Source organism: Streptomyces sp. NPDC093109 (assembly GCF_040701725.1).
Taxonomy (GTDB): domain Bacteria; phylum Actinomycetota; class Actinomycetes; order Streptomycetales; family Streptomycetaceae; genus Streptomyces.
In genome coordinates this window covers 57,672-115,342 of sequence record NZ_JBFBEZ010000021.1, presented here as the reverse complement: position 1 = coordinate 115,342, position 57,671 = coordinate 57,672, and the positions used below count along the sequence as shown (strand labels likewise).

The following is a 57,671-nucleotide window of genomic DNA, read 5'->3' as shown; positions in this document are numbered from 1 at the left end:
TCCCGCGCGGCGATCTCGGTCGCGGTCGCGTACTTGTCGGCCGCGTGGACGTTCAGCACATGGTGTTCCATCGTGGTGACCGAACCCGCCACCCGGTCGACGGACGCGAGAACCGGGTCGTGCAGATAGCCCCGCACCAGCTCGTCGACACCGCCGTCGAGCGTGGCCGAGAACAGCAGCCGCTGACCGTCGGCGTGGACCTGGTCGAGGAGTTCCGAGACCTGCGGCAGGAAGCCGAGGTCGCACATCTGGTCCGCCTCGTCCAGCACCGTGATCCGCACCTGATGCAGATGGCAGTCACGGCGCGACACCAGATCGGCCAGCCGGCCCGGTGTCGCGACGACCACCTCGACACCGGTCCTCAGCAGCGCCGACTGCCGGTTGACCGACAGCCCGCCGACCACCGTCGCCAGCCGTACGTTCAGCGTCCGCGCGTACGGCTCCAGCGCGTCGCTCACCTGCTGAGCCAGTTCCCGGGTCGGCACCAGCACCAGGGCGAGGGGCCGCTTCGACTCCGCTCGCAGGCCTGCCGTACGGACGAGCAGCGCGAGCCCGAAAGCCAGCGTCTTTCCGGAGCCGGTCCGCGCGCGGCCGAGGACATCGCGGCCTGCCAGCGCGTCGGGAAGAGTCGCCGCCTGGATCGGGAAGGGCTCCGTCACACCGAGACCGGTCATCGTCTTCACCAGCTCCGGCGGCAGCCCGAGCTCGTCGAAGGAGGCGGCCGGCGGCAGCTCCGGGGAAACCTGCGACGCTGTCGCCCGCCGGGGCTTCCCGGCAGAGGAGAGCCCGGGGGGCGACGACTTCGCGTTCATGGGGAACCTTCCTGATCCGGCGCCCGGAACGCCCCGGGGCCCGTACCTCCTGGGTACGGGCCCCGGCGGTGTCGAAGCGTGCCCCCATTTTACCAGCGGGCGCGCGGAGCCGCTCGCCGGCTCCGTCGAGCGGGCCGTGGTCCCGGGCCGCGGAAACACCGCGGCGATCCGCCGCTCCGCCATCGAATACCCGAACTCGCCGCGCTCCAAGCCCTGTTGGCTTGCTCCTGGTGAGGCGGTCGGGGCGGGAGAGGCGGTATGGACCGGCACTCCGGCGGCCTCTAGCATGCCAGACGCACTTAATGGTCTATGCCACTTGCGTGCCGGCGGTACCCACCGCCCCGACCGAGCCAGGAGTGCCTGTGCCTGTGTCCTCACCGTACGACCCGCGCCCGCACAACCCGTGCCCGTCCGTCTCCCACCCCCGCACTCATCCCCGCACTCGCCGCCGTTCCCTTCCCCGGCTCCGCACCCTCTCCGTACTCGCCCTGGCGGTGGCGCTCCTCGGCGCGCTCGCCGCCCCCGCGGGCGCGGCCGGCGGCGGGCGGCCAGGACCGTCCGCCGCCCACCCGGCCGGCCCGGCCGGGCTCCCCGTGGTGACCCCCACCCCGCAGTCCATGACCGCGATCGGCGCGGGCGTCCCGGTCCCGCGTACGGTCCGGCTGCTGGTCGGAGCGGAGACCGACGGACCCGCCCGGGATCTGGTCGTCTCGGTGCTCGGCGCGGCCGGCGCACGGGTGGAGATCGTCGACACACCGGTGACCGGCCGGCCGGCGAAGGCGCCCCTGACCGTGGTGCTGGGAACGCTCGCCGAGCCCCGGGTGGCCAGGGCGTTGCGCGCCGCCGGGGCCACCGCCCCGGCCGAACTGCCCGCCGAGGGCTACCGGCTGGCCGTCCCCGACAAGGGTCCGGTGGTACTGGCCGGGCAGGACGCCGCGGGCACGTACTACGCCGCCCAGACACTGCGGCAGCTCGTCGCGGGCGGCCGGATCGCGGGCGTCCTGGTCACCGACCACCCCAGCATGGCGCTGCGCGGCACCATCGAAGGGTTCTACGGCAGCCCGTGGAGCCACAGGCAGCGCATGGACCAACTGGCCTTCTACGGCGATGTCAAGATGAACACCTATATCTACGCGCCCAAGGACGACCCGTACCACCGCGAGCAGTGGCGCGACCCCTACCCCGCCGACCGGCTCGCACTCCTCGGCGAACTGGTCCGGCAGGCCACCGCCCACCATGTCCGCTTCACCTTCGCGGTCTCCCCCGGGGTCTCCATCTGTTACAGCGATCCGGCGGACGTCCGGACGCTGGACGCGAAACTCCAGGCGCTGTACGCGCTGGGGGTGCGCAGCTTCTCCGTACCGCTGGACGACATCAGCTACACCAGCTGGAACTGCGCCGCCGACCGCGCGGCGTACGGCGCGCCCTCGGCCGGTGCCGCCGCGCGGGCCCAGGTGGACCTGCTCAACCACGTACAGCGGGAGTTCCTGGACGCCAGGGAGGGCACCCGGCCGCTCCAGATGGTGCCCACCGAGTACAGCGACCTGGCGGACTCCGCGTACAAGACGACGATCCGGGAACAGCTCGATCCCCGGGTGGAGATCATGTGGACGGGCACCGATGTGGTGCCACCGTCGATCACCGTGTCCGACGCGCGGCGGGCCGCCTCGGTGTGGGGACGCAAGGTCTTCGTCTGGGACAACTACCCGGTCAACGACTACGGCCAGGCGACCGGGCGGCTGCTGATGGCACCGTACGAACAGCGGGAGGCCGGGCTGCACGAGACGCTCTCCGGGATCGTGCTCAACCCGATGAACCAGGCGGACGCCAGCAAGGTCGCCGAGTTCGGCGGGGCCTCCTTCACCTGGAACGACCTGGATTACGACCCGGTACGCACCTGGCGGGCCGCCGCCGGGTATCTCGCCGGGGGCGATCCGGCGACCGTCACGGCGCTGCTGGCCTTCTTCGACACGCAGTATCTGGCTCCCACGTTCGGGGACCTGCCCTGGCAGCCGCAGGCTCCGGCGCTCGCCGCGCGGCTTGCGGGGTTCCGGACCGCGTGGGCGGCCGGGGACCGGGCGGGTGCGCTGCGGACGCTGCGCCCGTACGCCGGGCTGCTGGCCTCCGCGTCCGCCACCATCAGGTCGGGCACGGATCCGGGGCTGGTCACCGACACCGGCCCCTGGTTGGACGCGCTGGCGCTGTGGGGCGCGGCGTTCAACGCCACCCTCGACGGGCTGGCGGCCGGTGAGGCCGGGGACGGGGCGGCGGCCCGGGGCCACTTCGCGCGGTCCTCTGCGCTCGCCGCCCAGGCCGCGGCGATCCGTACCCTGCCGGGCACGACCCGGCCGCAGGGCACGGTGAAGGTCGCCGACACGGTGCTGGACGTCTTCCTGCGGGACGCTCCGGGGCTGCTGTCCTGACCGGCCGTGCGGGCGCGCCTGCCGAGGCGCGCCCGCACGGGCCGCGGACCGGTCCCAGAACAATCAGCGGGCGGTGAACTGCCATACGGTGGGCGGACGTTGGTCCGGCGGGTACTGCGTGACCCGGCCGTCCGTAGTCACGTACGCCGCCATCCGGGTGATGGCGTTGACCAAGTGGTAGCCGCCGGCGGCCGGTTCGAGCTGCCAGCGCTGGAGGCGGTTGGCGGCCGAACAGGTCTGCTGGGTGAGCGGGGTGCCCGCCTCCAGGGGGGTGTTGACGCTGAGCCGGCCGGTACGGGTCTCCGCGCAGAGCCCGGTGGTCCCGGAGACCAGGGTGAGATAGCCGTCCTCGGTGGCCCCCAGCCGCCAGGCTCCGTCGGCGCCGGCGCTCGCGGTCAGTGTGGCCCCGACGGCGGTGGAGCCGCTGCCCAGGGCGGTGCCCCGCGCGGTGCCCACGGTGTATTCACCGGGGGGAAGCGGCGGGGCGGCGACCTCCACCCCGGGGGCCCGGCCGATCGCTTCGGCGCGGGCGGCGAAGGCGGGGTAGCCGGTGTCCGGGGCGGGGGTGCCCCAGGTGGTCTGCGCGAGGTAGCGCAGCGGGAGGTAGCCGGCGGTGGCGGCCTCGTTCTCGGTCTGGGCCCGGCCGTTGTCCGGCCAGAAGCTGATCTTCGCACCGGTCACCCCGGCCGGTCCTGACACGGTGGAGCCCTCGAAGACGGTGGGGTTCCAGCCCTGTTCGTACAGCGACCGGGTGTCCATGGAGAATCCGCCCCGGATCAGATAGAGCGCGTAGGAGGCGTTCATCACCTGATGCCCCTCGGCGATGAGCTGCGCGGGGGTGGTGCGGACGGAGATCCAGTGCTCCACGACGGCGTCGGTCCGTACCGGCACGGTGTTCTCGCCGGTCAGGCCGTCGTTCCAGATACGGAGACGCTTGCCCAGCGCGGCGGCGTGGTCGCCGACCCTGTTGACGAAGTCCACATAGGCGTCCTGCGCGGTGGCGTTGTCCCCGAAGCGGCGGCGGGCGTGGGCCAGCACCTGCGGGTAGGCGGCGTAGTCGGAGCCGAGCATGTACTCGTCGGCTCCCATGTGCCACCAGGGCGAGGTGAAGACCTCCGCGTACTCGTCCATCAGGCTGGTGTAGTAGTCGAACGCCGCCTCGCTGGTGATGTCCAGCCGGGAGGGCTGGGCCGTGCCGTTGACGTCGGTGAGCTGGAGGTCGGGGCGGTTCTCGATCCAGGGGTCGAGATGGCCCGGGGAGTTGATCTCCGGGACGACAGTGACGTGGTACTTCTTCCCCAGCGCGACGATCCGCCGGACCTCGTCCTTGGTGTAGTAGCCCCAAGTGTTGGCCTCGGGGTGGGTGTCGCTGCGTACCTTGAGCTCCAGGAGGAGCTGGTTGAGCTTGAGGTACGACATGTCCCGGATGAGATTCTCCAGCCAGGGCAGCGAGACATGGATGTAGCAGGCGCAGACGCCGACCCCGCGCTCCGGATAGGCCGGGACGTCGACGGTGTGTCCCGCCGCGATCTCGGTCGTGTGTCCCGCCTCGATCCGTGTGCCCATCGCCAGCATCTGGAGCAGGGTGCGGGTGCTGTGGAAGGCGCCGGTCCCGGTGGCGCCGGTGATGACGGTCCGGTCGGTGATGTCCAGGGCGTAGCCCTCCGCGCCGAGTTCGGCTGCGCGCGCGGGGTCGACCGTGATCAACAGGTCGCCGGGGGCCGGCCGGGCGGTGGTGGCCTTGACGGGCGGCCTGTGGTGGCCGGCCGCCGCCAGATCCCCGGCCAGCGTCCCGGCCGTCTCCCGCGCGGCGCGGTCCCCCGGCCTGACCAGCAGCCGGCTGCCTTCGGTGAGGCGGTACGTCCCGGCCCCGGCGCTCCACGAGGCCAGCGCGGGCACCACCCGCGGGGCACCGGCCGCCGCGACCGGCCCGGCCGGGGCGCTGCCCAGCGCCGGTGGTGCGGGCAGGACCAGCAGCAGGGCGACCGCCGCGAGTATCCGTAAGAGGACGGGTCGTACCGGTTGTCGCCGCATCGCAGCTCCTGGGGTAGGTGACGTGGTCACCTGATGTTCCCCTTGATCCGGAAGCCCTGAACCTGGTCGGCCCACCGGCCGGGACGGACCGCGCGGCCGGGGCGCGGTCCGTCCCGGAACTGCCTGCGGACGGGTTCCTACGGGTTCCTACGGGTACCTACGGATGCTGCGGTGCCGCCTGCTGGACGACCTCGAAGGACCACAGGGTGGATCCGCTCGCCGCCGGCTTGGGGCGTTCGCCGCCCTCCGCGTTGCCGCCCTGGTGGGCCGCCTTCATAGGACCCTCCATCCACGCCTGGAAGGACTCCTCGTCCCGCCAGCGGGTGTAGACGAGGTAGCTGTCGGTGCCTTCGACGGGGCGGAGGAGTTCGAACCACTCGAACCCGTCGGAGTTCTCCACGGCATGGGCACGGGAGGCGAAGCGCTTCTCCAGCGTCTCGCGCTGCTCGGAGGGGACGGCCAGTACGTTGATCTTGACTACGCTCATGCGCCCATCCTGCCGCACGGCGGCCGGGCCGCGGCGAGCGGCTCCCGTGCGGGATGTCTCAGTCGGCCAGTACGGTGCCGACGAGGTCCAGTGCCAGGTCGTGGGTGTCGTGGAAGGGCAGCCGGGGGTCTTCGAACCAGTCGGCGGTGGCCTCCGGGTGGGGTCCGACGACGGCGACACGGCCCGCGCCGTAGGGGGTGACGAGTGCGGCGGCCAGGCCGTTCGTGTACGTGGCGAGGACTGTCGCCTCCTGGCCGGGGCCGGGGGTGAAGTAGGCGCCGTCCTGGAAGAAGAGGGTGCGGGGTTGTCCGCGCCATGCGACGTCGACCAGGGTGTCGTCCTCGGTGGTGACCGTGGCGCCGTCCGTGACGATGTACTGGTCGACGGTGCCGGACAGCAGGCCGAACCCCTCCTCGCGTCCGGCGAGATAGCCGCCGAGGCAGAATCCCAGGTAACGGCCGCCCTGCCCGACGAAGTCGCGGATCGCCTTTCTGTGGGGCTTGAGTTGCCGGTAGGCGGGCGTCAGGTCGCCGCCGCCGGGCTGCGCGTACAGCCGGGCCGTCGCCAGGGTGGCGGAGGACAGCGGGAGTTCGCCCTTCGGTCCGGTGGTGCGGACCTCCAGCCCCCAGGGTCCGTCGGCGAGGAGGCCGACGACCGTGTCGGCGCAGTCCCTGTCCTCCTGGGTGGGCCCGCGGTAGACCAGCGCCACCGGGCGTTCCCCGGACTGCGAGTGGCCCGGCGGTACGGACGCACGGCGGACGCCGAGGGCACGGCGCAGGGAATCGAGGATTCCGGTGGATGTCATGGTTCCTCACCGAGGTGTCGTGCGCGGGATACCCGTCCTGTACGGCCGGCGGACCGGGACTCCCCCCTTTATGGCAGCCGGGCGTGTGCGGCGCGACAACCCACCGAGCGGGAACGTTCATTCGTCACCCGTATGCCGCCGCCCGCCGCGCATGTCGACGCCCCGTGAAATACGCCGAGGTGAGACGCGCCCTGAGCGCGCCCCGGGAGTGCGCCGGTTCGGCGTCCGTGATGCCGCACGCCGGTGAAGAGAATGTTGCACTAAGGATCCGATCAACTACATACTGTGATCAGCTCTTCGGCTTTCCGTCTGCCGGGAGCGCTCTCGCAAGATCCCGCCATCGCCTCGGAGAGGAGTGCCATGCCCCGGTCAACGGTGCGCGACGCACTGGCTGCGGCCGCTCAGTTCATCCTGCTGCTCGCCGCCGTCGCCGCGTTCGCTCTCACCGAGTGGCGCGGCTGGGACCCGGGCATGGCCACCTTCCTCTTCCAGTTCTCGGTGCTCGGCCTTCTCGTGGTGCTGGAGTTCGTGATCCCGTACAACCCCTCCTGGCGGCCGGACCGGCGGGAGTGGGGGTACTACGCCGTTTATTACGTCCTCACCGCGGTCGGGGGCGCCCTCGGGCAGAATCTGGTGCTGCTGGCCGTCGGCGCCGTCGCGAATCCGTATCCCGTGCTTCCGCTCTGGGGTGAGATCCCGCTGGCGCTCCTGCTCGGCTCCCTCGCGAGCTATGCGGTGCACCGGGCCGGCCACACCTACGCGTGGCTGTGGCGGCTGCACGGGGTGCACCACGTACCGAGCAAAGTGAATGTCGCCAACAACGGTGTCAACCACGTCGCCGACGTCCTCATTTCGCAGGCATTCGTCCAACTCGCCCTCGCGCTCATCGGCTTCTCCGAGCGCGCGGTCTTCGGCGTGGGGCTCTTCGTCGTGGCGCAGGGGTACTTCGTCCACGCCAACATCCGTGTGCGCATGGGGCCCTTGAACCATGTTCTCGCCGGTCCCGAGCAGCACCGGCTGCACCACAGCACCGATCTGTCGGAGGCCGGTCACTACGGTTCCGACCTGGCCCTGTGGGACAGGCTCTTCGGCACCTTCACCTGGCGTCCCGGTCGTGAGCCGACGGCGGTCGGGCTGGCCGATCCCAGCACCTTCCCGGACACCGGCCGCATTCTCACCACGCTCATCCATCCCTGGCGCCGCTCCGCCGGTTGACGGTTTCTCCGCTCTGCCGAACGGTCTCTCCCCGTCCCTCCGCTGCCTGCCCGCTCACGTTCGTACGGCGCGCGCCGCTCCCTCGCGCGCCTGTTTCCCGGCTCAAGGAACAATCATGTCTGTACACGCCCGTACGTCCCCGTCGGCCACTCCCACCACACCTCCCGAGAAGATCGCCGTCATCGGCATGGGCTGCCGCTTCCCGGGCGGAGCGAATGACCACCGGTCCTTCTGGCGCAACCTGGTCGAGGGGAAGGACTGCATCACGCCGACGCCGGCCGACCGGTACGACGCGGCGGGCCTGCGCAGCAGCGACAAGACGAAACCCGGGCGGCTCGTGGGCGGACGCGGTGGCTACATCGACGGCTTCGACGAGTTCGACCCGGCGTTCTTCGGCATCAGCCCCCGCGAGGCGCACGCCATGGACCCGCAGCAGCGCAAGCTCCTGGAGGTGACCTGGGAGGCCCTGGAGGACGGCGGGCAGAAGCCCGGCGAGCTGGCCGGCCGCGATGTGGGCGTGTTCGTCGGGGCGTTCACCCTGGACTACAAGATCCTTCAGTTCTCCGATCTCCGGTTCGACACCCTCGAAGCCCACACGGCGACCGGCACGATGATGACGATGGTCTCGAACCGGATCTCGCACTGCTTCGACTTCCGGGGCCCGAGCCTCTCCATCGACTCCGCCTGCAGCTCCTCGCTCGTGGCCGTGCACCTCGCCTGCGAGAGTCTGCGGCGCGGCGAGAGCTCGCTGGCCCTGGCCGGCGGCACGCTGCTGCATCTGACACCGCAGTACACCATCGCCGAGACCAAGGGCGGTTTCCTCTCGCCGGAGGGCCGCTCCCGGACCTTCGACGCCGGTGCCAACGGTTACGTCAGGGCCGAGGGTGTGGGGATCGTGGTCCTCAAGCTCCTTGCGGACGCGGTCCGTGACGGCGACCCGATCCACGCCGTGATCACGGAGACCGGCGTCAACCAGGACGGACGTACCAACGGCATCACCGTCCCCAGTGCCGACGCCCAGTCCGCCCTCATCGAGCAGGTCTGTGCCCGGGCCGGGATCACCCCGGGCAGCCTCCAGTACGTGGAGGCCCACGGCACCTCCACCCCCGTGGGCGACCCGATCGAGGCGAACGCGCTGGCGAGCGCCCTCGCCGTCGGCCGCGAGCCGGGCGCCGCGTGCTACATCGGTTCCGTCAAGACGAACATCGGTCATACCGAGTCCGCCGCCGGGATCGCCGGTCTCATCAAGACCGCGCTCAGTCTCGAACACCGGCTGATCCCCCCGCACATCAACCTGGAACGCGTCAATCCCGCGATCGACCTGGCCGCCGCGCCCTACGGGATCCCGGACCGGGTCACCCCCTGGCCCGCTCACGAGGGACCGGCTCGCGCGGGCGTCAACTCCTTCGGTTTCGGCGGCACCAACGCGCACGTACTGCTCGAAGAGGCACCCGTACCCGAACTCGCCGGCGAGGACACCCCGGCGCCCCTGCCCGAGCCGGCTTCCGCCGATGTCCTCCCGTTCCGTGTGCTGCCGCTCAGCGCCCACGACGCCGCCGTACTGCCGGAGCTGGCCGAGTCCGTCCGGGCGGAACTCGCGGACCGGGCTTCGCGCACACCGGACCCCGCGGGTGATCCCGCCGCCTCCCTCACGGACCTCGCGCACTCGTTCGCCCGCCGCAGACAGCACCACGACGCCCGGCTGGCCGTGGTGTACGAGACGCGTGACGATCTGGACGAGGCACTGGCGGCCCATGTCCGGGGCAAGGAGCATCCCCGGGTGCTGCGCGGCAGCTACCGCGAGGGACAACAGGCCTCTCCCGCTTGGGTGTTCACCGGCATGGGGCCGCAGTGGTGGGCCATGGGCCGCGAGCTGTTCGCGGCCTCGCCCGTCTACCGGGCGGCCGTCGAGGCCGTCGACCGGGAGATCACCGCACAGGCCGGCTGGTCGCTGACCGCCGAACTGAACGCCGACGAGGGCGCGTCCCGGATGGCGCAGACCTGGCTGGCGCAGCCCGCCAACTTCGCCGTCCAGGTCGGTCTCGCCGCCCTCTGGCGCGCCCACGGGGTCCAGCCCTCCGCGATCGTCGGCCACAGCACCGGCGAAGTCGCCGCGTTCTACGAGGCCGGGGTCTACAGCCTGCCGGACGCCGTACGGATCGTGCTGCACCGCAGCCGCCTGCAGCACCGGCTGGCGGGTACGGGCACCATGCTCGCCGTCGGGCTGCCCGAGGACGAGGCGTTACGGCGTGCGGCGCCCTTCGGGGACCTCGTGTCCGTCGCCGCCGTGAACAGCCCCGGCGCACTGACCCTCGCCGGGGACCGGGCGGCGCTGACCGCGTACGCGGACGCGCTCCACGCCGACGGTGTGTTCGCCAAGTTCCTTGACGTACCGGTCCCGTACCACAGCGCCGCGATGGACGGGATCAGGACCGAGCTGCTGTCGGAGCTCGCCGGAATCGAGCCGCGTCCCCCTCGGGTGCCCGTTCATCTCACCGGCCGGGAGGGGCGCGCCGAGGGGCCAGAACTCGACGCGGGCTACTGGTGGGACAACGTCCGGGACACCGTCCGGTTCCGCTCGGCCGTGGACGCCATGATCGACGACGGGCACCGCGTCTTCCTGGAGATCGGGCCCCATCCGGTGCTCGGTCACTCCGTCAAGGAGTGCGTCGCCGCCCGTGCGGGCGACACCGTGACCACGCTCCCCTCGATCCGCCGTGCCGAGGACGAGGCCCTGCGCTTCACCACCTCGCTGGCCTCGCTGTACGCCCTCGGCTGCGCCGTCGACTGGGCGGCCCTGCACCCGCGCGGGCGGCGGGTGCCGCTGCCCCGCTATCCGTGGAGGCGGGACCGGTACTGGACCGAACCCGCGCCCGTGGCGCAGGTCAGACTGGGCCGGGTCGACCATCCGCTGCTGGGCCGGCGCCTCGCCACCGCGGAGCCCGCCTGGGAGGTGGCGCTCGACGTGGAGAGAACGCCCTATCTCGCCGATCACCGTATCCAGGGAAGGACGCTGTTCCCGGCGGCCGGATACATCGAGATGGCGTACCAGGCGCTCCGGGCCCTGACCGGTGGCACGGACGCCGAACTGGCGGACATCGAGCTGCGCAAGGCGCTCTTCCTGCCCGCCGACGCGCCCCGCGCCGTCCAGTTGTCGCTCTCCGCGCGGACCTCCGTCTTCACGGTGGCGACCGAGGGCGAAACCCCCGTCGTGCACGCCTGCGGTGTGGTGCGCGGCGGGGCCCCGGCCGGCCGTACCGCCCCGCTGGACGGCGAGGCGGTACGGGCGCGGGCGGAGCGGCGCCTCGGCTCCGCCGCGTGCTACGACACGCTGAGCGCCCGGGGGTACGAGTACGGACCCGCGTTCCGGGGCATCGCGGAGGTCTGGCGGGCGCGCGGCGAGGCGCTCGCCCTGATCAGGCCGCCCGCGTGCGCCGGCGGTGCCGCCGGACACCACGTCCACCCGGTGCTGCTCGACGCGTGCTTCCAGACCCTCCTCGTGGCCGGGCTCCCTGACGCGGACACGGAGCCCGGGAGCGGAATGCTCCTGCCGCTCACCATCGACGCGGTCCGCACGGCCCCCGTCGGTGACCGGCCGCTGTGGGCGCACGCCACCGTCACCCGGCGGGCGGACGACGAACTCGTCGGTGACATCGCCCTCTATGCCGAGGACGGCGAGCCCCTCGGGCACATCCGCGGCTTCCGTGCCGCCGATGTGGAGCAGGCGCCGGCCGCGGTGGGCGTTCCCACCATCGACGGCTGGCTCGCCGAACTCACCTGGACGGAAGCGTCGTTGGAGTCCGGTGGTCCGGGCGGGGACACGGACGCGGCGGCGGCCCCCGGCCCGGTGGCGCGTGGTACGTGGCTGCTGTTCGCGGACAGGCCGGGCGGGGTGGGTGACCGTCTCGCCGCGCTCGCGGTCACCGGCGGCGCGCGCTGCCACCTCGTACGGCCTGGTGACGGCTACGCGTTCGGCCGAGACGGGCGGGACTCCCGGGTGGTCCCCGGGAGCGCCGACGACCTCCGCGGGCTCCTCGCGGACCTCGCCGCCGACGGGCAGGCCCCCGACACCGTCGTCCACCTGTGGAACCTGGACCTGCCCGCCCTGGCGGACACCGCGCGTGGACACCTCGGCGCGCACAGCACGCTGGGCGCCTACTCGGTGATCGCCCTGGCCCAGGCCCTCCAGGACGACCCCGGGCAGCAGGCCGCGCCGGCCGCCCTGCACCTGGTCACCCGGGGAGCCCAGGCGGCCGTCCCCGGAGAGCCGGTCGAGCCTCTCGGCGCGCCCGTCTGGGGTATCGGCCGGGTGCTGCGCCATCACGAGCTGACCGCACACCGCGGCAAGCTGATCGACCTGCCGCTCTCCCCGGCCGGAGCCGCCACACGGGACTTCGGACCGCGGGCCGACGCCGAGGCGCTGCTCCGTGAGATCCTCGCCCCGCCCGCCCCGGACCAGCCGCAGGACGAGGTCGCCGTGCGCGACGGCCGCCGTCTCATCAGTGGCCTCACCCGCCCAGAGGGTCTCACCCGCCCCTTCCCGCCCCGGCTCCGGCCGGACGGCGCGTACCTCGTCACCGGTGCGTTCGGCGCGCTGGGCAGGCTGCTCTGCCGCTATCTCGTCCAGCGGGGCGCCCGGCACCTGATCCTCGTCGGCCGGACGGAGCTCCCCGACCGTGCCACCTGGCGCGATCTCGGCCCGGACTCCCCGGCGAGCTCCGCGGTCCGCTTCGTCAAGGACCTGGAGGCGCTCGGGGCCCATCCCGTGCACGCCGCGCTCGACATCTCCGACGAGCATGCCCTGACGCGGTGGCTGGCCGGCTACCGGGACCGGGACGCTCCCCCGGTGCGGGGCGTCTTCCATCTCGCCGGGCATGTGCGCGACACTCCGGTGCGGGCCGTGGACCGCGCCACGTTCGACTCCGTCTTCGACCCGAAGGCCGCGGGGGCCTGGCTCCTCCACCACCAGCTGCGCGACGAGCCGCTCGACCACTTCGTCCTGTTCGCCTCCGTCGCGTCCCTGCTCACCACCACGGGCCAGACGAACTACGCCGCGGGCAACGCCTTCCTCGACGCCCTGGCCCATCACCGCAGGTCCCTGGGGATGCCCGCGCTCAGCCTGGACTGGGGGCCCTGGGCGACCGGCATGATCGAGGAGCTGAGCCTGGTCGAGCACTACCGGGCCGTCCGCGGCATGAGCTCGCTCTCCCCGTCCGCGGGCACGGCCGTCCTGGAACGGGTGCTCGGCCAGGACCGCGCCCAGCTCCTGATCGCCACCGTCGTCGACTGGAAGACCTTCCTGGCCTGGTATCCGTCGCCTCCCCCGCTGGTCCGGAGGCTCGCCGCCGAGGCGGCGGAGGCCGCGGCCTCCGGCGGGTCCGTCCCGGGGAGCGGCGCGCCCGACGAACAGGGCGACTACCTGGACCGGTTCCGTGCCGCCGACGGCGAGGAGGAGCGCGCCGGGCTCGTCACGGACCGCTTCCTCGCCTGCGCGTCGGCCGTCCTGCGGATGAACGCCGACCGGCTCGGTCCTGACACCGGCCTCGGCGCGCACGGCATCGACTCGCTCCTCGCCATGGAGCTGCGGGCCAGGATCCAGGCGGCGACCGGGGTGGCGCTGCCGGTCGTGGCGCTGCTCAGCGGGGCGCCGCTGCGCGAACTGACCGCTCAGCTGCACCGGGCCACCCAGGAGCTTGCCCTGAGGGCGGCGGGCCCGGACGCCTCGGCGGTGGTGGAGGTCCACGAGGACCCGGCCCGTCACCCCCTGACCCAGAACCAGAAGGCCCTGTGGTTCCTGAAGCAGCTCCATCCGGACGGCTTCGCTTACAACATCGGCGGAGCCGTCGAGGTCCGTACCGAGATCGATCCCGAGCTGATGACCATCGCTGTGCGCGCCCTGGTGGCCCGGCACCCGGTGCTGCGGGCCAACTTCGTCATGGAGGAAGGCCGGCCGCTCCAGATCCTCTCGGACGCCGTCGAGCCGGACATGGCGGTCTTCGACGTCGAGGGCATGGGCTGGGACGGGATCCGCGAGCTGATCGTCGAGGAGTACCGCAGACCGTACGATCTCGCGCACGACCGTCTGATGCGCTTCCGGCTGTTCCGGCGCGGTCCGGACCGCTGGGTGCTGATGAAGGCCGTCCACCACATCGTCTCCGACGCCATCTCCACCTTCACCTTCATCGAGGAACTGCTCGCTCTGTACGAGGGCATGCGCACGGGCCGCGCCGTCGAGCTGCCGCCCGTCCGGGGCCGGTACCTCGACTTCCTCAACCGGCAGAACCGGTTCCTGGCGTCCCCCGACGCCGACCGCATGCTGGCGTACTGGCGCAGCGCGCTGCCCGCCGAGGTTCCGCCGCTCACTCTGCACACCGACACGCCCCGGCCCCCGGTGCAGACCCACAACGGCGCCTCCGAGTTCTTCGTCCTCGACGACGCTCTCAGCGCCCGGGTCCACGCCCTGGCCCGTGAGCACGACGTGACCGTCTTCATGGTGCTCCTGTGCGCCTACTACCTGCTGCTGCACCGCCATTCCGGTCAGGACGACGTCGTCGTCGGCAGCCCGGTGACCGGGCGTACGGACGAGGATCTGTCGTCCGTGTACGGCTACTTCGTCAACCCGCTGCCGCTGTACGCGGACCTGTCCGGTGACCCGACCGTCGCCGACCTGCTCGCCCAGGTCCGCGGGACGGTGCTCGGGGGGATCGACCACCAGGAGTACCCCTTCGTCCTGCTGGTCGAGAAGCTGGGGCTCCAGCACGATCCCAGCCGTTCTGCGGTCTTCCAGGCGATGTTCATCCTGCTGGCCCACAAGGTGTCCTCGAAGCAGTACGGCTACCACCTCGATTACATCGAACTCCCCGAGGAGGAGGGGCAGTTCGATCTGACGCTGTCGGCGTACGAGGACGAGGCCGAGCGCCGTTTCCACTGCGTGCTGAAGTACAACACCGATCTGTTCGGGCCGGGGACCGCCCGTCGGCTGGCCGGGCACTACCGCAACCTCCTCGACGCGCTGACCCGCGCTCCGGGTGAGCGTCCCGTGTCGGGGCTGGACATGCTCGGCGAGGACGAGCGCCACGAGATCCTGCACGGCCCGTCCGCCCGGGGCCCCGTGCTGGCCCCGGAGGACCCGGTGCACCTCCTGTTCGCGCGGGCGGCGGCCCGTACCCCTGAGGCGGTCGCGGTCACGGTTCCCGCCGCGGGGCCGGAGGGGGCCGCCCGCCATCTGACCTACGCGGAGCTGGAGCGGGCCTCCGGTGTGCTGGCCGGGCGGCTGCGGGCCCGGGGCGTGAGCGGCGGTGTCGTCGCGGTGTGCCTGCCGAAGTCGCCCGAGCTGATCGTCGCGCTGCTGGCGGTACTGCGTGCGGGGGCGGCCTATCTGCCCCTCGATCCCGGCCATCCCGTGGAGCGGCTGGCCTTCATGGCGGGCAACGTGGCCGCGCGTCTGGTCCTCACCGACCCGGTGTGCGCGGAGCGGCTGGACGTGCCCGGGGCCGAGCTTCTCACCGACGTCATGGCGCAGGACCCCGCAGGCCCGGCCGGCGACGCCGCTCCCCGTACCGAGGACGTGCCCGTCGGCCCGGACACGCCCGCGTATGTCGTCCACACCTCCGGATCGACGGGCCGCCCCAAGGCCGTTCAGGTGTCCCACGGCGCCCTCGCGGCCCTCGGCGCCGCCTGGCGCGAGGAGTACGGGCCGGCGGCCGGCCCCGGTGTCCATCTGCAGATGGCCGGGGTGTCCTTCGACGTGTTCACGGGCGATCTGGTCCGTGCCCTGTGCTCGGGGGGCCGGCTGGTCCTCGCCGATCGTGAGCTGCTCCTCAACGCGGCGCGGCTGTACGAGGCGATGACCGCCGAGGAGGTCGACCGCGCCGAATTCGTCCCCGCCGTGGTCCGCGCGCTGATGACCCACTGCGAGGAGGGCGGTCACCGGCTGGACTTCATGCGGCTGATGATCGTCGGCTCCGACACCTGGAAGGTCGCGGAGTACGAGCGGCTGCGCGCGCTCTGCGCTCCCGGCACCCGGGTAGTCAACTCCTACGGCCTGACCGAGGCCACCGTCGACAGCGCCTGCTTCGACGGTCCCACCGACGGCCTCGACCCGAACAGCACGGTTCCCATCGGCACACCGCTGCCCAACTGCGTGCTGCACATCCTCGACGCCCACCGGAGGCCTGTCCCTGCCGGGGTCACCGGTGAGCTGTGGGCCGGCGGCGCCGGTCTGGCCCAGGGGTACGCGGGCGATCCGGAGCAGACCGCCCTGCGCTTCGTCACCGTCACCCTGGACCGGGGCCCGGACGCGGTCCCCGAGCGGCTGTACCGGACCGGGGACCTGGCGCGCAGGGACGCCCGGGGCCGTATCCACCTGCTCGGCCGGGCCGACGCCCAGATCAAGCTGCGCGGCCACCGTATCGAGCCGGGGGAAATCGAGTCGCTGCTGACGGCTCTTCCCGAGGTCGCCGACGCGTACGCCATGGTCAGGACCGACAGCGGCGGTGAACCTGCCCTCTGCGCCTATGTGGTCCGCGTGCCGGGCACCACTCCGGACACCCGCGCGCTGCGCCACCATCTCGCCGCCCATCTGCCGACGTATCTCATCCCGGCCCATCTGGAGACGGTGGACGCCCTCCCCCTGACCCCGAACGGGAAGGTGGACCCGGTCGCGCTGCCCGCGCCCGGGACCGAGGCCGCGCGGGAGGGTCACGAACCGCCCGTCACGCTCTACGAGGAACGGGTGGCGGCCCACTGGCAGGCGGTGATCGGGCTCGAACACATCGGCCTGCGCTCGGACTTCTTCGGCTCAGGCGGCAGCTCCATCACCCTGATCGAGCTGATCCACCGCCTCCAGAAGGAGTTCGGCATCGCGATCCCGGTCGGCCGGCTCTTCAAGGTGACCACCCTGCACGGCATGGCCCGTACGGTCGAGGACATCGTCACCGGACGGGTCTCCGGCAGCCTCTCCCACCTGTCCTTCAACACGGGCCGGGGACCGCTCGTCTTCTGCTTCCCGCCGGCCGGCGGTCACGGCCTGGTCTACCGGCACTTCGCCGAACACCTCCGGTCCTACGAGCTGGTCGCCTTCAACCACGTCGACGGTGACAAGAGCACGCGCTACGCGGATCTCGTGGAGTCGCTGCACCCCGAGGGGACCTGCCGTCTCCTCGGCTACTCCCTGGGCGGCAATCTCGCCTTCGAGGTCGCCAAGGAGCTCGAACGGCGGGGGCGCGAGGTGGCCCACGTCGTGATCATCGACTCGTACCGCATCGAGGAGGAGTACGGCCTCTCCGCGGAACACACCGAGGCGTTCGAGCGCGAACTGCGGGACCACCTGCGCCGGCACACCCACTCCGAGACCGTGACCGCCCAGACCCTCGAACAGGCCAGGGACTACATGGAGTACTGCGGACGCACCCCGAACCACGGAGCGGTCACCGCCACGCTCACCGTGATCTCCGACGAGGCGAAGGCGGAGTTCTACGCGGCAGGACTGCGCGGCAGCTGGCACAGCGCCTCCACCACCATCAGCCGGCTGGTGCGCGGCGCGGGCCTGCACGCGGAGATGCTCGACGAGAAGCCGGCCGAGCGGAACGCGGCCCTGGTGCTCTCCGCGCTCGGCGACGGCCTCCCGACCGCCCGCCGGGAGCGTCCCGCTGCCCCGCGGACCGACGGCAACACGGACGGAAACCACCATGGCGCGTAACGACAGGCCCGTATGGGAGAACCGGGGCCCCTGGACCGCGGGAGGCGGCAGCGGCCGGAAAGGGGCGCCCCGGGTGATCGTCATCGGCGCGGGCATCGGGGGCCTCTCCACCGGCTGTTACGCGCAGATGAGCGGCGCCGAGACCCGGATCTTCGAGCGCCATGTCCTGCCCGGCGGCTGCTGCACGGCGTGGTCGCGCCAGGACTACGTCTTCGACTACTGCATCGAGTGGCTCACCGGCACCGGGCGCAACAACGACGCCAGCAGGGTCTGGCGCGAACTCGGCGCGCTCGACGGCAAGTCGATCGCGAACTTCGAGATGTTCAACACGGTCACCGACGAGACCGGCCGCTCGGTCACCTTCTACAACGATCCCGACCGCCTCGAAGCGCATCTGCTGGAGCTCTCGCCGGGCGACGCCCGCCCGATCCGCGCGTTCTGCCGCGACCTGCGGCGCTTCACCCGTATCAACCTCTACCCGTTCCTGACCCCGTCGCCGCTCCAGTCCATGGGCGAGCGACTGGCCACCCTGCGGGTCGTCCTGCCCTCCTTCGCGCTGCTGTGGCGCACCGCCGTGACCCGTATGGAGAAGTTCTGCGACCGGTTCGAGGACCCGCTGCTGCGCCGGGCCTTCCCGTTCATCTTCTTCCAGGACCACGAGGTCTTCCCGCTGCTGCCCTATCTGTTCAACATGGCCAGCGCGTTCCACCTCAACGCGGGCTTCCCGCAGGGCGGTTCCCTGGGGCTGGCCCGCTCGGTGGAGGAGCGGTACACGGCGCTCGGCGGGCGGGTCGACTACCGGGCCAGGGTGGAGCGCGTCCTGGTGGAGAACGACCGCGCGATCGGAGTGGAACTGCGGGGAGGGGAGCGGCACTTCGCCGATCATGTCGTCTCCGCCTGCGACGGTGCCACCACCATCGAGGGGCTGCTCGGCGGCCGTTACACCAGCCCGAAGATCGACAAGCTGTACAGCGAGATGATGAGCCGTCCTGACGTGCTCTACCCGGGTGTGGTCTCGGTCTTCGTCGGGCTCGACGGCGAACTGGACCCGGCCGCCCGGCACAGCACCACCTATCTGCTCTCCGACGAGGACAGCGCGGCGCTGCCCGGGGTTCTGCAGAAGAGCCTCGTCGTCCAGATGCGCTCGCGCTACTCCGACGGTTTCGCCCCGCCGGGCAAGTCCGTCGTCCACTGCACGTACTTCAGCGACTACGCGTCCTGGAAGGAGCTGCGGACCACCGACCGCAAGGCGTACTGGGCCCGCAAGCAGGAGGTGGCCGACTTCGTCCGGGGCTTCCTGGAGCGGCACCACCCCGGCATCGGCCGGGCCATCGAGGTGGTGGACGTGGCTTCCCCGACGACCACCGAGCGGTACACGGGCGTACGGGGCGGCAGCATCCTCGGCTGGAAGTCCTTCACGCCGGCCGACGACGTGATCACGGGCCTGATCAACAAGGACCGTATGCGGCTGCCGGGCCTGGACGGCTTCTCCATGGCGGGTCAGTGGTTCGGCGGCGGCAGCCTGATCCGCGCCGCCGCCAGTGGCCGGTTCGTCACCCAGTACCTGTGCGGGGAGCTGGGGCTGGACTTCCGCGCCTGGGAGAGCGGCGGCACGGTGCCCTGGCATCCGGACAGGCTCGGCGTGCTGCCCGAGCTCGAAACCCGCAGGGTGAGGTGAGGACCGAATGACGACCACGACGACGGCACGCAGAGAGAGCATGATCATCATCGGTGGGGGGCTCGGCGGCCTCTCCACCGGTGCGTACGGCCGGATGAACGGCTACCGCACCCGGGTCTTCGAGATGCACGAGATTCCGGGCGGCTGCTGCACCGGATGGGGCCGGGGCGACTTCACCTTCGACGCCTGCGTGAGCTGGCTGCTGGGCAACGGTCCCGGCAACGAGATGCACCAGGTCTGGCTCGAACTCGGAGCGCTCCAGGGCAAGGAGATGCGCCACTTCGACGTCTTCAACACCGTGCGGGGGACGGACGGCCGTACCGTCTACTTCTACTGCGACCCCGACCGGCTCGAACGCCATCTGCTCGCCCTGTCCCCGCCCGACGCCCGCGCGATCCGGTCCTTCTGCGCGGGGCTGCGCAAGTTCATCGCCTGTCTGCCGGCGTACCCCTTCCTCAAGCCGGTGGCGCTGATGAGCCGCCGGGAGCGCTGGCGCATGCTGGCCGGTTTCCTGCCGTACTTCAATCTCTTCCGCACCTCGATGTCCGTGCTGATGACGGAGTACTCGGCCCGCTTCAAGGACCCGCTCCTGCGGGAGGCCTTCAACTACATCCTGTACGAGAAGCACCCGGGCTTCCCCGTCCTGCCGTTCTACTTCCAGATGGCCGCGCAGGCGCACCGGTCGGCCGGGGTGCCCGAGGGCGGCTCGCTGGGGCTGGCGCGCTCCATCGAGCAGCGCTACCTGGCTCTCGGCGGCGAGATCACGTACAACGCCATGGTCGAGGAGATCCTGGTCAAGGACGACCGGGCCATCGGTGTGCGCCTCTCCGACGGCCAGGAGCACTACGCCGACATCGTCGTCTCGGCCTGCGACGGGCCCACCACGCTCCTCGGACTGCTCGACGGCCGCTATCTGGAGGGCGAGTACGCCACGCTGTACCGGGAGACCCTGCACCGTCCGGGGATGGTCTTCCCCGGCTACACCAGTGTCTTCCTCGGTCTGCGGCGCCCGTTCCCGGACGCCGACCCCACCACCACCCATCTGCTGGACGAGGCGACGGCGTCCCGGCTGACGGGCATCCGGCACCCGAGCCTCAACGTCCAGTTCCGCAGCCGCTTCTACCCCGAGCTGTCGCCCGAGGACACCACCGTCATCTACGCCACCTACTTCTCCGACACCGCGCCCTGGCGAGAGCTCGCCGAAGGTCCTGAGCGGCTCAGCCGTGCCCGCAGGGGGACGGAGCTGCACACCCTCCCGGTACGGCGCGGCAAGGCGTACACCCTCGCGAAACGGCGTACGAGGGACGCCGTCGTCGACTTCCTCGACGGGCTCTATCCGGGGCTGAAGGACTCCGTCTCGGTGCGGGACACCTGCACTCCCCTCACTCAGATCCGCTACACGAACGCCTTCGAGGGGACCTTCCTCGGCTGGCAGCCCTTCGTGGAGAGCGGCGAGGCGATGGAGGAGCTCGTCAAGAAGAACGGGCCCGTCCTGCCCGGCCTGGAGAACTTCTACCTCTCCGGGGTGTGGGCCACCACCGGCGGCCTGATCCGCGCGGCCGCCGCCGGGCGCCAGGTCGTGCAGTTCATCTGCCGGGACGACGGCATCGGCTTCACCGCCTCCGTCGACACCAGTGCCCCCCTGCCGACCCATGTCGACATCCCCGTCGGCCCGCACCGCTGAGAAAGGCAACTCCGTGACCGTGCCCCCTTGTGTCCGACCCGTCCCGGACACCTCCCCGGAGCCGCTCGCCTACCCGTTCTGGACCACCGGGGGGCTCGGCCTGTCCGACGGCTACCGGCGGCTGCGCGACCGGCCTCCCGTCCGGGTCCGGCTGCCGTACGGGGACGACGCCTGGCTCGCCACCAGCTACGAGGACGTGCGTGCCGTCCTGTCGGACCCCCGGTTCAGTCTCGCGGAGGCGGTGCGCCGCGATCAGCCCCGGATCGGCCCCATGCCCCGGGCCGGCGGGGGTCTCATCGCCCTCGACGCCCCGCGCCACACGCAGCTGCGCGCGCTGCTGGCCAAGGAGTTCACCGCCCGCCGCATCGAGCGCCTGCGCGGCCACATGGGTGAGGTCGTCGACGGGCTGCTCGACCGGATGGTCGCGGCGGGGCCGCCCGCCGATCTGGTGGAGGACCTCGCCTTCCCGCTGCCCATGAGGCTCATCTGCGAACTCGTGGGGGTTCCCGACGCCGATCAGCCGGCCGTACGCGCGTGGGCGGACACGGTGTGTTCCGGCAGTGTGACGCCGGAGGCCGTGCAGGGGCACGCCAAGGACTTCTTCACCCTCATGTACGGCTGGATCGAGGCCCGTCGCCGCGGTCCCGCGGACGATCTGATCACGGTCCTGGTCCGGGCCTGCGACGAAGGCGTCCTGACGATGGACGAGCTGACGGGACTGCTGAACGAGATCCTCATCGGCGGCTTCGTCACCACCACCAACCAGATCGCCAACTTCTTCGCGGTCCTGCTGCTGCCCCGGGAGGCCGGGGCCGGCGGCGCGGACGTGCTGGCGGCCGTCCGGGCCGACCCCGGTCTGATCCCCCGCGCCGTCGAGGAGCTCCTGCGTCTCGTCCCCCTGCTCAACGGCCTCACCCTGCCCCGCTACGCCGGCGAGGACGTGGAGCTGGGCGGTGTCCTGGTCAGGGCGGGTGAGCCGGTCGTGGTCTCCCAGGCCGCCGCCAACCACGATCCCGCCGCCTTCCCGTCGCCCGACCGCATCGTGCTCGACCGGCCGGGCACCCCGCACATCAGCTTCGGCCACGGCATCCACTACTGCCTGGGGGCCCATCTGGCGCGCCTCGAACTCCAGACGACTCTGGAGCGGGTGACGTCCCGGCTGCCGGAGCTGCGGCTGGCCGTGCCCGAGGAGGAGTTGCGGTGGCGGGACAAGGAGTTCTTCAGCGGCCTCCGGTCACTGCCGGTCGCCTGGTGAGGATCCGTCCGCTGGTGCGGATCCGTCCGCGCCGGACGATCGGGCTTCTTCTGTCCCCAGGGCGTACAGCCGCGGAAGGTTGACCACGATCGCCTCCTGGGTGGAGCGGGCGATGACGACCACGGCCTCCTCGGCGGGGTCGGGGTTCTCCTCGCGGTGGGGCACGTACGGGGGTACGAAGATGTAGTCGCCGGGAGAGGTGCGCAGGCGTACCTCCTGCGGCTGGGGGCCCGAGTCGTCGAGGAAGACGAACTCGGGGTGTCCGGCGACCACATGGATGGCGGTCTCGGACGCGCCGTGGTGGTGGTCGGAGGAGGAGGTGGCGGGAGCGACATGGGTCTGGCCCATCCACAGCTTCTCCGAGCCCACGGTGCTGCCGCTGATGGCGGCGAATCGGCGCATGCCGCCGGTCTGCGCCGTGTCGCCGTGAAGGGCGTCGGCGCGGATGTGGTGCAGGCGGGCGCGCAGGGGTGCGGCGGGCTGCCCGGTGGTGTTGTGGAGATGGGGGTGGAAACCTTCGCCGGGGGTCGTCAACGGCTCGCTCATGAGTGGCGACGCTAGGTCGGCCCGGGAAAGGATGTCAAGAGGTGTCCATTGGCCTTCACCTGCGGCAATGTTCCCGCAATGTACGAGGGGATGCGTGGGAGGCCCCCATGCCGGGCACCTCGTCGGGCATGATGTGGGCATGCATATCTCCGCGAAGGCGGACTACGCCACGCGGGCCCTGTTGGAGCTCGCCCGCGAACCTGCCCGCCCGCTCACGTGCGAGGCCATCGCCTCCTCGCAGCAGATCCCGTTCCGGTTCCTCAAATCCGTGGTGGGCGAGCTGCGGAGAGCCGGTCTGGTACGCAGCCAGCGCGGCTGCGAGGGCGGGTACTGGCTCGGCCGGCCCGCCGAAGAGATCACACTGCTGGATGTCACACGCGCCGTGGACGGCGAGTTGATCACCTTGCGGGGTGAGCCGCTGGCCGGGCTCGACTATCCCGGTCCCGCCTCCGGACTGCCCGTGGTGTGGCGTCAGATCGAGGCGCACGCCGCCGCGGTCCTGGACAGGGTGACCGTCGCGGGGCTGCTGCCCACCGCGGCGGGCGCGGGCCCGAGCCGGAAGGGAGCCGCGTGAGCGCGCCACCGGACCGGCCGGCGGTGGAAGTGGTGGAGTACACCGACCCGTTGTGTCCCTGGGCGTGGGGTTCCGAGCCCGTCTTCCGCCGGCTCCGCGCGGGACTGGCGGGCCGGGTCCGCTGGCGCCGTGTGTACTGCCTCCTCTTCGACCACGACGACGATCCGGCGCCCGACCCGGCGGCGGAGACGGCCTGGTACGCGCGGTACGTCGAGGAGATCAGCGCCCACACGGGGGCGCCGAGGGCGGTCCGGCTGAGCCGTGTGGCGGCGAGTTCCTGGCCGTCCTCGCTGGTCGCCAAGGCCGCCGAGGAGCAGGGCGCCGAGGTGGCCGAGCGGGTGCTGCGCCGGCTGCGGGAGAGCGTCTTCGTCCTCGGGGAGCCCGCGGACACCACCGCGCTGGCGCTGTCGGCGGTACGGGGCGTACCGGGCCTGGACGCCGGGCGGCTGGCCGCCGACGCGGCGGCGGCCGGCACGCTGGAGCGGCTGCGCGCCGACCGTGCCGAGGCGCGCCGTCCGGTCGACGCGGTGCTGTCCGTACGCGGTGGGTCGCCGCATCCCGGCGCCGCCAAGGAGACCGCCGACGGCGGCCACCGGTACGCGCTGCCCACCTTGCTGGTCCGTACGGCCGCCGGGTACCGCGCCGTGCCCGGCCGGCGGCCGTACGAGGAGTACGCCGCGGCGCTCGACGCGGTGTGTCCCGGACTGCTGCCGGACCCGGTGCTGTTGGCGCCCGGGGAGGCGCTCACGCGGTACCGGAGCCTGACCGATCCGGAGCGCGGGCTGCTGACCCGCGGCCCGTGGCCCCCGCCGGACGCGGTCCGTGTCGGGACGGGCAACGGCCCCGTGTGGCTGCATCCGGAGGAGGCCGCGGTGCACCCGGCCACCCGCCGGAGCGCTCCCCCGGGGCCCTGACACGCCTCTGATCAGCGGTCGGGGCCGTCCCGCCGAATGAGACACCATTTGGTGTCCATTGACAGCCGCTGACGGCTGCCCCCAGGATGTGCAGCATGCTCACGACGCACCCCGGCGTGGTGTGCCGCTACGTGGATCTGCGGCGCACCTGCAGCGCTCTCTGTCGCTGACCGCCTGCCGCCCACGGCCCACCGGCGCCTGACACCGTTCCCGTCGGCACCGGCCGCCCGCCGCCCCACCGCCCGGCGTCCGTCATCCCGCGCCGCCCCCGTCACGCGCCGTCGCTCCCCTCCTCCCGTATCCCGAACGTCCCGAAATCCGGTACGTCCCCCCGCGATCCGCCGACGCCGCATGCCCCGGCCCGCCATGCACACCCGCGCTCAGCCACGCCCACCCACCCGGTCGCCGAAGCCCGCGCCGGTGGGTCGGTCCAGGGCTGAGCCGGTGTCCGGCGCCGGGTCACACCGCCCTTTCCGAAGAGAGAAAAATGATGCCCGGACGCCTCACACCACACCGCCCCGGCCGACTGCGCGCCACGGCCCTGGGGGCCGCCCTCGTCTCCGTACTCGTCCCCGCGCTGAGCGCCTGCGGGGGTGACGCCGCGTCGGCGAGCGGCGGCGCCACACTGAAGTGGACCTCCTCCTACTTCCCCTCCCACTGGGATCCGGTGGTCGGGGGAAGCGGCGCCCAGTTCCGCGAACTCTCCCTGGTGTACGCGTCGTTGACCCGAACCGACAAGACGGGGAAGGCCGTCCCCGATCTGGCCAGGAGCTGGGAGTACAACGACAGGGGCGACCGGATCACCTTCCATCTGCGCCCCGATCTGAAGTTCAGCGACGGTGAGCCGGTGGACGGCGCGGCCGTGAAGGCCGCCATCGAGCGGGCCAAGAAGCAGAAGAACTCGGCGCTCTTCGGCGACCTCACCTCCATCAAGTCGGTGGACGCCGACGGACTGGACGCGGTCGTCCACCTCAGCCAGGTCGACTACCAGATACCGCAGCTGCTCGGTCAGCGTGTGCTGCAGATCGCCAGCCCCAAGGCGGCCTCGTCCCCCGAGGAACTGGACCGGAACCCGGTGGGCGCCGGGCCGTTCACCGTCACCCAGCTCGTACCGGGGACCAAGGCGGTGCTGAAGAAGAACCCGGAGTACTGGGACGCCAAGAACATCCACATCGACAACGTCGAGCTGACCTCGGCCCCCGACGCCTCCACGGTCGTCTCCGGACTCCAGACCGGTGTCTACAACTTCGCGGACATCGCGCCCAGTCAGGCGGACGCCGCCAAGAAGGCCGGGCTTGATGTCTTCGTCCTGCCAGGGTTCAACGCCTCGAACATCAGCCTGAACATCAACAAGGCGCCGTTCGACAACGACAAGGTCGTCGACGCCGTCCGCCACGCGATCAACCGGCAGGAGTTCGTCGACAAACTGACCTTCGGCTACGGCGAGGTGACCGACCAGCCGTTCCCCAAGGGGTACGTGGCCTACGACCCGACATCCGAGAACGCCTACGCCTACGACCCGGCGAAGTCCAGGAAGCTTCTCGCCGAGGCTGGTTACAAGGCGGGCGACATCAAGCTCGACCTGGTCATCCCGTCGGAGGACCCCCAGGCGGAGATCGTCCAGGAGCAGCTGGCCAAGGCCGGCATCACCGTCACCATCAAGATCGACAAGAACTGGGCCACCCCGTTCTTCGCCAAGGACCTGACCCTCTCGCTGTACGGAACGACGGGGCGCGACTCCGCGGCGCAGACCCTCACCGCGCACTTCGGCCCGAACGGCCCGCTCAACCTCAGCTCGCCCTACGAGCCGGCCGGCTTCGAGGCCGCCGTCGCCAAGGTCCGCCAGACCCCGCTGGACTCACCCGACTACGCGAAGGTGCTGCAGGCGGCGACCCGGGCCGGTCTGAAGAGCAAGGCGCTGGTCTTCACCTACTCCTCGCCCAACCTCATCGCCAAGAGCAAGTCCATCTCCGCACTCCCGGAGAACCCGGCCCATATCGACTGGACCGGTGTGACCATCGGCGCCTACAACTGACACTCCGTTCACCACACGGAGACCACACAGAGAGGAGGCAACCCATGACGACGGCTGAGGCACAGGCCACGACCGGCGTCCGTCCGAAGGCCGCGGCGGGATGGACACGGCACGCTCTGGGCCGCGTCCCGGTCACCCTCGCCCGGTCGGTCGCGATCTTCGTGCCCGTCTTCCTGGTAGCGACGTTCGTGACGTTCGCGCTGCGGTCACTGAGCGGGCTCAGCCCGGCGCGGATCCAGCTGGGCGAGGAGGCGACTCCCGAAGCCGTCGCCAGGGTCGAGGCCCAGTGGGGCCTCGACCGGCCCTTCCTGGTCCAGTACGGGGACTGGCTCGGCGGTGTGCTGCGCGGACAGCTCGGCACCAGCTGGACCAACGGCGCCGACATCTCCACCCTCATCGGCCTCGGCCTGGGCGTGAGCCTGTCGGTGGCGACCTTCGCGCTGGTGATCGGTGTGGTCGCCGGATTCGTCCTCGGCACGGTCGCGGCGCTGCGCCGCACCACCTGGGTGGACCGGGCGATCACGGGGTTCGTCACGGTGATCTCGGTGATGCCGGCCTTCGTCGTCGGTATCGTGCTGGTCGCGGTCCTGGCGGTGGGGCTGCGTCTGTTCCCGTCGGCCGGTTACGTTCCGGCGGCGCAGGGGCTCGGCCCCTGGCTCGCCCATATCACCCTCCCCGCCGTCGCGTTGAGCTTCGACGTCGTCGCCGATGTCGCCCGCCAGCTGCGCACCAGCCTGATCACCGCCTACCAGGAGAACTATGTGACGGGCGTGGTGGTGCGGGGGCTGAGTCCGCGTCGGATCTTCTTCGGCCATGTGCTGCGCAACGGCCTCGGGCCGGCGCTCGCCACTCTGGGGCTGAAGTTTCCCTCCCTGGTCGGCGCCTCCGTCGTCACGGAGTGGATCTTCGGTCTGCAGGGTTTCGGCCGGTTCGCCAACGACGCCGCCCAGGCCGGCGACGTACCCGCCGTACAGGGCGTCCTCGTGGTGTCGATCGTTCTGGTCGTCTCCTTCAATCTGATCGTCAACCTGGTGCTGGCGCGTGTGACGCCGGCATCCCAGCGGGGGGTGTGACCATGGTGCGCCGCGTGCTCTCCCTGACGTCCGGCCGGATCGCGGTGGTCATCCTGTCGGTGATCGCTCTGCTCGCCCTGTTCGGACCGCTGCTGGCCCCGCAGAATCCGCTGGCCACCAGCGACACCACGCTCGCCACCGCGTCGGGCGCCCACTGGCTGGGCACCGACTACCTCGGCCGCGATGTGCTGAGCCGGCTTCTCGACGGCTCCCGTGTCAGTGTGCTCGGTTCGTTCGAGGTCGCGCTCACGGCGCTCGGTGTCGGCGCGGTCCCCGGGATCCTCTCGGTCTATCTGGGGCGGGTCTTCGAATGGATCACCCTGCGGCTGACCGACACACTGGTCGCCCTGCCGTTCCTGCTGTTCGCCGTGGCCGTCATCGCACTGCTCGGCAACGGCATCACCCAGGCGATGCTGGTCACCGGGGTGCTGGTGTCCCCGCTGTTCTACCGGGTGGCCCGGGCCGCCACACTGACCGTGGCCCGCTCGCAGTACGTGGAGGCCGCTCTTGTCTCGGGCGCCTCGATCGGCTGGGTGGTACGCCGTCATGTCTGGGTCAAGGTGCTCCCGCCGATCGCGGTCGCCCTCGCCCAGACCATCGGCGTCGGCTTCGTCATCGTGTCGAGCCTGACCTTCCTCGGGATCGGCGTCCAGCCGCCCGCACCCACCTGGGGCGGCCTGCTCGCCTCGGACCTGGGCTACCTCAGCCACCGGCCGTGGGCGCCGCTCGCCCCCGCTCTGTTGATCATGGTGACCGTCTGGGCCTGCAACCTCCTCGCCGACGCGATCCGCGATGTCTCCGGCGAGGCGGGCCGTGCGCTGGTCAACAGCCGCAGGGCCCGCGCCAACCGCCTCGGCACAACCGACTCCGACTCCGCTCCCGTTCCCGCCGGAGGTGCGTGATGGCGACACTGTCCCAGAGACTCCTCGCCACGTCCGAGGCCGACGCCGACGCCGACGCCACGTCGGAGGCCACGTCGGAGGCCGCGTCCGAGAAGCCCACCGAGCCCGGGTCCGGCCGCGCGGCCGGACCGCCGGCCCCGGTGCTGTCCGTACGCGACGTACGTATCACGGACCGGGCGGGCGGCCGTGAGATCGTGCACGGCGTGAGTTTCGCGCTCACCCCCGGCCGGGCCGTCGGCATCGTCGGCGAGTCCGGCAGCGGAAAGACCCTCACCTGCCGTGCCGCGCTGGGGATCCTGCCCGCCCACTTCGAGATCACCGGCGGCTCGGTCGAGATCGACGGCAGCGACATCGCCACCCTGACGCCCGCGCGGTGGACGGCGCTGCGGGGCGCCACAATCAGCGCGGTCTTCCAGGACCCGGCGTCCTATCTCAACCCCTCGATCCGGGTGGGCGCGCAGATCGCCGAGGTCATCCGGGTCAAGAAGGGACTCAAGCGGCGCGAGGCCCGCCGGCGCGCGATCGAGCTGCTGCGCGCCGTACACCTGCGGGACCCGGAGCTGGTCCACGGCCAGTATCCGCACGAGCTATCCGGCGGCATGCTCCAACGGGTCCTCATCGCGGCGGCGATCGCCGGCGGTCCGCGGATCCTCATCGCCGACGAGGCCACGACCGCGCTCGACGTCACCGTCCAGGCCGAGATCCTCGACCTCCTGGCCGACCTGCGCGAACAGACCGGGCTGGCCCTCGTCGTGGTCTCGCACGACCTGGCCGTCGTCGCCCAGCTGTGCGACGAGGTCCTGGTCATGCGGCAGGGCGAAGTGGTCGAGCAGGGGCCGCCCCACGAGGTGCTCCACCATCCGCGGCACGAGTACACCCGGCTGCTGATCGCCGAGCACGAGCACTACGGCCTGGAGAAGTTCCTCGCCCCCGAGGAGGAGAGATGAGTACGGACAGCTCACGGGTACCGGCGGGCGCCGAGGGAACCGCGCGCCCGGTCCTCGACATCAGGGATCTCCAGGTGCACTACGGGTCGCGCCGGCGCCGCCGGCCCGCCCTGCGCGGGATCTCGCTGAGCGTCGCGCCGGGCGAGACCGTCGGTGTCATCGGTGAGACGGGCTCGGGCAAGTCCACACTCGCGCGGGCCGCGCTCGGTCTGGTGCGCCCCTCGGCGGGCTCGGTCGTCGTCGACGGCGAGGACACCAGTGCGTACGACCGGCGGCAGTGGCGCGCCCTGCGCCGCCGCGGTGTGATCCAGTACGTCTTCCAGGACCCCCTGCGCAGTCTCGACCCGGACCTCACCGTCGAGGAGTCCCTGGCCGAGCCGCTGCTCGTCCAGGGCATGTCCCGTGACGAGGCGGCGGTTCGGCTGCGCGCCTTCCTCTCCCGCGTCCGGCTCTCCGACGACCTGCTCGGCCGGCTGCCCGGTGAGCTCTCCGGCGGCCAGCGCCAGCGCGTCGCGGTCGCCCGGGCGCTGGTCACCGAACCGCGGCTGGTCATTCTCGACGAACCGGTCAGCGCCCTGGACTCCGCCAACCGCGTCCAGATCCTCCAGATCCTCGAGGAGCTGCGCGCCGACGGCGTGGGCCTGGTCTTCATCTCCCACGACCTCGGCTCCGTCGCCGGCGTCGCCGACCGTATCGCCGTGCTGTACCGGGGCGAGCTGGTCGAGTCGGGCCCCGCACGCGAGGTCATCGGCCGGCCCCAGCACGTCTACACGCGCCTGCTCGTCCGTTCCGCGCCGACCCTGCGCAGCGCTCCGGCCGCCGACCGCGCCGAACGCGCGGAGCTGCGCGCGCTCCTGCACTCCTGAGCCCACGACAGAACAGGAACAAGCCATGTCCCGCACGATCCATCTCGCGCTCCACCCCTACGGCGTGGGCGGCCCCGGCCAGCACGGTCTGTGGAAGGACCCGCGCGTCGCGAAGAACGCCAGCATCGACATCAACTACTACATCCGGCTGGCCCAGGCGGCCGAACACGCCTTGTTCGACGCCCTGTTCATCGTCGACAGCCAGTTCATCAACGCCACCTACCCGGCGCACTACCTCAACCGTCTTGAGCCGCTGACCCTGCTGTCCGCCGTCGCGACCCACACCCGGCACATCGGTCTGGTCGCGACCGCGAGTTCGACGTACAACTCGCCGTTCAACCTCGCCCGCCGGTTCGCCTCGCTCGACCACATCAGCGGCGGGCGGGCCGGCTGGAACGTGGTGACCAGCTTCGACACCGGCACGTCCCGGAACTACGGGCTCGACGAGCACCTCGACTACGCCACCCGCTACGCTCGCGCCCTGGAGTCCGTCCAGGTCGCCCGCGGCCTGTGGGACTCCTACGAGGACGACGCCTTCCCGGCCGACCCGGCGCGCGATGTCTTTCTCGACCCGGCCAAGCTGCACGAACTCAACCATGCGGGCGAGCACTTCAAGGTGGCGGGGCCGCTCAATCTCTCCCGCTCCCCGCAGGGCCAGCCGGTGATCTTCCAGGCCGGGGTGTCCGAGGAGGGCCGCGATCTCGCCGCGCGGGTCGCCGAGGGCATCTACGCGCCGGGCGGCACCCTGCGACAGGCACAGGAGTACTACGCGGACATCAAGAAGCGCACCGCTTCGTACGGCCGCGACCCCGACCACATCAAGATCTTCATCCATGGCGGCCCGGTCGTCGCGGCCACCGACGAGGCCGCCCTGCGCCGCGAGCGGGAGATCTTCGAGGAGGACAACGACTTCGACCGCAACCTCGCCCTGCTCGGCCGTTCCTTCGGCGCCCACGACTTCAGCGCGTACGACCTGGACGCGCCCTTCCCCGACGTGGCACACCTCGCCGAGAAGGGCGGTCGCACGGGCGCCGCGGGAATCATCGAGCGGGCCGCCAGCGAAGGACTGACGCTGCGTCAGGTGGCCGAGTCCCTGAACCAGTTCCGCCGTTCACCCTTCGTGGGGGCGCCGGAGACCGTCGCCGACACCATCGAGGAGTGGTTCGACGCCGGTACCTTCGACGGCATCAACCTCGCCTTCCGTACCGAGGACGAACTCGGCCTCTTCGTCGACGGCGTCGTCCCGATCCTGCAGCGGCGCGGACTGTTCCGCACCGAGTACGCGGCCGACACCCTGCGCGGAAATCTCGGTCTGCCGGTGCCGGCCAACCGGCACACTCCCGGCGAGCCTGCCGTGAACGGCGGGCCGCACCATGAGCGTTGAGGGCCGAGCCGGGAACGCACTGCGAGCGACCGGTGGCCGCGATGTCCACACCGTCCGTTTCCCCACCACCGCTCCCCCGGCGGAGGTGGACGTCCTGATCGTCGGCGCGGGTCCTGTGGGCCTGGCGGCGGCGGTCGAGCTGACCTCCCGCGGTGTCCGGGCCGCCGTGGTCGAACGCGCCCGCACCGCGACCCTGGCGCGGGCCGGCGCGATGGGACACAGCCCGCGCGTCGTGGAGCATCTGCGGCGCTGGCGGCTGCTCCAGCACGTACGCGACGCGTGGACCTACCCGCCGGAGTGGAACCGGGGCACCCGGCTGGTCACCTCCCTGGCCGGGCACGAGCTGGTGCCGGTGCCCCGGCCGTCGTTCACCGACCGGGACCGCGCGCCCGGGCAGCACTCGTCGGCCGAGGCGCTGCGGCGCCCGCAGACCGTGCTCCAGCGGGTGTTCCTCGATCATCTGGCGGAACGGGGGGTGAGTGTGTCCGGCGGCCGGGAGCTGACGGCGCTGCGCGAGCACGCCGGGGGAATCGACGCGGAGGTGGTGGACACCGGCTCGGGCCGGCCGCGCACCGTCCGCGCGGCGTATGTCCTGGGCACCGACGGAGGGAGCAGTACGACCCGCCGGCTGGCCGGCATCGGCCGCGAGGGCGGCCACGCGACCGAGAAGCGGCTGCGCCTCATCGTCCGTACCGGCGACATCTCCGACCGGGTGGGGGCCGCGCCGAGCGCGACCAACATCGTCGTCAACGCCCTGGCGTCCGGCTTCCTGGCCGCCGTCAGCTCCCGCGAGTGGCGGGTGTACGCGGGACCGTACCCGCTCGACCACGAGCCCGGCGAGGAAGAACTCCTGGCGGTGGGCCGGGCCGCGTTCGGCTTCGACGTGGACCTTGAGCTGGTGTCCGCGACGACCTTCTACCACGCCACCCGGATCGCCGAGACGTTCCGGCGCGGACGGGTGCTGCTCGCCGGTGACGCCGCCCATGTGCGGACGCCCGGCGGCAATCTGGGCGAGGGCATCGGCGATGTGACCAACCTCGGCTGGAAGCTCGCGGCGGTCCTCGCCGGCCATGCCCCGCACGACCTGCTGGACTCGTACGACCAGGAGCGCCGCCGGCACAACTGGCGCGTCGCCGACCACGCCCTGGCACACGCGCTGCGCACCCGGGCCACCGTGGCCGAGATCCGCCGCGGGGGGATTCCCGACGACGCGGACCTCGGTCCCGAGGCCACGCGGCGACGGGCCGAGATCGGTGAACGGCTGCGCCAGGACCGCTCCGACGCCGCCGGTGTCACCTTCGACGAACGCTACGACGCCTCGGCGGTGGTCCGGTACGAGCCCGGCCAGCTCGCCACCGAACCGCCCTGGCGCGCGGAGGTCTACGAGGACGACCCGCGGCCGGGCCACCGGGCTCCGGACGGTCCCGTCGACCCGCACGGCGGAACGCTCCACGACCGTCTCGGCACGTCCTTCGGGCTGCTCGTCCTGACCGAGGACCGTACGGTCGAGCGGGCCTTCGCCGCCGAGGCCGCCGCCCGGTCCCTGCCCTTCACGGTCATCCACCTCACCGACCCGGCGGCCCGCGCCGTCTACGGCACCACCAATGTCCTGGTCCGCCCCGACCAGCATGTCGCCTGGCGCGGCACCCAGTTGCCCGTCACGGGCGCCGCCGCGGTCCTCGACCAGGTGCTCGGCCATCCCGGACCCGGCCGGCACCGCGACCTGACACCGAACCGCTTTGACCCCGCGTCCGCAGGAGTGTGAGATGACCGATGACAGCGATTACCACGGCCCCGAAGGGCTCCGTGTCCGGGGCACGATCCTCGTGGTGCCCGGCCGCGGCGAGACCCGGGCGACCTACGCCCGGCTGGGCAGGCGGCTCGCCGCCGACGCCTATCGTGTCCGGGTGACCGAGGCGCCGGTCCTCGACGCCGGGGATCCGTCCGCTTCCCTGACCGCCTTCGCGGCCCGCGTCTTCGACGCGGTCGAGGACACCGCGGCCGGGGACGGTGCCGTCCGGCCCGTCGTTCTCCTCGGAGCCGACTCGGGCGCCGCCGCGATCGCCGCGCTCCTCGCCCGGGACGGGACAACGGACGCCCGGGGGCCCGACGCCGTCGTCCTCGCGGGCCTCCCCGGTCTCTCCGGCCGGGCCGCCGGTCCCGCCGGTCCCGCCGGTCCCGCCGGCACCTCCGGTACCTGGGACGACGAGCTGAACGTCCGGACATCCTGCCCCGCCCACCGTGGAACCCTCACCGAGGACCCCCAGGTGCGGCGCGGCGCACTCGACGACGCGGTACCGGACGCCGTACTCACCGCCGCCCACGAGGGCGAACTCGGTGTGCCCGCCCTGTTCCTCGTCGGCGACGCCGACCCTCTCGCCGACCACGAGGCACTCGCCCGCGCGGCGAAGTCGCTGCCCCGGGCCCGGCTTTCGGTCGTCCACGGCGCCCACCACGATGTCCTCAACGACCTCCAGCACCGGTCGGTGGCGGCCGAGGTCGTCGGCTTCCTCGAAACACTGCGCAACGGACTCCTGCCGCCGATCACGGTGCGGTCGAGCGCGTGGTGAACGCCGCCGTCGCGCCACCCACCACCACCATCACCACCCCGATCCCGTCCGCCCGGTACATCCGCGCCTCGATCCCGGAAGGTCCGTCCCGCCATGGCCACCATTCTGTCCGTCTCCGGAAGCCCCTCCCCCACCTCCCGCACCACACGGCTGCTGCGCCATCTCGACGACCGGCTCCGCCTCCAGGGCCATGACGTGACACCGCTTGAGGTGCGCACCCTTCCCGCGCAGGCGCTGCTCGGCGCCGACTTCCGGCATCCCGCGATCGTCGAGGCGACCGCCCTGTTCGAGCGGGCGGACGGCGTGGTCATCGGGACGCCCGTCTACAAGGCCGCCTACTCGGGCCTGCTCAAGTCGCTTCTCGACCTGCTCCCGCAGTACGCGCTGACGGGCAAGACGGTGCTGCCGCTGGCCACCGGCGGCAGCACGGCCCATGTGCTGGCCATCGACTACGCGCTGCGTCCGGTGCTGAGTTCCATGGGCGCGGCGCACATCGTGCCCGGCTGGTTCCTCCTCGACAAGGACATCACCGGCGGGGAGAGCGGTGAGGGCGGCGGGAACGGCGCGCCGTCCATCGCCCCCGCCGCCGCCGAGGCGCTGGAGCGGGTCACGGACCACTTCTCCGCCGCGCTGGGAGGCCGTACGACCGTCCTCGCGCGCACGGCGTAGGCCCGGGCCCGGGTGACCGCGCGCCGACGCCCCGCGGCGACCGCTCGCCGCGGGGCATCGACTCAAACACGCCCTAGGTGAGCAGGTAGGCCTTGATGATCGTCAGGTCGTAGGTGTTGTCATCGGTGTCCGTCAGCTTCGCCTTGAGGGACACCGACGTGGCCGACGCCGGGTGGGACAGTGTCAGGCTCTTCGCGCCGTTCGCGGCGGTGGTGACCTCCGCCGGCCGCCATGTGGTGCCGGCGTCGTACGACACGCTCATGTCCAGCGACTCGAATCCGTCGCCGGCCGCCGGGCCGTGGACCGTCACGGGAACCGTCAGCTCCGTACCCGCCCGTGCGGTGCTCTCCGGTGTCAGTTCCGGGGAGAACGTGAGTGTCGACATCGGCAGCGGGCTCGACCCGTCCGCACCGGGTGACGCGGACGTGAACGTCCAGCTCGCCCGGGTGCGGGTGCTGGTCGCCGCCACCTCCGCGCCCGGTGATATCTCGGTGGACACCGTGTACGCGGCCTCGGCAGGGGGCTGTCCGTCCAGCCAGAAGCAGGGCCCGTCGTCGGTGTCGAGGACGGTCCGGCCGTCGGCCGTGACCACGGTCCTGGACCGGGACAGCTGCGAACCGGCGGTGTGGCCGGCTCCGTCGACGGTCAGCGGGCAGACCGAGAGGGCGTCGTCGTACCGGACGGCACGCCCCTCGGCGATCTTCGGGCTGAAGACACCCACGTTGTAGGTGGTGTCGTACCGTGTGTCCGCCCGGTACGTCGTGAAGTCCGAGCCCCCGTACGACACTTCGTTGTCGTACGGATCGGCGCCCAGGGCCTGCTGGCCGGAGAAGAAGCTCCATTCGTAGCCTGCCGGGGTGTTCACATACTGCGTGAACCCGGCGGGGAGTGCGAACGCCTTCCGGCCGGGGACGTACATCCCGGTCCGGAGCTGGCCCGTGCGCTGCCAGACGGCGTCGACCCGCCCCTGCTTGCCCTGCACCGAGGCGCCGATCCCGATGTCCACCAGGGCGAGTTCACTCGTGTCGACCTTGTGGGCGTAGCCGGTGAAGTAGCTGCCCCGGCGGTCGTAGACCAGGGTGTAGGAGGTGGAGTCCTTGCTGTACCGCAGGCCGAGGGTGGCTTCGAACTCGTCGTCGGGAAGTGTGTCACCGACGTGCGCGAAGGTGAAGCCCTCCGTCGAGCCGATCCAATCCCTGCTGCTGGAAACCGACTGCCCCTCGGTGTCGTACGTCCGGTAGCTCAGCCAGCCGCCGTCGAACTCCGTGGCCTCCGGGGTGGTGATGGCGATGGGTCTGGCCTCGCGGCCGTCCATGGTGACCGTGGTGTCCCCGGTCAGCCTCAGCTTCGGCTGGACGAACCGTGCGACGGCGGGCTCACCGCCCGGGGCCGGTGTGTCGACCTCGGTGCTGACGGTGTACTCGCCGCGCGGTATCCGTACGGTGACCTCGCCCTCGCCGGCCTCCGCGGAGACCTGCTCCTCGACATCGCTGTCGAGGGCGACGAGCTCGGAGTACGCCGCGGCGGGCTCGCCCTTGTTGTCGAGGTACTTCATCGTGAGGCTGTACGACTCCACCTCGCGGACGACGCCCAGGGTGGTGCGCACACGGTGACCGCCCTCGGTGGCGGTCGCGACCACCGTGCCCGAGAAGTCGCCGTCCACGCCGCCGACCGAGGTGTCGGCGGTGAGCCGCACGTCGGTGCTCTCCCCGGGGGCCACGGTGATCCGCTCCGTGCCCAGCCGGAAGAACCCGTCCAGGGCGGCGCCGCCGTCCGGTCCCCGGGTCTCCAGCGCCAGGTCGAGGGTGACGGCCCCGGTGCCGTCGTTGCGGTAGGTGAGCGTCTTCGCCACCGGCTTGTCGTCGGTGTGCGGCCACCGCGCCGTCCCGAAGTTCACCGACGTCTGTTCGCTGACGACGGTCTGGGTCAGCGCCTTCGCCACGTCGGCACGGCCCGTTCCCTGCTGGTACGGCGTCAGCCCGGCGCCGGGGGTCGCGGACGCGGTCAGCGCCTGCTTGATGCGCTCGCCCGGCCACTGCGGATGCCGCTGCGCGAGGATCGCCGCCGCACCGGCGACATGCGGGGCCGCCATCGAGGTCCCCGACGCCGAGACATAGCCGTCGGCCGCCGGGGAACCCATCATGCCCCGGGCGGCCTTGGCCGCCACGATGTCCACACCGGGAGCGGTGATGTCCGGCTTCAGCGAGCCGTCGACCGCCGGGCCGGCACTGGAGAAGCCGGCGATCGAGTCGTCACGGTCCACGGCGCCGACGGTCAGCGCCGCTTCCGCGCTCCCCGGCGAGGTGACGGTTCTCGCGTCCGGGCCGCTGTTGCCGGCCGAGATGACGAAGAGGATCCCCGTCTCCTTCGAGAGCCGGTCGACGGCCTCCTTCATCGGGTCGTTCTCTGGGTCCTCCGGAAAGCCCAGGCTCACGTTGGCGACCTTGGCCCCCTGGTCGGCGGCCCACTGCATGCCCGCGATGACCGAGGAGGCGGAGCCGAACCCGCGGTCGTCCGTGACCTTGGCGTCCAGGATCTTCGCCCCGGGAGCGACGCCCTTGTACGTACCGCCCGACTTCGCCCCGGAGCCGGCCGCGATCGACGCCACGTGGGTGCCGTGGCCGAAGTGGTCCTCGGAGTTGTCCGCGTCCGAGAACGTCTTCTTCCCGATCACGGCGCCCGCCAGGTCGGGGTGGGTCTCGTCGACACCGGTGTCCAGGACGGCGACTTTCACGCCCGCGCCGGTGTAACCGGCCTCCCACGCGGCCGGGGCGCCGATCTGCGCGGTACTCCGGTCCAGGCTCACCCGGCCTCTGGCGTCCAGCCAGACCCGCTCGATGCCCGTCGTCGCGGCCCCCATAAGCGACGGGGACGCGGTGGCCGTGAGCGACCGCCACACCTTCGACCCGCCGCGCTTCGGCGCCAGTACCGCCGCGCCGTGCACGGCGGGCAGACTCCGCCTCACCGACGCGCCCGCCCCGGTGAGGCCCGACCTCGCCGACGCGGCGCTCCTGGTGCCGTACGACACGATCAGCGGCACCGTGTCGCGGCCCGCGTCGTCGTAACCGGCCTCGACGAGCCCGGTCACATCGAACAACCGCCGGTCGAGCGCCTTGCGGGCGATCAGCCGCCGGGCGTCCGACGGAATCACATAGGTGTTGCCACCGATCCGGCTCACCGACATCCGAACGGACTCGCGCCCCTTGGCATTGCGGATCTCACGCACATCGCCGTCGGTGTTCATCAGCACCCGGTCGCCGGTGATCAGTGTCACCACCGCACCGGCACGCGCGGCGCCGCCGTCCACCGGCGGGCTCGCCCCTGCCGTGCCGGGCGACGGCACGGCCGATGCCCCGGTCACCGCCCCCGCCGTGAGCACCACGGCCACCGCGGTGGCCGTGATCCTTTTCCTGCTGGTCAATGTGGTCTCCCCAACCATGGACGGAGAATCGCCTGCCCGGTACGTACCGGCCAGGCGATTCACAACACCTCTATGACGGAGGGAGCACACCGATGCGCTGGACGTCATCCGGCCATTCGCCCACGCGCTTTCCGGACACCGGCGGAGTAGCACCGCTCGCGCCGCGCGCCGGCGGGGAGTAGGACGGAGACGGCGGGCGGCGCGGAGGAGCGTACCGGGATGCAGATCGTTGTCGACCTCAATCGTTGTCAGGGTTACGCGCAGTGTGTGTTCCTCGCCCCCGAGGTGTTCGAGCTGCACGGCGAGGAGTCCCTGATGTTCACACCGGCCGTCCCCGGCGATCAGCTCGAACGTGTCCGCAGGGCGGCGGCGGCCTGCCCGGTGCAGGCCATCCTCGTCGGTGAGCGGGCGGGGCCCGGTGCCCCGTGAACGGCGTGGACCGGATCGTCGTCGTCGGGGCCTCGCTGGCCGGTCTGCGGGCCGCCGAGAAGCTGCGGGCGGAAGGCTTCGCCGGATCGCTGACCCTCGTCGGGGAGGAGCCCCACCCGCCGTACGACAGGCCGCCGCTGTCCAAGCAGGTGCTGCTCGGGCGGGTGCGCGCGCGGGACGTCGGGCTGCCGCGCCGCCGGGAGATCGACGCGCGGTGGAAGCTGGGGGTACGCGCCGGCGGGGTCGACCCGGCCGGGCGGCGGGTGATCCTCGCCGACGGGGAACAGCTCCCCTACGACCGGCTGCTGATCGCCACCGGCACCCGGGCCCGACCCTGGCCGGACCCCGGCGAAGCCTCCCTGGACGGGGTGTTCACCCTGCGTACGGCCGATGACGCGGCCCGTCTCACCGAGCGTCTCGACGCGGGGCCGCGCCGGGTCCTGGTGATCGGCGCGGGGTTCACCGGCTCCGAGATCGCCTCCGCCTGCCGGGAGCGCGGCCTGGAGGTGACGGTCGCCGAGCGCGGACCCGCGCCGCTCGTCGGCGCGCTGGGCGGCGCGCTCGGCGGCTTCGCCGCGGCGGCGCAGCGCGCGCGGGGGGTCGATCTGCGCTGCGGGGTGACGGTCACCGCGCTGAGAAGCGGCGGCGACGGCCGGCTCACCGGCGCCGAGTTCTCCGACGGCGGCCGGATCGACGCCGAGGTCGCCGTGGTCGCCCTGGGCGCCGTCCGCAACACCGAATGGCTCACCGGATCTGGGCTGGCCGCCGGGCCCAGAGGCGTCGCCTGCGACGCGGGGTGCCGTGCCTTCGACATGTACGGGATCGTCACGGACGACGTCTTCGTCGCCGGTGACGTCGCCCGCTTCCCGCATCCCCTCTTCGAGTACCAGATGCTCTCGCTCGAACACTGGGGCAACGCGGTCGCACAGGCCGAGGTCGCGGCCCACAACATGATCAGCCCGGGACCGCGCAGACGGCCGCACCTGACCGTGCCCGCCTTCTGGTCGAGCCAGTTCGGCCTCAACATCAAGTCCGTCGGTGTGCCGACCTTCTCCGACCATGTGGTCATCGCCCAGGGCTCGTTGAGGGAGGGCCGCTTCGTCGCCGTCTACGGCTACCGGGGCCGTGTCACCGCCGCCGTCAGTGTGAACCGTGCGAAATGGCTGGAGCACTACCAGCACCTCATCGAGACGGCGGCGCCGTTTCCCCCCGCGCCCGGCGCCGCCGACCGGCCCGCCGCCGCGGTGCCCGTCCCCTCCGACGTGCCCTCCCCCCAACTGCTCTCGCACGGCCCGACCGTGGCCCTCACCGGCCATCTGCCTGACCGGTATCTGACCCTGGTACGGCACGGCCACAACGGCGCGCCGTCCGCCGCCGCGGAGGAGCCCCCCGTATGACCCCGGACACCCTCATGCGCCGTATCACCGACTACGCGAACCGCGCCGACCCCTATCCGCTCTACGCCGAACTCCGTGAGAACGGTGTGGTGCGGCAGGACAACGGCGCCTATCTGGTGGGCACTTACCACGAGATCGCCGCCCTGCTCCACGACCCCCGGCTCAGCTCGGACCTCCACAACCGTATCGACCCGGACGAGTCGCTGCTCCCGCCGGAGGGCCTGCCGCCCGCCTTCATCGGACTCGACGACCCCGAGCACGACCGGCTGCGCCGCCTCGCGATGCGTCCCTTCGGCCCGCCGCACACCCCGGGACGGATCGACGCCCTCCACGGCGACATCACCCGCATCGCCGAGGAGCTGATCGACGCGTTCGGGGACAAGGACCGGATCGACCTCGTCGACGACTTCGCCTATCCGCTCCCCGTCACGGTGATCTGCCGGCTCCTGGGCGTGCCCCACGACGATGTGCCCCGCGTCCGCGCCTGGACGAACGACATCATCGCCGGTGTCGACCTCACCCCCGACCAGGACCCGGAACAGCGCCGGCGCACGGCCCGGGAGGCCCGTACCGCGATGGCCCTGTACATGGGAGATCTCGCGGAGCACCGCCGCGGCCGTCCCTCCGCCGACCTCCTCTCCGCCCTCGTCAACGAAGAGGGCCCCGAAGGCCGCCTCACCCCCGCGGAGTTGATGGCCACGGCGGTTCTCCTGCTCATCGCCGGGCACGAGACCACCGTCAATCTGATCACCAACGGCATGCTCACCCTGCTGCGCCACCCCGGCATCCTGGAACAACTGCGCGCCGATCCCGCGCTCATGCCGGGGGCGGTGGAGGAACTGCTGCGCTACGAACCTCCCGTGCAGTTCCTCCCCCAGCGCTCACCGCTCACCGACATCGAGGTCGCGGGCGTCACCGTCCCCAAGGGCGCGCCCCTGATCCTCGTGCTCGCCTCCGGCAACCGGGATCCCCTGCGGTTCGAAGCCCCTGACCGCTTCGACCCGCTGCGCGAGGACAACCAGCACTTCGGCTTCGGCAGCGGTGTGCACAACTGCTTCGGCGCTCCGCTCGCCCGTATCGAGACGCAGATCGCGCTCACGGCGTTGCTGCGCCGCCTCGATGGCCCCCTGCTGCTCGACGACCCGCCACCGTACCGGCGCAGCCCCGTACTGCGCGGCCCCCGCCACCTCCTGGTCGAGCGTGCCGCACCGTGAACCGGCATCGGTGGTCGCGGGCATGTAAGGGGGCGTGGGGCACGGTTCGGGTCCTTTCGACGGGCCGGCGCCGGAGCGAGCGGCAGCGGGGTGTGCCTCCGGTGCGAAGGCCGTGGTACGAGGATCGCCCCTCCCGCCCCACGCGTGGGAGGTCATGGCGTGCCCTGGCACGCGGCACGGTCGTGAGCATGCCTACTGGCGGGTGGGGTACCGGGTGGCGAAGAATCATGGCATGGACACCCCCAATGCCCTCCGTGACTTCCTCCGTTCCCGCCGGGCCCGGCTGCACCCGCACGACGTCGGGTTACCCGACCATGGCGTGAGACGGGTGAGAGGACTGCGCCGCGAGGAGATCGCCACGCTCGCGGCCGTCAGCGTCGAGCACTACATCCGGCTCGAACGCGGCCAGGCGTCGCGGGTGTCGGACACGGTCCTGGACGCCGTCGCCGACGCGCTCCGGCTGAGCCCGGGCGAACGCCAGTACCTGCGCAGTCTGGCGCGGCCGAGCGCTCCCGCCGAAGGCGCGCGCTCGGGAACGGAGGCGGACGGCGGTGGGGTACGGCCCAGTGTGCAGCGCGTCCTCGACTCGATGTCCGACACGCCCGCCTATCTGGTCGGCCGGGGCGGTGTGGTGCTGGCCTGGAACCGGCCGGCGTCCGACGTCTTCGCCGACTTCGCCCTGATACCGGTCGAACGCCGGACGGTCGGGCAGCTCGTCTTCACCGATCCCCAGGCCCGGCTGCTGTACGTCGACTGGGAGGCGAAGGCCCGCGAGGCCGTGTCGTATCTGCGGACGGAGACCGGCAAGCGGCCCCGGGACCCGGAGCTCGCCCGCGAGATCCGGCATCTCTCCGAGTGCAGCGAGGACTTCCGGCGGCTCTGGTCGGAACAGCATGTCCTGGAGACGACACACTCGACGGTCGTCCTGCGCCGTCCGCCCTACGGCCTGCTGGAGTTCTCCTGGGAGGCCCTCCGGATGACCGGCGACCCGGACGAGATCGTGCTCGTGTACACCGCGGTTCCCGGGTCGCCGTCAGCCGGGGCGCTGCGCGCGATGTCCCGTGCGGCGGAGGCCGTCCGGGGCTGACGCGGGCGGCGCTCACTCGCCGACCCGGATCACGATCCCCGTCAGGTCGTTGAGTACGGCGGCGACACCGGCGCGGACCGCGTCCGCGCACCGCTCGGCGGTGAACGAGCCGGGGTCGTACGCCGAGGACGCGCCGAGCCCCTCGCCGCGGAAGGCGGCGCCCGGCCAGTTGACCGCGGTGACGTTCTGCGTGGGCTCGGCCAGCTCCGCGCCCACCACCAGGAAGTGCTGTGCCAGGTGGTTCGCGGTGACCAGGGCGAGGGGGTCGACCAGGTCGTTGCCCGCGCTGACGATCAGGTCCGGGCCCATGTCGAGGGCCCTGGTGATGCTGGGGATGAGGTCGGACGGATGGTCGGCGACCACCGTTCTGAGGTCGGCGTGCTCCTCCTCGGCCCACTTCCCGACCGCCGCCACCAGGGCCTTGGCCGGGCGGTCGTCGCCGGTGGTGAGCAGGACCACGCGGTAGCCCTTCGGCGGGTGGACCCCGTCCCAGGAGCCGGGCCGCGGGGTGACGGTCGACTCCGGGGTCGGTGAGGAGGAGGGCTCGACGAAGCCCGGGCCGAGGGTGCCGCGGGCGCTCCGCTCGGGGCGCGGGCGCGACCAGTCGTCGCCGGAACCGCATCCGGTGACCAGCGTGGCGGCCACGGCCAGGATGGCGGCGGTCCGAAGCGGGCGGCGCAAGGCGATCGTCCTCCGGGTGATGGCGGGTGGTGTGTCCCCATCCTCACGCCCCGGCTCCCTCTCGCGATATCCGCGAACGCCCGTGGCCGGACTTCTTCTTCCGAGGTTCGCCGACGGGCCGGGTGCTGTTCACCCGTACCGCGCACGGTGCACGGGCAACCTCAAGGAGCCACATGTCGAATCAGGTCCGCCGTGCCGTCATCGGGATCGCCGCGGCGGTGATCACCCTTCTCGGCGCAGGGCATCCCGCGTCGGCCCACGGGTTCACATCGAGCGTGTACGCGCACGTCTCCGAGGGTGACGGGGGCACCGTACGAACGGCGTTGGGGCTGGAGTACGACCTCCTGGTCGTCTCGGCCGCCGATGCCGAGCGCGACGACGCCCTCTTCCGGGCGGGCACCGCCGCGTTCGAATCCGGTGACGCGCCGGAGCAGGCCGCGGCGCTCAACACGCACAGGAAGTCGGTGGTCTCGTACGTCACCGGGCGTTTCTCCGTCGCCTCGGAGGGCCGTGCCTGCACACCGGCGCCGGTCGGCGCGTTCACCATGAGCCAACGGGAGGGCGTCCCGTACGCCGGTCTGCTGCTCGACTGGACCTGTCCGGGGAGGGGCGACGCCCACACGGTGCGCGGCGGGCTGTTCCCGGACGCCGAGGGCTATGTCACCGGCACCAAGACGATCGTCACGTACGAGGTAGACGGCCGTTCGGGCAGTGCCGCGCTCGACGCGGCCCATCCGTCCTTCTCCATCGATCAGCCGTGGTACGCGCGGTTCTGGGAGTTCTTCCGGCTGGGCGGCGAGCACCTGCTGACCGGGATCGACCACATCCTGTTCCTGCTGGCGCTCATCGCCGGGTCGCGGCGCCCGCGTGAAGTGGTGCTCGCGGCCACGAGTTTCACCCTGGCGCACTCGGTGACGTTCCTGCTCGCCGCCCTCGGCCTGGTCGACGTGGAGGCGGGGCTGGTGGAGCCGGTCATCGCGCTGTCGATCGCGGTGGTCGCCGGCTGGTACCTGTGGCGGCTCTGGCGCCGCGGCACGCACGCGTCCGATCTCACGGCGGAGGGCGGCCGGTTCGGGCTGGACCGGGCGGGCTGGACCCGCCTGGGGGTGGTGTTCTGTTTCGGCCTCGTGCACGGACTGGGGTTCGCGGGTGCGCTGGGTATCGAAGCGGCCTGGTCGTGGACCCTGCTGTGGTCCTTGCTGGTCTTCAACATCGGTATCGAGGCAGTGCAGTTGGCGATCATCGCGGCCGTCTTCCCGCTGCTGCTCCTGGTTCGGCGCCGGTCACCGGCGGCCGGGCGCTGGCTGACCGGCGCGATCTGCGCGGGGGTCACCGTGATGGGCCTGGTCTGGTTCGTACAACGGGCGTTCGGGCTCTGATGCCAGTACAGAGACCGGCGCGGCCACTTGTCATGTTCAGACGGCCCAAAGCCCTCATTCGCCTCCGGTTCACCGTGGAGCGAGACATTCCTTATCTCCATTTCATGCACCACTGTGCGCAGAGGGAAACAGAACTGATGAGATCGAGCACCTCGAAACAGGTCTCCGTGCCTGCGAGACGCCGTGTGGCCACCGGGGTCACCGCCGCATTCCTGGGCCTGGCCGTAGCCCTCGGCAGCGGCTCGGCGTCCCCCGCCGGTGCCGCCGAGCCGACCGCGCTCACCGGCATCGTCCTCGGTGTCGGCGCCAACGAGACCCAGCGCACCGTCACGTGGTACTCCTCCGCCGACAGTGCCCAGAAGGTCCAGCTCGCCCCGACCGCGCAGCTCGTCAATGGCGAGTTCCCGGCCGGCGCCGCCGCCTTCGACGCTCTGGGCGGAGCGAACATCGCCACCAGCGGCGGCTTCAACCGCAACGCGACACTGACCGGTCTGAAGGAGCACACGGCGTACTCCTACCGCGTCGGCTCCGAGGGCAACTGGTCCCCGGCGTACTCCTTCAAGACGCAGGACTTCAAGGGCGACTACGACTTCCTGTTCCTCGGCGACCCGCAGATCGGCGCCTCCGGCAACGTGGCGAAGGACCAGGCGGGCTGGCAGGACACCCTGGACGTCGCGCTCGGCGCCAACCCGGACGCCGAACTGCTGGTGTCGGGCGGCGACCAGGTCGAGACGGCCAACACCGAGTCCCAGTGGAACGCCTTCCTCGCACCCGACAAGCTGCGCCAGTACCCGTGGGCCGCCACCATCGGCAACCACGACGTCGGCGGCAAGGCGTACGAGCAGCACTTCTCCACGCCGAACACGGACCGCTCGGGACCGCTGTACTCCAACGGCAACCCGGAGTCCAACACCTCCGGCGGCAACTACTGGTACATCTACAAGGATGTGCTGTTCATCGACATCAACAGCAACAGCTACCGGACCGCCTCGGGCGGCGGCGGTGACGAGGCGCACATCAAGTACGTCACCGACGTCATCAACAAGCACGGCTCCGAGGCCAAGTGGAAGGCGCTCGTCTACCACCACGCGATCTACTCGCCGGCCGCCCACGCCAAGGACAGCGACGCCAAGGTGCGCCGTACCGACCTCCCCGCCACCTTCTCCAAGCTCGGCGTCGACCTGGTGCTCCAGGGCCACGACCACGCCTACTCGCGCAGCTACCTCATCAAGAACGGTGAGAAGGCGGACAAGGACGAGAAGCCGGCCGCCGCCGATGTGTACCCCGGTCCCGGCGGTGTCCTCTACATCACGGCGAACTCCGCCTCGGGCTCGAAGTACTACGACATCACCAAGCCCGACACCAGCGGTACGAGCGGCGCCGGCAACGGTCCCGACCCGCTGAACCCGGACAACTACTGGTACAACTCGGTCCAGGACCAGGAGCACGTCCGCACCTACGTCAAGGTGCAGGTGCGCAAGGACAAGCTCGTCGTCGAGAACGTCCGCAGCGGCTCGTGCGCCGCTCCGAACGCCTCGGTGGAGCTGGGCCAGGTCTCCTGCAAGAACACTCCGTCCGGGCAGCCGGTCGGCTCGGTCACCGACAAGGTCACCGTGCACCCGTACCACGGCTCCGGCCAGGACCTCCAGGTCGACGTGCCCAACGCCGCGCCGGGTGAGTTCGGCTGGACGATCGACGGCTACAACGGCCTGGTGGACCTCGGCACCGCCAAGGAGCACAACGGCGACTACTTCGACGCGACGGGAAAGATCAACCCGATCGTCGTGTCGGACAGCCGCCGCTCGCTCGCCCCGTGGTCGATCTCGTCGAGCGTGAGCGACTTCAAGGACGCCGGAAAGTCGTTCTCGGGCGCCTACCTCGGCTGGACGCCGAACGTGCTCAAGGACGGGGCCGGCGCCAAGGCCAGCGGTTCGGTGGCCTCCGCCTACGACGACAACGGCCAGGGCCTCTCCGTCTCGCGCGGCCTCGGCTGGGCCGACCAGGGTCACCCCCGGGGTACGGCCAAGCTCGGCGCCGACCTGGATCTGAAGATCCCGGGCAGCGTCGACAAGGGCGCCTACCGCGCCACCCTCACGATCACCGCTCTGAGCAGCTGACCGGACCTGTCCCACCGGGCGGGGCAGGGCGCCACACGGTGCCCTGCCCCGCCTCCCGCTCCAGGAGAACCGAGATGCACGCGCCCGTCACGCGCCGGAACACCACCACCGCCGCCCCAGTCCGCACCGCCGCGCCGGCCGTGCTCACCGCTCTCACCGCTCTGATCGCCCTCATCGCCGTCGCCCTGTCCGCCGGCCCCGCCGCGGCGCAGGACAACGACGTCACCTGGACGGTCAGGACGGCCCCGAACAGCTTCGGCGCCGACCGCTCCAGCTTCAGCCATACGGTCAACCCGGGCGGAGTGGTCGAGGACGCCCTGGTCGTGGCCAACCGCGGCAAGGCCCCGCTGAGCCTCGCCGTCTACGCAGCCGACGGCTTCACGACCGGCACGGGCCAGCTCGACCTGCTCCCGAGCGGCAAGAAGTCCGTCGCCGTCGGCGCCTGGACCAGGGCCGGGCGCGAGAGCGTCACAATCCGGCCCGGCAGGACCGTCACGGTCCCCTTCACCCTCACCGTTCCCGGCAACGCCACGCCCGGCGACTACGTGGGCGGCGTCGTCACCTCGCTGCGCCAGTCCGACGAGGCCGAGGGCATCAACGTGGACCGCCGCCTCGGGATCCGCGTCAAGCTGCGGGTCAGCGGCGCGCTCGCGCCGAAGCTCGCCGTCGAGGATCTCCACGTCGGCTACAGCGGACCGGCCGTCCCCTTCGCCAAGGGCGACGCCACCGTCACGTACACGATCCACAACACCGGCAACACCGCCCTGACGGCCCGTCAGACGGCCTCGGTCGTGGGCCCGTTCGGCCTGTTCCGCGCCGAGGCGGGCGACATCGACCCGTCGCCGGAGCTGCTCCCGGGCGAGCGGTGGAAGGTGACCGTGCCCGTCCGCGGCGTGGTGCCCGCGGTCACCCTGACCGCGACGGTGACCCTCACCCCCGCGATCACCGACGCGGCGGGCTCCACCACCCCGCTGAAACCGGTCGAGGCCACCGCGCGCGGCTGGGCCGTCCCCTGGGCGCTGCTGCTGTCGCTCGCCATCCTGGCCGCCGCCGTCACCGCGGCGGTCCTGCTCCGACGCCGCGGCCGGCTCCGGCGCGCGGAGCGCGAGGACGCCCTCGTACGGGACGCCGTCGAGCAGGCGCTGCGCGACCAGGAGACACCGGTACGCTGACCACCGCCGTCCGCGCGGGCGCGGGGGACACCCGGGCGCGCGGGCTGCCTCAGGGCTCGGCGAGGACGGTGGCGAACCGGGCGAGCGCGCCGTTGGCCGCCGCCGGGTCGAAGGCCGCCGGGTCGAACTGGCCGGCGGACTCGATCCCGAGCCGGTCGAGCCGCTGCGTGTGCTCCTCGTGGCTCGGGTCGGCGAGGACGTCGAGGAGGTACGCGTACTCCCTGATCCCCCCGCAGTCCTCGGGCGGACAGGCCCGGCGCCCGGCCGGACACCGCGGGTACACCGTGCCGGGCTCCGCGTGCACCACCGCCTCGACCAGGAGGCCGTGCTCCCAGCCGGGCCGGAAGCCGTACGTGTAGCGGAGCCGGTCGCCGGGGCCCGGCGCGATCCGGTCCAGCCGGCTGGCGGCCGGACTGCGTACGGCCGGCCCGCGCCCCGGCGGCCGGCGCGCACCGGACGGCGCCCGGAACGCCCACATGTGGGCGTCCTGCCAGCCGAAGACGGCCTGGACCATGTGGTGCAGCTCCTGGAGGGTGACGTCCGAGGGGACCTCCAGCCGGCGCCAGACCGGAGGCCGGGTGTCGCACAGGGTCACCTTGATCCGGTGGACGGTGTTCCCCTGCGCCCGCAGAAAACGGGAAAACGGCGTCGCACGCCGGGTGTTCGCCATGCGCGCCATCCTGCCAGCACCGCCGGCCGCCGCTCCCCCGGTCCCGGCCGGCCCGGCCGGGCGACCCGCCCGCGGCGCGGGGGCGGTGCGGGTCCGGTGCGGGACTCGGAGTTCTGTTCGGCGGGTAACGGCCTCGAACCGCGGCGGACCAGCGGCCGGACCGCGGCGGAATCCGCCGCGGAATTCGTGGCGGGAGGCGGCAACCTATCCGGTCCGGTCGGCGACCCAGTGGTGTACCTCCCGAGATCCGCGCCCCACTCGCTGTCGAAGGGACCCCCCATGCCCACCATCATCGGCCGGCGCCGCGCCGCCGCGCTGTTCGCCTCCGCCGCAGCCGTCATCGCGCTCGGCGCCATACCCCAGCAGTCCGCCGTGGCCGCCGAGACCTCCCCCATCGGATACGCCGCCGGCACGACGGGCGGCGGCAGCGCGTCGGCCGTCACGGTCACCACACTCGCCGCGTTCAAGACCGCCGTCACCGGCACCGCATCGAAGGTCGTCCGGGTCTCCGGGCTGATCTCACTCAGCGGTCAGGTCGACGTGGGCTCCAACACCACGGTGCTGGGGGTCGGTTCGGGCTCCGGATTCACCGGTGGCGGACTGCGGATCAAGGACTCGACGAACGTCATCGTCCGCAATCTCAACATCAGCAAGCCGGTCGCCCCGGCGGACGGCATCACCGTCCAGAAGTCCACCAAGGTCTGGATCGACCACAACGCCTTCTCCTCGGACCGGAACAACGGCAAGGACTACTACGACGGCCTGCTGGACATCACGCACGCGTCCGACTACGTCACGGTGTCCTGGAACACCTTCAAGGACCACTACAAGGGCTCGCTCGTGGGCCACAGCGACAGCAACGCCAGTGAGGACACCGGGCATCTGCGGGTGACGTACCACCACAACCTCTTCAGCAACGTCAACTCGCGGATCCCCAGCCTGCGCTTCGGCACCGGTCACTTCTACGACAACTACGTCACGGGTGCCGAGACCGCCGTCCACTCCCGGATGGGCGCGCAGATGCTCGTCGAGAACAACGTCTTCCGCAACACCACGGTCGCGGTGACCACCACGCGTGACAGCAGCAGCAACGGCTACGCCACGCTGCGCGGGAACGACCTCGGCGGCGCCGCCACCGAGATCTCCGGGGCCGGTTCGTTCACCTCGCCGCCGTACAGCTACACGGCGGAGTCGGCGTCGACCGTCGTCGCCTCGGTGAACTCGGGGGCGGGCACCGGGAAGATCTGAGCCGTGGGACGGGGGCCGCCGCGGGACGGCGGCCCCCGTACGGCACGGGATCCGGCACGGGACCCGCCTCGGACCGGCGCGCTCAGAGGCGGCCGGAGCCCCGGTACAGGTCGAGTTCACCGTCGAGTTCCACGGCGAGCACCGTCGCGTGCTCGTCGAGATCGGCCGCGCGCGGCGGATCGATCCACAGCACCCCTGGCACCTCGTGGAGGCCGCCGATGACCCGGTGGTCCAGGGCCGCGCCGGTGCCGAGCACGCTCACCCGGCGCACCGGCGTACGCAGTCCCCGTACCCCGACCGGGCCGCGCGGGATGTCGAAGAGGGTCAGATAGAGGGTGCGGCCGTCGGCCGAACGGGTGCTGGGGCCGTAGTGGTGGCCGGGCGGCAGGCCGGCGCTCGTGCCGTACACCGCCGCGGAGTGTTTCGCGAGCCAAGCGCCGATGCCTTCGAGGCGCTCGACCTGCTCGGCGGGGAGTGTGCCGTCCGCCTTCGGGCCCACCGACAGCAGCAGGTTGCCGCCCGCGCCGACGGTCTCGGCGAGGTAGCGGACGAGCTGGCCGGTGGACTTGTAGTTGTCGTCGTCCTGCCGGTAGCCCCACGAGTCGTTGAAGGTGAGGCAGAGCTCCCACGGACCTTCGGGGGCCTCGATGGGCACGCCCTGCTCGGGGGTGGCGTAGTCGCCCGCGCCGAGCATGCGCGCGTTCAGTACACACTCCGGGGCTCCGGCGCGGATGAGACCGGCCAGCTCCGGGATCCGCCACTGCCGCTCCGAGCGCTCCCACTCCCCGTCGAACCAGAGGAGATCCGGCCGGTAGCGGGTGACCAGCTCCTTGACCTGGCCGTCCCGGTAGTCCAGATAGCGCGCCCAGACGGCCGGATCCTCCTGTCCGGCCGGGACCTCGGCGTACGGGTTGTCCTCCTCCCCGGCGGGGCGGTCCTCGTGGCGGGTGGAGGCGTAGTCCGGGTGGTTCCAGTCGCTGTGGGAGTAGTAGAGGCCGACCTTCAGACCGTGCTCGCGCAGCGCCCGCGCGTACGGTCCCACGAGGTCGCGGCCGGCCGGGGTGCGGCGTACGACGTCGAGGTCGCCGTGTGCGGTGTCCCAGAGGGACACACCGTCGTGGTGCCGGCTGGTCAGTACGGCGTAGCGGGCTCCGGCGCGGGCGAACAGCCCGGCCCACGCGGCGGGGTCGTAGCGGTCCGCGGTGAACCGGTCGAGCTGTGCCATGTACTGGCCGTGCGGGATCTCCCCGTCGAAGAAGGACCAGGACTCCCGCACACCGTCGACCGCGTAGATCCCCCAGTGCAGGAATATGCCGAACTTGGCGTCGCGGAACCACGGTTGCATGCTCATGAGGTGCTCCTCCGGAGGCGCGGGAGGAGAAGCGTATCCCTCGGTGGTGTGTGCGCCGGGCGGCTACGGCTGGTTCAGGTAGGCGAGAGCGGGGTGTGCGCTCGTGTAGCCGTCGACGAGCCGCCGGGCGACGGTGACCGAGTCGACGAGGGGGTGCAGCGCGAACGCCTTGACGGCGGTGGCGCGCGAGCCGCTCTCCGCGGCGGCGAGGACTTCGCGCTCGACGGCCTTGACCGCGCAGACCAGTCCGGTGGCGTGGCCGGGCAGCGGCGCCACGGGGAGTGGGTGGGCGCCGTTCGCGTCGACGAGGCAGGGCACCTCGATGACGGCTTCCTCGTCGAGGACGCGCAGGGTGGTGCGGTTGCGGACGTTGAGGATGAGGGTGGCGCGCTCGTCGCGGGCGATGGCGCGCATCAGGGCGAGGGCGACCTGTTCGTAGCCGCCGGACTCCAGGTCGCTCTCGTCGCGCTCGCCGACGCCGGCCGATTCGCGGTTCTCGGCCATGTAGGTGGCCTCGCGTTCGGCGCGGGTACGGTCCCAGGCGCGCAGCGCGGCGGCGGTGGGCCGGCGCATCTCCTCGTAGAAGCGGGCCTGCTGGTCGCGGAGGAACGCGCCGCGGGTCTGCTCGGCCTCCTGGTAGGCGCGGACCGTCTCGCGGTTGAAGTAGTAGTAGTGGAGGTACTCGTTGGGGATGGCGCCGAGGGACTGGAGCCACTCGGGGCCGAAGAGCCGGCCCTCCTCGAAGGAGCCGAGCGCCTCGGGGTCGGCGAGCAGGCGCGGGAGTTCGTCGCGGCCCTTGACGCGCAGGCCGCGCAGCCAGCCGAGGTGGTTGAGGCCGACGTAGTCGATCCATGCCTCGTCGGGGTCGGCGCCGAGGACGCGGGCGACGCGCCGGCCGAGTCCCACGGGCGAGTCGCAGATGCCGATGACCCGGTCGCCGAGGTGGCGTGACATGGCCTCGGTGACCAGGCCGGCCGGGTTGGTGAAGTTGATGACCCAGGCGTCGGGGGCGATCCTGGCGACCCGGCGGGCGATGTCGACGGCGACGGGGACCGTGCGCAGCCCGTACGCGATGCCGCCGGCGCCGACGGTCTCCTGGCCGAGGACGCCCCGGTCGAGGGCGACGCGCTCGTCGGCGGCGCGGCCCTCCAGGCCGCCGACGCGGATGGCGGAGAAGACGAAGTCGGCGCCGCGCAGGGCGTCGTCGAGGTCGGTGGTGACGGTGACGGCCGGCGCGTCGGGGAAGGGCGCGGCCTGTTCGGCCAGGACCCGGGCGACGGCGTCCAGGCGGCCGGTGTCCAGGTCGTGGAGGGTGACCTCGGTGACCCGGCCCTCCGCGTGGTCGCGCAGGAGCGCGCCGTACACCAGCGGGACCCGGAATCCGCCGCCGCCGAGAATGGTGAGCCTCATACCTGAACCGCCTTCGCGCCGGCCTCCTGTGCGGCGCGGGTGGCCGGGGACGAGGAGGCATTGTTCACTGCTGCGTGGAGATCTTCCGAACACTAACGCGTGAGCCGGGCGGCGGGCGGCTCAGCGGGTGGCGCCCCGGGTGAAGCCGTTGTAGATGTAGCGCTGGAGGAAGAGGAAGGCGACGAGCGTGGGCAGGATGACCAGCACCGCTCCGGCCGAGATGTTCTCCCAGTGCGCGCCGAAGGGCCCCTTGAAGCGGAACAGCGAGGTGGAGATGGTGCCCAGCTCCTCGGACGGCATGTAGAGGAACGGGATGTAGAAGTCGTTGTAGACGGTGATGCCCTTGATGATGACGACGGTGGCGATGGCCGGCTTGAGCAGCGGAAAGATGATCTTCCGGTAGACGGTGAAGGCGTTGGCGCCGTCGAGCCGGGCGGATTCGTCGAGGGAGACGGGGATGCCCCGGATGAACTGGAGGAAGATGTAGATGGAGACGATGTCGGTGCCCATGTAGAGGACGATGGGCGCCCAGAGGGAGTCGAAGAGCCCGAAGCTGTTGACGATCTGGAAGGTCGCGACCTGGGTGGTCACCCCCGGCACCAGGGTGGCGATCAGGAAGAGCGCGACCACCGGCCGGCGCAGCCGGAAGTCGAACCGGTCGATGGCGTACGCGGTCATCGAGCCGATGACGACCGTGCCGGTGATGGCGAACAGCAGGATGAAGGCGGTGTTCCCGAACGCGCTGAGCATCCGGCCGTCGGAGAAGGCCGTCAGGTAGTTGGCGAAGTTGAGCGGGTCGCGGGGCGGGGTGAGCGCGCCGCTGCCGTCGGCCATCTCCTTGTCGGTCTTCAGCGAGGTCAGGAAGATGACCGCGAGCGGCAGCAGCACCACGACGGAGGCCACCACCAGGGAGAGGTACTTCGCCCCGGCGGCGAACCGCGCACGGGTCCTCATACGAGATCCACCTTGTCGTCCGGGACGAGACGGCGCTGCACCCAGGTCACGGCCAGGATGATCAGCAGCAGCACCACGGCGGCGGCCGAGGCGAGTCCCGTCTTGTTGAACTGGAACGCGAGCTTCACGGTCTGGATCACAAAGGTCTCGGTGCCGGTGGCACCGCCCGTCATGATGTACGGGATCTCGAACACCGACAGCGAGCCGGAGATCGAGAGGATCACACTGAGGCTGAGGATCGGCCGGATGCTGGGCGCGATGATGTGCCGGAACTGCTGCCAGCGGTTCGCGCCGTCCAGTTCGGACGCCTCGTACAGCTCGCTGGGGATGGACTGGATCGCACCGAGGAAGAGTACGAAGTTGAGCCCCATGAAGCGCCAGACGGAGACACCGGCCAGCGAGATGTTCGCGGAGGCCGGGGTACCGAGCCAGGCGTGTTCGGTGTGGAAGCCGAAGAGCGCGAGGAGCGAGTCGAGGGTGCCGCCGTCCTGGAAGAAGTAGAGGAAGACGAAGCCGATCGCGACCCCGTTGATCAGGTACGGGAAGAACAGCACACCCTTGAAGAAGTTGCGGAAGCGGGTGTGGAAGCTCAGCACGGTGGCGAAGTAGAGGGCCGCGGCGAGCTGGACGACGGAGGCCGCCAGGTAGTAGCCGCTGACGAAGAACACCTGGAACAGCTCGGGCCGGGTGAAGATGTCGACGTAGTTGTGGACCCCGGTGACCTTGAGGTCCGGGCTGACGCCGTCCCAGTCGGTGAAGCTGTACGCGATCATGTTGATGACCGGCGCGTAGGTGAAGACCACCAGGAGCGCCAGCGGGACGAGCAGGAAGAGCCAGGGGGTGACGCCCCGCCGGAGCCGGTCCCGCAGAGGGCGCGGCGCGGGAGACGGCGCCCCGCCCCGTACGGTCGGGTCCGTGGCCCGGCCCATCAGGAGCCCGTGGTCCGGGCCGCCTCGGTCCAGCGCTTGGAGAGATCGTCGAGGAATCCGTCCAGGCTGCCCTTCTTGGCGCCGCGGGCGAGATCGACGAGGTCCTGGCGGTAGTCCGGCTTCTTCAGCCCGATCTCGGCGGCGTTGTCGATGTCGTCGACGAGTGCGGCCTTCTCCTGGTCCAGCTCGATGAACCGCACCTTGTTGTCGGCGTACGGCTGGAGGACGTCCGGCATCGGGGCGCCCTTCAGGGGCGAGAGGGCCAGGTTGTCGGCGGCGTAGCCGGATTTCTCGGTGAACCAGTCGATCCAGGCGCGGGCGGCTTCCTTGTGGGGGGAGTTGACGTTGACCGCCTGTGCGTAGTCGGGTGCGGCGACGGCGCAGAACCGGCCGTCCACCTGGACCGGGAAGGGCATGAAGCCGATGTCGTCGGGGTTGGTGCCGGCCGTCTCCGCGGCGGCGCGGAACTGGCTGATCGCCCAGGAGCCGAGCCACATGGTGGCGATCTGTCCCTTGGCCAACTGGGGCTTGGAGCCTTCCCAGTTGGTGGTCGACGGGTCCTTCTCGACGAGTTTGTCGTGGACCATGTCGTACAGCAGGGTGTCGATGGTGCGCAGTTCGGAGCCCTGCGCCCAGGGGTCGTGGTCCACGAGGTCGTTGTTGGCCTGGATCGCGCAGCCGACCGAGCCCATCGCCTGGGTCCACTGGGTGAGCGGCCACATGTCCTTGAAGTTCGTGTAGTACGGGACCGCGTCCGTCTTGGCCTTGATCGCCTTGAGGCCGGTGAGGAACGCGGCGGGGGTGGTGGGCCAGTCGGTGATCCCGGCGTCCTGCCACACCTTCTTGTTGTAGAGGAAGCCGGGGGCCACCCCGAGCGGGCTCTGTCCGTAGACCTTGCCGCCCACCGTGGTGAAGGCGGTGAACTGGTACTTCTTCCCGCGTTCCGCCTGGGTGCCCAGAGAGGCGAAGAACTTGGGATAGTCGTTCTTCTTGACGGCACCGGGGATCATGAGGACGTCGCCGTAGTTCTTGGTGTTCATACGGATCTTGACCTCCCCCTCGTAGTCGGTGATGCCGTCGAACTTGACGGTCACCTTGGGGTAGATCTTCCGGAACTCCTCGGCGTACTTGTTCATCGTGCCGTCCTGCACCCAGTCGGTGCGGTGCGTCAGGACCGTGATCGCCCCGGAGACCTTCGCCGGATCGTCGGCGGCCTTCGCGTCGGCGCCCTCGGAGCTGGCTCCGCTGCCGGTGCAGCCCGAGACCAGCAGCGCCGCCGCGGCGAGCAACGCTGTGGCGGCGGTCTTCCGGTGCCTGCGTAAATTCATGACGGCCCTCTGCTCGGTGATACGCCTACGGGACGGCCGGCGGCGATCCCCGCGCCGCCCGACGCCGTGAAATTAAGGGCCCGGCAAACCGGGTGTCAATGGAGCTGCATTGCCTTTCTCCGCTTTCCGGTCAAGCGATATCCCGCGTTCCGTTTGTTCCGCTGAACCGGTTCAGCCGAATATGCCGAACGGCCGGGCGGGATGGCATCCTTGCGCGCAGTACGTGGCCGGAGAAGCGAGCCACCGCACCGGGAGAGGCAGCGCACCGTGAAGCGTCCCACCATGAACGACATCGCGCGCCGGGCGGGCGTCACCAAGGGCGCCGTCTCGTTCGCGCTCAACAACCGCCCGGGGGTGTCCGAGCCGACCCGGCGGCGCATCCTCGCCATCGCCGAGGAGCTGGGCTGGCAGCCCAACAGCGCGGCGCGCGCCCTGTCCGACGGCAGGGCGGGGGCGTTCGGGCTGGTCATCGACCGGCCGGCGCGCACGCTCGGCCTGGAGCCGTTCTTCATGCAGCTGATCTCCGGCATCCAGTCGGAGCTGATCGCCGACGCCACGCCGCTGGTCTTCACCATGGCCGAGGATCAGGAGGCCGAGATCGCCCTCTACCGCTCCTGGTGGGCCAGGCGCCGGGTGGACGGGGTCTTCCTGGTGGACCTTCAGGAGGACGACGCCCGGGTGCCGGTGCTGGAGGAGCTGGGGATGCCGGCGGTGGTCTTCGGGGCGCCGGCGGGCAGCGGGCGGCTGCCCGCGGTGTGGAGCGACGACGCCGCCGCCGTCACCACCGTGGTCCGGTATCTGGCCGGTCTCGGCCATCGCCGGCTGGCCCGGGTGGGCGGGCCCGGGCGGCTGCTGCACACGGCGATCCGCGGCGCCGCGTTCGACGCGGCGGTCGGCGAACTCGGGCTGACCGGGCGGACCGTGGAGGCCGACTACAGCGGTGAGGGGGGCGCGGCGGCGACCCGGGAGCTGCTCGGCGCGCCGGAGCGGCCGACCGCGATCGTCTACGACAACGACGTGATGGCCGTGTCCGGGCTGACCACCGCGCAGTCCCTGGGGCTGCGGGTGCCGGCCGATGTGTCGGTCGTGGCGTGGGACGACTCGGCGCTGTGCGAGCTGGTGCATCCGCCGCTGACCGCGCTGAGCAGGGACATCGCGGCGCACGGGGCGCAGGCGGCGCGGCGGCTGCGCGAGGCGGCGGGCGGCGGGGCGGTGGCGGACCTGGAGGACCCGGTGCCCCGGCTGACGGTACGGGGGAGCGTGTCGGCGCCGCGGCCCTGACGCGTTCCCCGTGGCTGAACCACGCGGCCGAACCACATGGCTGAACCGGTTTACCCGGCCGCGTCGCGAGGCTTGACGCTAAACCGGTACAGCGTTTGACTGGCACCGCGCTCCGTTTCCGCTCCCGTTCCGCGCTCGCCTTCCGTGTCCCCGTACTGAGGGAGATTCCAGAGATGCCGCGTCCCGCTGCCCGGATTTCCGCCGACGGCCGTCCCGTGACCTGGATCGGCGCCAATTTCTGGTCGCGTACCGGCGGCCCGCTCATGTGGCGTTCGTACGACGGCGAGGTGGTCGACGAGGAGCTGCGCGTGCTGCGCGAGCACGGGCTCAACATGACCCGGTCGTTCTTCTACTGGCCGGATTTCATGCCGGAGCCCGACCGGATCGACGAGGTGCTGTGCACGCGCTTCGCCGACTTCCTGGACCGGCACCGGGCGCTCGGGCTGACCACCGTCCCCACGTTCCTGGTCGGGCACATGTCCGGGGAGAACTGGGATCCGGCGTGGCGGGGCGGCCGTGATCTGTACACCGATGTGTGGCTGGTGGCCCGCCAGGCGTGGTTCGCCCGGGAGATGGCGGGCCGCTTCAAGGACCATCCGGCGGTCGCGGGGTGGCTGGTCTCCAACGAGATGCCGATCTACGGCAGACGCGACGCCGCCCGGGAGGAGGTCGCCGCCTGGGCGCAGCTCGTGGTGGACGCGGTACGGGCGTCGGGCGCCACGCAGCCGGTCTCGCTGGGCGACGGCGCCTGGGGGCTGGAGAACTCCGGGCACGACAACGGCTTCCGGCTGCGGGACTGCGCGGCGCTCACCGACTGGCTGGGGCCGCACGTCTACCGGATGGAGGACGATCCGGTGCGCCAGCACTACGCCGCCGCATGGGTCTGCGAGCTGACCGGGAGCTTCGGCAGGCCGGTGGTGCTGGAGGAGTTCGGGCTCACCTCCGACTTCGCGTCGGGGCCGCACGCCGCCCGCTACTACCGGCAGACCCTGCACAACAGTCTGCTGGCGGGGGCCACCGGCTGGATCGC

40 protein-coding genes (2 of these 40 cut by a window edge) are annotated in these 57,671 nt (G+C 71.6%); 27 read left to right on the top strand and 13 right to left on the bottom strand.

Going from position 1 to position 57,671, the window contains the following annotated elements; translation table 11 throughout:
* Positions 1-812, bottom strand: the 5' portion of a protein-coding gene (locus AB0389_RS21295; RefSeq protein ID WP_366397002.1) for a DEAD/DEAH box helicase. It extends 580 nt beyond the left edge of the window; only the first 812 of its 1,392 coding nucleotides appear in the window; it begins with the start codon at positions 810-812; the stop codon falls past the left edge of the window.
* A gap of 362 nt (positions 813-1,174) precedes the next feature.
* Here AB0389_RS21295 and AB0389_RS21290 point away from each other — a divergent pair, with 362 nt between their 5' ends.
* Entirely contained in the window at positions 1,175-3,235 is a 2,061-nt protein-coding gene (locus AB0389_RS21290; protein WP_366397001.1) for a beta-N-acetylglucosaminidase domain-containing protein, read from the top strand.
* Between the two features lie 63 nt (positions 3,236-3,298).
* Here the strand turns inward: AB0389_RS21290 and AB0389_RS21285 are convergent, their stop codons facing one another.
* The 3 genes from AB0389_RS21285 to AB0389_RS21275 all read right to left on the bottom strand — a co-directional run bounded on the left by AB0389_RS21285 (position 3,299) and on the right by AB0389_RS21275 (position 6,561).
* Complete coding sequence (locus tag AB0389_RS21285) at positions 3,299-5,269, bottom strand: family 20 glycosylhydrolase (protein ID WP_366397000.1); 1,971 nt, start codon at positions 5,267-5,269, stop codon at positions 3,299-3,301.
* Positions 5,270-5,426: 157 nt separating this feature from the next.
* Positions 5,427-5,756, bottom strand: coding sequence for an antibiotic biosynthesis monooxygenase (locus tag AB0389_RS21280; RefSeq protein ID WP_366396999.1), 330 nt, complete (start codon positions 5,754-5,756; stop codon positions 5,427-5,429).
* A gap of 58 nt (positions 5,757-5,814) precedes the next feature.
* Positions 5,815-6,561: a BPL-N domain-containing protein gene (locus AB0389_RS21275; protein ID WP_366396998.1), complete on the bottom strand. Its 747-nt coding sequence runs from the start codon at positions 6,559-6,561 to the stop codon at positions 5,815-5,817.
* A 360-nt stretch (positions 6,562-6,921) separates the two neighbouring features.
* On the opposite strand from AB0389_RS21275, the gene AB0389_RS21270 reads away from it, so the two are divergent.
* The 5 genes from AB0389_RS21270 to AB0389_RS21250 all read left to right on the top strand — a co-directional run bounded on the left by AB0389_RS21270 (position 6,922) and on the right by AB0389_RS21250 (position 22,093).
* On the top strand, positions 6,922-7,776 hold the full coding sequence (locus tag AB0389_RS21270) for a sterol desaturase family protein (protein ID WP_366396997.1): 855 nt from the start codon (positions 6,922-6,924) through the stop codon (positions 7,774-7,776).
* Positions 7,777-7,891: 115 nt separating this feature from the next.
* Positions 7,892-17,476, top strand: a complete 9,585-nt coding sequence (locus AB0389_RS21265; RefSeq protein WP_366396996.1) for an amino acid adenylation domain-containing protein — start codon at positions 7,892-7,894, stop codon at positions 17,474-17,476.
* The gene (locus tag AB0389_RS21260) at positions 17,466-19,154 is read left to right on the top strand and encodes an NAD(P)/FAD-dependent oxidoreductase (RefSeq protein ID WP_366396995.1); all 1,689 of its coding nucleotides are present in this window, start codon (positions 17,466-17,468) and stop codon (positions 19,152-19,154) included. The genes AB0389_RS21265 and AB0389_RS21260 overlap by 11 nt, the downstream gene beginning before the upstream one ends.
* Before the next feature lie 7 nt (positions 19,155-19,161).
* The gene (locus AB0389_RS21255) at positions 19,162-20,838 is read left to right on the top strand and encodes an NAD(P)/FAD-dependent oxidoreductase (RefSeq protein ID WP_366396994.1); all 1,677 of its coding nucleotides are present in this window, start codon (positions 19,162-19,164) and stop codon (positions 20,836-20,838) included.
* A gap of 13 nt (positions 20,839-20,851) precedes the next feature.
* Positions 20,852-22,093, top strand: coding sequence for a cytochrome P450 (locus tag AB0389_RS21250; RefSeq protein WP_366396993.1), 1,242 nt, complete (start codon positions 20,852-20,854; stop codon positions 22,091-22,093).
* Here AB0389_RS21250 and AB0389_RS21245 read toward each other — a convergent pair.
* Positions 22,073-22,639, bottom strand: a complete 567-nt coding sequence (locus AB0389_RS21245; protein ID WP_366396992.1) for a cupin domain-containing protein — start codon at positions 22,637-22,639, stop codon at positions 22,073-22,075. The genes AB0389_RS21250 and AB0389_RS21245 overlap by 21 nt on opposite strands.
* A 139-nt stretch (positions 22,640-22,778) precedes the next feature.
* Here AB0389_RS21245 and AB0389_RS21240 point away from each other — a divergent pair, with 139 nt between their 5' ends.
* From AB0389_RS21240 to ssuE, 11 genes are all read left to right on the top strand, one after another.
* On the top strand, positions 22,779-23,213 hold the full coding sequence (locus AB0389_RS21240; RefSeq protein WP_366396991.1) for an Rrf2 family transcriptional regulator: 435 nt from the start codon (positions 22,779-22,781) through the stop codon (positions 23,211-23,213).
* Positions 23,210-24,127 (top strand): DsbA family protein, encoded by a 918-nt coding sequence (locus AB0389_RS21235; protein ID WP_366396990.1) that lies wholly within the window; start codon positions 23,210-23,212, stop codon positions 24,125-24,127. Before AB0389_RS21240 ends, AB0389_RS21235 begins: the two co-directional genes overlap by 4 nt.
* A gap of 490 nt (positions 24,128-24,617) precedes the next feature.
* On the top strand, positions 24,618-26,162 hold the full coding sequence (locus AB0389_RS21230; protein ID WP_366397031.1) for an ABC transporter substrate-binding protein: 1,545 nt from the start codon (positions 24,618-24,620) through the stop codon (positions 26,160-26,162).
* Positions 26,163-26,206: 44 nt separating this feature from the next.
* Entirely contained in the window at positions 26,207-27,235 is a 1,029-nt protein-coding gene (locus tag AB0389_RS21225) for an ABC transporter permease (protein WP_366396989.1), read from the top strand.
* Positions 27,236-27,237: 2 nt separating this feature from the next.
* Positions 27,238-28,137: an ABC transporter permease gene (locus AB0389_RS21220; RefSeq protein WP_366396988.1), complete on the top strand. Its 900-nt coding sequence runs from the start codon at positions 27,238-27,240 to the stop codon at positions 28,135-28,137.
* The gene (locus tag AB0389_RS21215) at positions 28,137-29,084 is read left to right on the top strand and encodes an ABC transporter ATP-binding protein (RefSeq protein ID WP_366396987.1); all 948 of its coding nucleotides are present in this window, start codon (positions 28,137-28,139) and stop codon (positions 29,082-29,084) included. The genes AB0389_RS21220 and AB0389_RS21215 overlap by 1 nt, the downstream gene beginning before the upstream one ends.
* On the top strand, positions 29,081-29,950 hold the full coding sequence (locus AB0389_RS21210) for an ABC transporter ATP-binding protein (RefSeq protein ID WP_366396986.1): 870 nt from the start codon (positions 29,081-29,083) through the stop codon (positions 29,948-29,950). The genes AB0389_RS21215 and AB0389_RS21210 overlap by 4 nt, the downstream gene beginning before the upstream one ends.
* A 25-nt stretch (positions 29,951-29,975) precedes the next feature.
* Positions 29,976-31,334: an LLM class flavin-dependent oxidoreductase gene (locus AB0389_RS21205; RefSeq protein WP_366396985.1), complete on the top strand. Its 1,359-nt coding sequence runs from the start codon at positions 29,976-29,978 to the stop codon at positions 31,332-31,334.
* Positions 31,324-33,099, top strand: a complete 1,776-nt coding sequence (locus tag AB0389_RS21200) for an FAD-dependent monooxygenase (protein ID WP_366396984.1) — start codon at positions 31,324-31,326, stop codon at positions 33,097-33,099. The genes AB0389_RS21205 and AB0389_RS21200 overlap by 11 nt, the downstream gene beginning before the upstream one ends.
* Before the next feature lies 1 nt (position 33,100).
* Complete coding sequence (locus tag AB0389_RS21195; protein ID WP_366396983.1) at positions 33,101-33,904, top strand: alpha/beta hydrolase; 804 nt, start codon at positions 33,101-33,103, stop codon at positions 33,902-33,904.
* Between the two features lie 93 nt (positions 33,905-33,997).
* Positions 33,998-34,573, top strand: coding sequence for an NADPH-dependent FMN reductase (gene ssuE, locus AB0389_RS21190; RefSeq protein WP_366396982.1), 576 nt, complete (start codon positions 33,998-34,000; stop codon positions 34,571-34,573).
* A 73-nt stretch (positions 34,574-34,646) separates the two neighbouring features.
* On the opposite strand, the gene AB0389_RS21185 is transcribed toward ssuE, so the two are convergent.
* Positions 34,647-37,994 carry a S8 family serine peptidase gene (locus tag AB0389_RS21185; RefSeq protein WP_366396981.1) on the bottom strand — a complete coding sequence of 1,116 codons (3,348 nt, stop codon included), beginning with the start codon at positions 37,992-37,994 and terminating at the stop codon, positions 34,647-34,649.
* A gap of 219 nt (positions 37,995-38,213) precedes the next feature.
* Between AB0389_RS21185 and AB0389_RS21180 the strand changes: the two genes are divergently transcribed.
* The 4 genes from AB0389_RS21180 (at position 38,214) to AB0389_RS21165 (ending at position 42,121) form a co-directional block, all read left to right on the top strand.
* Positions 38,214-38,423, top strand: a complete 210-nt coding sequence (locus AB0389_RS21180) for a ferredoxin (protein ID WP_366396980.1) — start codon at positions 38,214-38,216, stop codon at positions 38,421-38,423.
* On the top strand, positions 38,420-39,820 hold the full coding sequence (locus tag AB0389_RS21175; RefSeq protein ID WP_366396979.1) for an FAD-dependent oxidoreductase: 1,401 nt from the start codon (positions 38,420-38,422) through the stop codon (positions 39,818-39,820). The genes AB0389_RS21180 and AB0389_RS21175 overlap by 4 nt, the downstream gene beginning before the upstream one ends.
* On the top strand, positions 39,817-41,034 hold the full coding sequence (locus AB0389_RS21170; RefSeq protein WP_366396978.1) for a cytochrome P450: 1,218 nt from the start codon (positions 39,817-39,819) through the stop codon (positions 41,032-41,034). Before AB0389_RS21175 ends, AB0389_RS21170 begins: the two co-directional genes overlap by 4 nt.
* Before the next feature lie 232 nt (positions 41,035-41,266).
* Positions 41,267-42,121, top strand: coding sequence for a helix-turn-helix domain-containing protein (locus AB0389_RS21165; RefSeq protein ID WP_366396977.1), 855 nt, complete (start codon positions 41,267-41,269; stop codon positions 42,119-42,121).
* 12 nt (positions 42,122-42,133) lie between these two features.
* Here AB0389_RS21165 and AB0389_RS21160 read toward each other — a convergent pair whose 3' ends face one another.
* The gene (locus AB0389_RS21160) at positions 42,134-42,802 is read right to left on the bottom strand and encodes a hypothetical protein (protein WP_366396976.1); all 669 of its coding nucleotides are present in this window, start codon (positions 42,800-42,802) and stop codon (positions 42,134-42,136) included.
* 173 nt (positions 42,803-42,975) lie between these two features.
* On the opposite strand from AB0389_RS21160, the gene AB0389_RS21155 reads away from it, so the two are divergent.
* The 3 genes from AB0389_RS21155 to AB0389_RS21145 all read left to right on the top strand — a co-directional run bounded on the left by AB0389_RS21155 (position 42,976) and on the right by AB0389_RS21145 (position 47,470).
* Positions 42,976-44,181: a HupE/UreJ family protein gene (locus tag AB0389_RS21155; RefSeq protein WP_366396975.1), complete on the top strand. Its 1,206-nt coding sequence runs from the start codon at positions 42,976-42,978 to the stop codon at positions 44,179-44,181.
* Positions 44,182-44,318: 137 nt separating this feature from the next.
* Positions 44,319-46,298, top strand: coding sequence for a fibronectin type III domain-containing protein (locus tag AB0389_RS21150; protein WP_366396974.1), 1,980 nt, complete (start codon positions 44,319-44,321; stop codon positions 46,296-46,298).
* 74 nt (positions 46,299-46,372) lie between these two features.
* The gene (locus AB0389_RS21145; RefSeq protein ID WP_366396973.1) at positions 46,373-47,470 is read left to right on the top strand and encodes a DUF916 domain-containing protein; all 1,098 of its coding nucleotides are present in this window, start codon (positions 46,373-46,375) and stop codon (positions 47,468-47,470) included.
* Positions 47,471-47,519: 49 nt separating this feature from the next.
* Here the strand turns inward: AB0389_RS21145 and AB0389_RS21140 are convergent, their stop codons facing one another.
* Positions 47,520-48,140, bottom strand: coding sequence for a plasmid pRiA4b ORF-3 family protein (locus AB0389_RS21140; protein WP_366396972.1), 621 nt, complete (start codon positions 48,138-48,140; stop codon positions 47,520-47,522).
* Positions 48,141-48,419: 279 nt separating this feature from the next.
* Between AB0389_RS21140 and AB0389_RS21135 the strand changes: the two genes are divergently transcribed.
* Positions 48,420-49,388, top strand: coding sequence for a polysaccharide lyase family 1 protein (locus tag AB0389_RS21135; protein WP_366396971.1), 969 nt, complete (start codon positions 48,420-48,422; stop codon positions 49,386-49,388).
* Between the two features lie 82 nt (positions 49,389-49,470).
* On the opposite strand, the gene AB0389_RS21130 is transcribed toward AB0389_RS21135, so the two are convergent.
* The 5 genes from AB0389_RS21130 to AB0389_RS21110 all read right to left on the bottom strand — a co-directional run bounded on the left by AB0389_RS21130 (position 49,471) and on the right by AB0389_RS21110 (position 55,360).
* The gene (locus tag AB0389_RS21130) at positions 49,471-50,739 is read right to left on the bottom strand and encodes an alpha-L-fucosidase (protein WP_366396970.1); all 1,269 of its coding nucleotides are present in this window, start codon (positions 50,737-50,739) and stop codon (positions 49,471-49,473) included.
* 63 nt (positions 50,740-50,802) lie between these two features.
* Positions 50,803-52,149, bottom strand: a complete 1,347-nt coding sequence (locus tag AB0389_RS21125; protein WP_366396969.1) for a 6-phospho-beta-glucosidase — start codon at positions 52,147-52,149, stop codon at positions 50,803-50,805.
* 120 nt (positions 52,150-52,269) lie between these two features.
* Positions 52,270-53,103 carry a carbohydrate ABC transporter permease gene (locus AB0389_RS21120; protein WP_366396968.1) on the bottom strand — a complete coding sequence of 278 codons (834 nt, stop codon included), beginning with the start codon at positions 53,101-53,103 and terminating at the stop codon, positions 52,270-52,272.
* Positions 53,100-54,032: a sugar ABC transporter permease gene (locus AB0389_RS21115; protein WP_366396967.1), complete on the bottom strand. Its 933-nt coding sequence runs from the start codon at positions 54,030-54,032 to the stop codon at positions 53,100-53,102. The genes AB0389_RS21120 and AB0389_RS21115 overlap by 4 nt, the downstream gene beginning before the upstream one ends.
* A complete protein-coding gene (locus tag AB0389_RS21110) occupies positions 54,032-55,360 on the bottom strand; it encodes an extracellular solute-binding protein (protein WP_366396966.1) in 1,329 nt (442 codons plus the stop codon). The genes AB0389_RS21115 and AB0389_RS21110 overlap by 1 nt, the downstream gene beginning before the upstream one ends.
* A 282-nt stretch (positions 55,361-55,642) precedes the next feature.
* Here AB0389_RS21110 and AB0389_RS21105 point away from each other — a divergent pair, with 282 nt between their 5' ends.
* On the top strand, positions 55,643-56,641 hold the full coding sequence (locus AB0389_RS21105; protein WP_366396965.1) for a LacI family DNA-binding transcriptional regulator: 999 nt from the start codon (positions 55,643-55,645) through the stop codon (positions 56,639-56,641).
* A gap of 173 nt (positions 56,642-56,814) precedes the next feature.
* Positions 56,815-57,671 carry the 5' portion of a cellulase family glycosylhydrolase gene (locus tag AB0389_RS21100; protein WP_366396964.1) on the top strand. 1,075 nt of this gene lie beyond the right edge of the window, so only the first 857 of its 1,932 coding nucleotides appear in the window; its start codon is at positions 56,815-56,817; its stop codon lies off the right edge, out of view.

Coding starts and splice junctions, on each gene's coding strand:
- AB0389_RS21285 (WP_366397000.1), bottom strand. CDS start 5,269: ATGCGGCGACAACCGGTACGACCCGTCCTCTTACGGATACTCGCGGCG.
- AB0389_RS21280 (WP_366396999.1), bottom strand. CDS start 5,756: ATGAGCGTAGTCAAGATCAACGTACTGGCCGTCCCCTCCGAGCAGCGC.
- AB0389_RS21275 (WP_366396998.1), bottom strand. CDS start 6,561: ATGACATCCACCGGAATCCTCGATTCCCTGCGCCGTGCCCTCGGCGTC.
- AB0389_RS21270 (WP_366396997.1), top strand. CDS start 6,922: ATGCCCCGGTCAACGGTGCGCGACGCACTGGCTGCGGCCGCTCAGTTC.
- AB0389_RS21265 (WP_366396996.1), top strand. CDS start 7,892: ATGTCTGTACACGCCCGTACGTCCCCGTCGGCCACTCCCACCACACCT.
- AB0389_RS21260 (WP_366396995.1), top strand. CDS start 17,466: ATGGCGCGTAACGACAGGCCCGTATGGGAGAACCGGGGCCCCTGGACC.
- AB0389_RS21255 (WP_366396994.1), top strand. CDS start 19,162: ATGACGACCACGACGACGGCACGCAGAGAGAGCATGATCATCATCGGT.
- AB0389_RS21245 (WP_366396992.1), bottom strand. CDS start 22,639: ATGAGCGAGCCGTTGACGACCCCCGGCGAAGGTTTCCACCCCCATCTC.
- AB0389_RS21240 (WP_366396991.1), top strand. CDS start 22,779: ATGCATATCTCCGCGAAGGCGGACTACGCCACGCGGGCCCTGTTGGAG.
- AB0389_RS21230 (WP_366397031.1), top strand. CDS start 24,618: ATGCCCGGACGCCTCACACCACACCGCCCCGGCCGACTGCGCGCCACG.
- AB0389_RS21225 (WP_366396989.1), top strand. CDS start 26,207: ATGACGACGGCTGAGGCACAGGCCACGACCGGCGTCCGTCCGAAGGCC.
- AB0389_RS21220 (WP_366396988.1), top strand. CDS start 27,238: ATGGTGCGCCGCGTGCTCTCCCTGACGTCCGGCCGGATCGCGGTGGTC.
- AB0389_RS21215 (WP_366396987.1), top strand. CDS start 28,137: ATGGCGACACTGTCCCAGAGACTCCTCGCCACGTCCGAGGCCGACGCC.
- AB0389_RS21210 (WP_366396986.1), top strand. CDS start 29,081: ATGAGTACGGACAGCTCACGGGTACCGGCGGGCGCCGAGGGAACCGCG.
- AB0389_RS21205 (WP_366396985.1), top strand. CDS start 29,976: ATGTCCCGCACGATCCATCTCGCGCTCCACCCCTACGGCGTGGGCGGC.
- AB0389_RS21200 (WP_366396984.1), top strand. CDS start 31,324: ATGAGCGTTGAGGGCCGAGCCGGGAACGCACTGCGAGCGACCGGTGGC.
- AB0389_RS21195 (WP_366396983.1), top strand. CDS start 33,101: ATGACCGATGACAGCGATTACCACGGCCCCGAAGGGCTCCGTGTCCGG.
- ssuE (WP_366396982.1), top strand. CDS start 33,998: ATGGCCACCATTCTGTCCGTCTCCGGAAGCCCCTCCCCCACCTCCCGC.
- AB0389_RS21180 (WP_366396980.1), top strand. CDS start 38,214: ATGCAGATCGTTGTCGACCTCAATCGTTGTCAGGGTTACGCGCAGTGT.
- AB0389_RS21170 (WP_366396978.1), top strand. CDS start 39,817: ATGACCCCGGACACCCTCATGCGCCGTATCACCGACTACGCGAACCGC.
- AB0389_RS21165 (WP_366396977.1), top strand. CDS start 41,267: ATGGACACCCCCAATGCCCTCCGTGACTTCCTCCGTTCCCGCCGGGCC.
- AB0389_RS21155 (WP_366396975.1), top strand. CDS start 42,976: ATGTCGAATCAGGTCCGCCGTGCCGTCATCGGGATCGCCGCGGCGGTG.
- AB0389_RS21150 (WP_366396974.1), top strand. CDS start 44,319: ATGAGATCGAGCACCTCGAAACAGGTCTCCGTGCCTGCGAGACGCCGT.
- AB0389_RS21145 (WP_366396973.1), top strand. CDS start 46,373: ATGCACGCGCCCGTCACGCGCCGGAACACCACCACCGCCGCCCCAGTC.
- AB0389_RS21140 (WP_366396972.1), bottom strand. CDS start 48,140: ATGGCGAACACCCGGCGTGCGACGCCGTTTTCCCGTTTTCTGCGGGCG.
- AB0389_RS21135 (WP_366396971.1), top strand. CDS start 48,420: ATGCCCACCATCATCGGCCGGCGCCGCGCCGCCGCGCTGTTCGCCTCC.
- AB0389_RS21130 (WP_366396970.1), bottom strand. CDS start 50,739: ATGAGCATGCAACCGTGGTTCCGCGACGCCAAGTTCGGCATATTCCTG.
- AB0389_RS21125 (WP_366396969.1), bottom strand. CDS start 52,149: ATGAGGCTCACCATTCTCGGCGGCGGCGGATTCCGGGTCCCGCTGGTG.
- AB0389_RS21120 (WP_366396968.1), bottom strand. CDS start 53,103: ATGAGGACCCGTGCGCGGTTCGCCGCCGGGGCGAAGTACCTCTCCCTG.
- AB0389_RS21115 (WP_366396967.1), bottom strand. CDS start 54,032: ATGGGCCGGGCCACGGACCCGACCGTACGGGGCGGGGCGCCGTCTCCC.
- AB0389_RS21110 (WP_366396966.1), bottom strand. CDS start 55,360: ATGAATTTACGCAGGCACCGGAAGACCGCCGCCACAGCGTTGCTCGCC.
- AB0389_RS21105 (WP_366396965.1), top strand. CDS start 55,643: ATGAACGACATCGCGCGCCGGGCGGGCGTCACCAAGGGCGCCGTCTCG.